Below are 57,671 nucleotides of genomic sequence, written 5' to 3'. Positions count from 1 at the left end.
TAAACGGAATGATACAATCGTACTTACAATACTTTTTCGAATCAAGCAAACCATTCGATATTTTAAAGCTTGCAGATTCACTTGTAGAGAAAACAACATTATTGGCTACAAAAAGCCAAATCATTTTTTTGCAAAGTTCTTCACAGCTTTACAATCGTGTTGAAAATTATTCGACCGAGCATATTATAGAAGAACTCAATCAACTTCAAAAGCTTACGAATAATAAGTTGGAGCTGGATTCGATTCAATTGCTTAAAGAAGAGCTTCTGCTGGATAAACCACGCAATGCAATCGTTCTTGGCCTTGTTTCCAATTTAGAGAAAAATGAAAGCTTAAATTGGATTACTTTATATTTAAGAAAGCAATTTAGCTAATAAAAGATGGCAAGCAAAATAATTATGCTTGCCATCTTTTGTTATTCTGCAGGATTTAAGAAATTTAATATTTCTCGAAGGACAGTTTGCGGATCTTCCAGCATACCTAAATGACCCGTATTTGTTTTTATTTTCGAGACGTTCGGATTTGTTGTTTCAATCGGTGTGACCGCATTGTCTTGCTCGCCTTCAATTACCAATATTTGTGTGGACGTCACATCTATTAAATCACGTTGATCTGGTCGGGTTTTCATCGCGCCAAGTGCAGTGACAAGTCCTTCCGCTTTCGCTTCATAGGCAACTTCTTTTGCGAATAATACATCTTCAGTTTTAGCGTCAGGTGCTAAAAAATTATGAATGATGCCATCAACAAATGATCCAACACCATGTTCCATAATTTCTTCTTGCTGCTTTGTTCGTTTCTCGATTGCTTCTGCCGTATCAGGGGCATCAGATGAATATAATAATACCGCTTTTTCAATATTCGTATAATTCTTTTCAATTGCCGCCAATGTAATATAGCCACCCATTGAATGGCCAATCCAATATGATTTTTCCACTTTTTCAGCCATCAGGACATCGATAATTCCTTCTGCATAACGGTACATCGTGTAATCGCCCTCTGGTGCCTCACTTTTTCCATGACCAGGCAAATCAATCGCTATTACATCAAAACGCTGTATTAAAGCATCGATTATTCTGTCGTAAATTGCCGTCCCGCCCAAAAATCCATGAATTAATACAACGGCTTCCCCTGAACCGTTTCGAGTATAATTTAACATGCGCACTCGTCCTCCCCCATCCATTTTCCCTATATCCTTTTCCTTAATTATCGGTTCGTAAACATGCTTAAATTCGCAATCCATACGAAAATATTAGTTTGTATACTATATTTTTAAATTGATATTTCCGGCAATCAAAAATTTACGCTTTCTCTTTTTCGTTGTTGGATACGCAGCGTCTATATTTTTTCTAGCTATAAGTCCGACAACCGGTCCAATCGCCATATTGAAGAAGCCCCATTCCCGGTAAACAATCTTCCAAATTTGAGCTGAATTCAAAATTCCAGTTAGTTCAGCGCAATCACTGAAACACTTCTATTTTAGCCATATATAAAAAAGGGTGTTCTAAAAGTTTTTTTGGAACACCCTTTTGCAGCAAAGAGAGGTATAAATTAATGGGGGCTGCACTATTTAGCCCTTAACTCAAATATATGATTTTTTCCGCCTGAAAGTTGGCTTCACTTCCGCAAATAAGATAGCACAGAAAATGAGCACACATCCTACAAGCATGCGACCTGTTAAAATTTCATTCAAAATAAGCACCGAGAACATCGTACCGAACAATGATTCCGTTGATAGAATAATCGCAGACTTCGTAGGATTCGCATATTGCATCCCGATATTTTGACAAACATAGGCAACACCCGTGCAAAATACAGCTAAATAAACGATGATTCCAAATCCTTCAGAAGTGTAGGTCGTCGGCACTTCACCTAATATTAATACAGAAATGACGCTAAGCACTGTCGCTGTAAAAAATTGAACAATCGTCAATGCGAGCGCATCCTCCGTTTTTACAAAAACATTCGTATAAAAAATATCGAATGCAAAGCCGACTGCACAAAGTATGGATAAAAAATCCCCAATATTAATCGTTAACGAATCTTGCAATGATAAAAAACCAATTCCGATTACTGCAACGCCCGCAGCGATAAATTCAAACCGGTCAATTCCCCGCTTATAGATGACATAAGCTATAATTGGAACGATAATTACATTAATTGCAGTCAAAAAAGCATTTTTGGACGGGGTCGTATATTCCAGGCCCATCGTTTGCAATGTAAATGCTATAAATAGAATGGCGCCGAGCACTGCGCCTTTCCATAATACCGCTTTAGAAATTAGTCGAAGCTTTTTATAAAAAATAATACTTAAAATAACAGAGGCTAATAAAAAACGCCCTGCCATCAATTGAAACACTGTCCAATGTTCCAGACCTTTTGCCATTCCAACAAAGCCGCTTCCCCACATGACAGCGGTAATGAGCATTAACAGCTCGCCTTTATATTTTTGCATACAATTCCTTCTCTCTCATTTAAAACAATTAAATTTACAATAATCAAAATCACGTATAAAAGATAGCGAAAATTCAAAAATATATAAAAATTCGTGCTAAATTGGCTAATATTTCGCTTGACCATTCATACTAAAAAGGTTTTTTTATGTACAAAAGGATAGATATATTGCTGTTGTTCGATAATTGGTTCGAAGGGATAATAAATAATAGCTTTAATAGTGTCGGATAATCTGTATATAAAATGTGAATATATTTCCTTTATTTGTAATATCGAATGCTGAAATTAATTATATGAATGGCAATTTACCTTTTTTTCGTGTAAAATAGGCTTTTACAATAATTTAGGGACGTGAACAAATTGATTAAAATTGAAATGCCAAAGCCGGATTTAGTAATTCGTCAGCGTGAGCAAGTTTTGAAACAAGGAGAGGTGGAAATTAAGCCATACTTCGGTTTCATTGATTTCCATAAAATCACGCGGGATAAAGGCGGGATTTTCTTCTTCTATAATGAACAAAACGAGCTTTTATTCGTCGGGAAAGCACGAAAAATCCGTCAACGCATCAAAAAGCACTTTGAAGATAATGTATCGCCTGTGAAAAACCACCGCGGCGAAATCCACAAAATTGAAGTATATGAAATTGAGGATCCAATGGAACGCGAAATTTATGAAACGTACGCAATCAACCAGTTCCAAGCGAAATACAATATCGATAAAGTATTTTTCGACCGCCAATAAGCAGATGAACACCTTGCCACTAAGAGAAATCAAATGGCAAGGTGTTGTTTTATTGCTGTATTTTATAATCGAGCATTTCATTGATTTTTGATAAATCTTCCATAATGCCTTTTTTCTGATTGGCAATGCCGTCATACCATTTGTTTAAAATATTCTGCATGCCCTGCTCAATTTCTTTTTCTTCAGATACTAGCTGAACCATTACATCAATTACTTTCGTGCGCTCTTCATAAAATTTCACGCGTGCCGGGAAATCTTTTCCGATATTTTGCTTGAATATATAGCCCAATTTAATAATACCGTTGTTCATTAATTGCTCCGAATAAAGAGTGGAACCAACCACCGCTAAGCGCTCGTTAAAATCAGGCTCCTCTTTAATGTAATTTTGCATCATCATCGCCACTTCACTTGCGAACAATTTCAGCTTATTGCGCTGACCGTCCATCAAGCTTTTAGTCTCTTCAAAAACAGTGAGCATCGCCTCTGTATGCTCAAGCATATTTTTGACTTTATTTAACGGCTCTTCATTCGCATTGTTTAATCGGACTTGAATTGTTCGGTATACATATTGGCGCTGTAAATAAGCCGACAGTAAAATTATTCCGTTATAATGAATACTTGCCTCGTAATGTTGTTCAGTAATCATAATTTTATTAATCCTCCAACCCGTAAGTACTATACATTCATAACAATACCACAGATTTTACGACTTGAAGAGTCAAAAATTCAAACTATTTTAATAATGCGCCAAATTCATGCCAATTTACTAGGCGAATATAGTCGACCTGCTGATTATATGATTGATTTTTAACGATGACTTTCGTGTTTGTTCCTGCTAATGTATTTAAAACGGCAGGCTTGTCATCGACATATACATCGAGCTCCAGTTTTTTTATAATATCGATTTTTTCATGGTCTTCCATACCGCAGTAAAAATTTGCATCCACTACTGGAAAACCCTGTGCTTTCACCCATGCACGTGTTTCCGCGCAATACTTTTTCGGACGTGAAGTAATGTAATAGATTTCATGGCCCTGTTCTGCCAGCTTCCGCAAAACTTGTTGTGCGCCATCAAAGCTCGGACAATCCGTAAAATATATATCCTTCATCGAATCATTCCACATTTCGCTTCCTTCGTCGCTCGTTAAGCCAAATGCTTCGTGAATTTCCACTGTCGGAATTTTTTCGAATATATCCTCCCCGACCGCTCTGTTCAACTTTTTATTATATAATCGAAACGCATGTCGACGTAAATCGATTAATGTATCATCAATATCAAAACCAAATTTCATTGCCCTCACCTAACCTAATACGACAAAAGCATCTTGAAACTTTTGTTCTTTTTCGATTTGCATTGCTTGTATTTCAGAGATTTGCTTTTTCCGTTCCGTAGCACAGCTCATAAAATCAAATCGCTCATTTTGAAGGAGCATTTGCGCTAAAATATGTGCATCCATTAAAGAGCTGTTCAAACCATATGCTCCTGTAGGGGTCATTGTATGGACAGCATCGCCTATCAGCACAACCCCGTCTTTACCCCATTGCTCGGATATGCTGCTGAATACATCGAGCAGCACAAAATCGCGCCATGATTGTATATGTTCGTTCACGGAATGGGTCAATTGCGGAAATGCTTTCGTCAGCTTTTCTACAAAAGGCGAGAATGGTTGTTTCCGAAGCGATGCATAGCTGCCCTTTTCAATATTCCAGCCGATTTGCACATAACCTTTCGCCTGCGTGAATAAAGAAATTTGCATCGTGTCAACGAGCGTCATTTTTATTGACGGTGTCCAGTCTGTCGGTGCGGGTATACGGGCCCATAATAAATCATAGCCATGATTGCGGATCGTCACATCCAAATTTGCGAGCTTCCGTACCGTAGAATAGCGGCCGTCTGCACCGATGATAAGCTGTGCCTCGATGTATATTTCATTGTTGCCCTGCAATGCACGAACGGCTGTATATTGACCCTCCTCATTTTGAACAAGCTGTTTAACAGTCGTATTCAGGAAATAATCAAATGTCGGATACGTTTTTGCCTGCTCAATGATCGCTTGCAGTAAATGCGCTTGGGGCACATGAATGCCTAAATGCCCAATGGCAGGTGCAGGCTCGATTGTTTTGATTTTTTCTCCATCCAGCCAATACTCCAATGTTTCCATCCGCAGTAATCCGAGCTGTTCAATTCGTTCAAACAATCCGTGCTGCTTTAATATTTGTTCCCCTTCTTCATTCAAATGCTCGCCTCGAAATGCTTTAGCAAAGTCATTTGTACGCTCGATTAATAGGACCGAAACATTGTTTTCCGCCAAAATATTCGCAAGCAATGCACCTCCTGGACCGCCGCCTACAATACACACATCCACTTTTCTATTCATCAGATTTCGCCTTCTTCGGATATGCAATAATGCGCAAATCCTCTCCGATTCGAGTTACTTTATCAAATTCAAGCTTTGAGGCAGCATCAATCATATCAATATCGGCGCCTGTGAATGGAGTGATCGAATTTTTCCCGCCTAACACTTTTGGGGCAATATATACAATATATTGGTCGATTAAACCGCTTCGCAAAAATGATGCATTGACATTGCCGCCGCCTTCAACTAATAAATGGGTGATTCCATGTTTATATAAAGCCTTCAATGCAGCTTCGATATTTAAGCCATTTGAACCTTTTGCGACTTGGATAATTTCCACACCTTGTTTTTCGAGAGCTTGCATCTTTTGCCTACTCGCGTCAGGACCGGCAATGATGATTGTCCGTGCTTCCGCCGTATCCGCAATGTGGGCATTTATTGGTGTTTTCAATGTGCTGTCCAACACGATACGCACAGGATTTCGCCCATTTCCATCTTTAAGGCGTGTTGTAAGTTTCGGATTATCATTCAATACCGTTTGGACACCTACTAAAATCCCGTCCACCTCGTGGCGCAGCTCATGGACATCGACACGCGCCTCTTCACCCGTAATCCACTGGGAATGACCATTATGTGTCGAAATTTTGCCATCCAGTGTCATCGCAAATTTCGCTGAAACAAATGGGCGCGCCTTTAACATATTATGAATAAAACGTTCATTTAGTTTTTGTGCCTCTTGCTGCAATATACCGACATCCACTTCAATTCCTGCGTTTCGTAAAAGCTGTATGCCGCGTCCTGCCACTTCAGGGTTTGGATCTTCTGTTGCCACAACGACACGGGCTACCCCACTTTCCTTTACAAGCTTCGCACAAGGCGGTGTTTTACCGTAATGTGAACAAGGCTCCAGTGTCACATAAATTGTCGCATCTTTTGCATGCTCCCCAGCCATGTGAACAGCATGGACTTCTGCATGGGGTTCTCCGGCTTTACGATGGAGTCCTGTACCTACGACCACCCCGTCTTTTACAATAACGGCTCCTACTAGCGGGTTCGGATTTGTATTTCCTTTTGCACTTGCCGCTAGTTGAAGGGCAAGCCGCATGTAGTCTTGATCTGTTTTCATTCGCTTCATTCTCCTTACACCGTCAGCTTTTGCACTTCGCCGATATGACCCGACTTTTGAACTTTCGTTTGCAAATAATGTGCATTCGTTTCCGTTAGGCCGCCCCATAAAGGAATATGGCCATCAGCCAATAACCCGCTTGCCTGCAATGCTGCAAGTTTTTTCGGATTGTTCGTAATGAGTGTCACTGGTTTTATGCGCAGTGCCTGCAATACGCGAATCGCATCATCATATGAACGTGTATCGTCTTCAAAGCCGAGCGCATGATTTGCTTCCACCGTATCATACGCCTCTTCCTGCAACAAATAAGCAAGAGACTTCGAAAACAGACCAATTCCGCGCCCTTCGTGATCCGCTAAATAAAAAATTGCTCCACATCCGTGTTCAACGATCATCTTCATCGATTCATGCAATTGATAGCCGCAATCACAGCGCTGTGAGCCAAATATATCGCCAGTATGACAAATGCTATGCATGCGGATCAGTGCATCATCATCGTTTCCAAAATCCCCGTATACTAATACCGAGGATTGCTGGCCAAACGCTAAGTTCATCGACTGGACGGATTCCACCACTTGCCCCTTTGTCTGATTTTTATTAACAGCAGTCCATGAATACCATTTGAATGTCGCTTCAAATTCACCTTGTTTGATCGGCAGCTTCACAGGACCGACTAACGCAATGTTTTGCCACTCGTCTTTTCGGATAAGCTGAATTTTATTTTCTAAAATCGCCATTAATTGTTTCATTATAATCACCTTAATCTCCATATAAGTTACTTTACGTAACCTAGTTTATAATAATAAGTATCTAACGTCAAATAAACCGAAACTATCTAATTCATGATAGCCTCGGCTTTTCCATATGTCAGCAAATAATTTTCTGCAATTAAAAATGATAATCCTCTATTTTCTTCACTTTTTGTGCGATTAGGCTGATGGCAACAAATGTGATGAACGAGGCGATAATCGGAATTGTCACGGAATGCATGCCGTAAATATTCTCGGAAAATTGATAAATAATAATATAAAGCGCCAACCCGACTACCATTGAACTGATTGCCCCGTATTTGTTCGCCTTCTTCCAGTAAAGACCAAAAACAACACTCCATAAAAATGCCGACTCCAATCCGCCAAATGCGAATAAATTCAGCATTATTAATAATTCCGGCGGCTTTACCGCGAATAGGACAACTGCAATTCCTATGACCGTCGTCACCCAAAAGCTGCTCGTTTTAATTTGGGCATCGCTTGCTTCAGGATTTATATAATTCAAATAAATATCTTTCACAACTGTCGAGCTTACTAATATTAATAATGCATTTACGGTCGACATAATGGCGGCCATTGGAGCAGCGAGCACAATTCCCGCTAAAACAGGCGGCAATACTTCCAATGTCAATAATGGCATTACCTTGTCCCCAATTTCAATTCCCGGCATGACCGGACGTGCAAACACCCCGATTAAATGCATGCCCAACATAATTGTCCCAATCCCTACAGTACCGATTAAAATTGCCCGATGCAAGCTTTTGGAATCTTTATAGCTCATTGCACGCACCGCAATTTGCGGCAGACCGATAACCCCTAAACCGATTAAAATCCAAAATGTCGAAACATATAAAGGGGTTAAATTGCCGGATGCCCCAAACGGCGAGACTAAATTGGGGTTTTCGGCGACTAAATTTTGCATAATATTTTCAACCCCGCCACCGGCAAATACTGTCGCCACTAATAAAATGACCGTCCCGATAATCATGATCGAGCCCTGCAGCGCATCTGTCAATGCCACTGCACGGAACCCGCCTATAATCACATAGGCCAATACCGCAACAGCGAAAATCAAAAGCGCATTCGTGTAGGAAAGCCCTGTTAAAGACTCTATTAAGCGCGCACCGCCAACCCATTGTGCGGTCATCGATGCAAACAAGAATATAATGATGCTGATTGCCGATAAAATAATGATCGTATTACTGTCATATCGTTTCTTTAAAAAGTCGATCAATGTGATCGCTTCAATACGGCGCGACACAATCGCAAACTTCTTGCCAAGCACCATTAAAACAAAGTAGCCTGCCGGAAGCTGAGCCATTGCAAGAAGTACCCAGCCGAGCCCTGTGTTGTAGGCAACCCCCGGCCCTCCGATAAAACTCGACGCACTGCCGTATGTCGCCATCATCGTCATCGCAAGGATGAAGCCCCCCATTTCACGGCCGCCTAAAAAGTACTCCTGCAAAAACGAGTTGGAAGTGCGCACTTGACGATTTGCCCAAATACCTATACCAAAAATAATGATGAGAAAAAGTAGGAGCGGAATAATTACTTGCCAATGCATCATTTATGCTCGTCCTCCTCTTCAAGGGAAATATCTTTGAAGAAAAGCTTCATTGCAACCCAAATCGAAACAATCATAAAAATGGTTCCGGCGATACAGCTATAAAAAAACCATGCTGGAAAGCCTAAAACATATTTATATTGAAGTGGGTCATCCGAACCTAGCCCATAAGCGAAACCAAACCAAATGGCAAAGTTTATAAGGACGAGGACGACACCGATCAATGCTTCTTTATGCGCGATTTCAAAACGCTTATCCTGCACATTAAACATCCTTTCTTATATAAAAATAATCTATTCTATCATACGTGCCAAATCTATAGAAGAAAAGCATTTCCGGCCAGAAAAATTCAATTCGCATAAAAACAGCCTGAAATACAATTATTTTATTCGAAATGAAATAATGTTCATAAGAAAAACCAGCAAACTCTGTCATATGAGTGTTTGCTGCTTTTCTTTACGTAGCCAGACTTTCATTTGGGAACGTTATTTAATAACGGTATGTATAACAATACAATTGAAATAGTAATGATTGCACTAAATTTCACTTTTTAATTTATCAATATATTGTTTCGCTTCTACTAGTGAAAGCCCAAAAAGTTCTCTTGCTCTTTTTACCGCCTTGACATCAGAGCCTTCTTTTAAAAGTTGTTTTAATTCGTTATTTATCGGATTATCAGGTGAAATTATTTGTTTAGTCATTTGTTTCAAAGTAGATTGCATATCTTTGACCCTATTACTCAAATCAAAGACAGTGAACAATAAATACGCACAGATAAATAATATTAACGCATCCAGTATAGAAAATTCCATAAAACGTCCCCCCTTTTAATAATACTTATATTTACGAGTGATATATACAATCGGTTTCATATTTTATATATAAATTTAAACATCCCTTATGAGCCAAGCTATCGTGCAATCAATCGATTCCGTATCCACCCACCGATGAAAGAACTGAAGCAAGTAGCCCATTGTGTGGAAGAAGTAAAAGAAGATTTGCCATCTATCGTCAACGTAAAATTGACGAGGAGCCAGTTTTTGGATTCCCGAGAGCTAATTTGGGTTTCATGCGACTTTATGTCCGCGGAAAATCAAAGGTGCATCACGAAATCGGAATGGCAGTAATGGCCGCAAATTTAAGGAAATATACGGCGAGGGGTTAACTCCTCATCGGATTTTCTCAAATTATATGACAAAAAGGGAAATTGCACCATGCAATTTCCCTTTTTGCCTGAACTGGAACTAGTTATGTTCCAGCCTCTAGTGAATATAATATCATGTACAATTACTTATACTTAATCTTACAGAGTAGATAGCCTCGTTTATTTCATATGTTACAGTAATTCTTTACGCAAGTCTGCTGGCGATTTTGGCGAAAGCAGGCCAAATGGAATATCAAACACTGTTTTTGCGCCCTTTTCCCCTTTTTCGCTTAGTTTATAAGCTGCACGGGCATAGGCAACTAATACGCTTGATGTGAACATCGGATTCGAATCAAGCTTTAATGAAAACTCTAAAATCTGTCTATCTCCTTCGCCTGATTGACCTGAACGGATTACAAAACCGCCATGGGGCATGCCTTGGTGTTTTTCATTAAACTCCGCTTCTGTAATGAAGTTGACAGTCGTATCATAATCAGCAAAATAGTTCGGCATTTCTTTAATTTCTTTTTCAATATGTGCTGCATCTACACTATCTTCCAACACTACATAGCAATCCCGCGCATGTTTTTCACGTGTTGTCAGCTCCGGGTTTTCCCCATTTCGTACACGCTCTACCGCTGATTGGATTGGCAATGTGTACTGTACCGCCTTTTTCACACCAGCAATGCGGCGCACAGCATCCGAGTGTCCCTGGCTTAAGCCATCGCCCCAAAATGTGTATGTATTGCCCACTGGTAATACCGTTTCCCCTAATAAACGATTTAATGAAAATAACCCCGGATCCCATCCAACCGATATGATCGATACTGTACCGCTTTTTTGAGCCGCTGCGTCCGCCGCTTCAAAAAATGCCGGGATATTCGCATGTGTATCATAGCTATCAATCGTATTAAACCATTGTGCGAAATGCGGAACTTGCTCTGGTAAATCTGTAGCAGAACCGCCGCATAAAATCATCACATCAATTTGGTCTTTATAAGTTGGCGCGTCATCCACTAAATAAACGGGTACATTTACCGATTGAATCAAAACAGTTGCTGGATCACGTCGTGTAAAAACGGCAACTAACTCCATATCGGCATTTTGACTGATTGCCGCTTCTACACCACGCCCTAAATTTCCGTAACCTACAATACCAATACGAATTTTGCTCATCTTAACTTCCCCCAATTTTTTTCCGACGATATTTTTATTCACATAATGATGTAAATTCTGAATTTTCGTCTAAATGTACTTTTCATCATACAATTTCACTTTTACGAATACAATATTTTTCGTTATTTTTACAAGCAATTGTTATCACTCAAGAAATGTATGCAAAATTATTCGAAAGAGTTTTTATTTTCTATCCATGTCCCTTTTTGATATACTAGTAAAGTATAGAAATAGACTATTTGGGGGAAAGACATGAAGAAATTATCAGCCGTATTGTTAGCATTCGCACTTGTATTTTCCAGTGTAGGAACATCGCTTTTCTTTGCTAACGATGCACAGACAGTAGAAGCAAAGTCATACAAATCAGGTAAAAAGGGCTTTAGCGGAAACAATAACAATACAAACATTCAAAAGAATAATAATGATGCCACAAATCCAACAACTGCCAAACAAAACAATGGCACAACGACTAAAAAAGATAACACAAACAAAGCTTCCTCTAATAAAGGCGGTTTAATGAAAGGCTTGATGCTAGGCGGTCTGGCCGGGTTATTATTCGGCAGCTTATTTGCCGGGATGGGTATGCTCGGCAATATTTTAGGTTTACTAATAAACGTGGCAGCCATCGCAGCGATTGTATTCTTCTTAGTGAAGATTTATCAATTAATTAAGCGCAAAAAAGAAAAAGAGGTAACGGAAACGTGGAAAAGCTAACGTTGCTCGAACAGGATTTAATTAATGCAGTCTGCCTATTTCACGCAAAATTCAAAAATGCGGCACCGGAAGAAATTGAAGTGGAGCTTATGTATGATGATGCCGCCGGATATTCAGCAGAGGCTTTTTACAACGGTCAATTAGAAGTTTATAATTCAGTCAACTTCATTATGGCGCTGCGTCTATACATCGATGAGCAGCTTGGCCGGGATTCTATGTCGGCACGCATCACTCTTGCCATTGATGACGAAGAAGGCATGGTCGCACATATAGAGCTTTAAATTAAATGCAGCATCGAAAGATCCACCTCGTCTCATATGGAGATTCGGTGGATTTTTTGTTTATGCAGTCGGCTGTATTTCCGGTGTATATTTCGTCGTCATTGATTTATAGCTTACTGCGAAGGCTATGAACGCCAATACTGATGCGCCGATTAAATAGATAGCCAATATCGCTGTATTTGATGTCAGCAACGATAAATCGCCTAATGAAATAACCGATTTAAAACCGGAAATAGAATACGTGAATGGCAAAAATGCACTAACTGCCTGTAAATTATCAGGAAGCATCGGAATCGGCAAATTTGAGCCGGTAATGGATAATTGTGCAACAACAAAAACTAGTGCAACAAAACGTCCGATATGGCCTGCAACTGACACGAAGAAGAATATAATCGTCATAAAGACAATACTTGCAAAAACCGCGAACAAAATATACATCAGAATATTGTCAACAGCTAGCTGTAGAACAACTAATGTAAATACCGCCACAAGCAAAGCCTGCATTGTTGCGAATAGTGCCAATTGCAACCATTTGCTAACAAACCAACTAACCGCTGATTTCGGTAAAACGGCTGGCTTTTTAAAATCGACAAGCATTGATAATACAAGCACCCCTACAAATAAGGCAAGCGATAAAATATATGGTGCTGTTGAATCGCGATAATATTCATATGCATTCAACTTCTCCCCTGCCAGCGCGACCGGCGAGGAGAACATCGCAATATTTTCATCCGTAATGCGGATTGCCGCTACTTGATCACGCCCGCCTTCCAAACCAGTCGCTAATTCGCTTGATCCCTCCTGGAGACGAGTTGCCCCATCATTCAATGTTGTGACACCTTCAGTCATCGTTTGCCATCCTAAAGCTACTGTTTCATTTCCGCTGCTAATTTGTGTTAAGCCATTTTTCAAGCTTGCAACACCTGTGCCTAATTGATTCCACGATCCCGTTAAGGATGCATTGCCGTTAGCGACTTGCGAAGCACCGCCAGCCAATGTTGTTGCTCCTGAAACTAATGCGGTTTGACCTGCGATAAGTTCATCGATGCCATTTACGGCACGCTCTTGTCCAACCGTCAATGCACTAATGCCTGCTACAATTGAATTTTGTCCTGCAATTGCGTTATCTAGCCCTGATGTTAATGCAGGCATTGACTGCGCAATCTGATTTGCGCCATTGCTTAATGCGTTCGCGCTTTGAACGGCAACAGGATAAACGGCTCCGAGCTCACTCAGTCCCGCGCTTAATGCTAATAGGTTTTCCCGGTATGCTTCCAAGCCAGGTGCCTGTGCTAAACTTTGCAATAATGTTGCCCCTTGCGCCATTTGTTCAATATCCCCCTGCTTAGAATGCAGCACAGTGGAAAGCTCGGTTAAACCTTTTGCTAAACCTGGATTTGTTTGTGTGCCATCCCCTATTGCAATCCCTGCATATAGTTGATTTGCCCCTGTTGACAGTTGTTGCAGACCATTTAATAAATTTTCAGAGCCTGGCTGTAGTTGCTGCAAGCCTGTGTAAATCTCCGTTGAGCCGCCCTTTAACGAAGTGAGACCAGCCAGCACTTGTTGTGACCCGCCCTTTAATTGTGACGCACCATTCGCTACTTGACGTGAACCTGATGCTAAACGATTAATATCATTTGCACCCCCATTAATCGCCGATAAAATTTGGCCTGCGCCGTCATCTGCTGTTTTAGCCCCTGCAGCAAGTTGGTTAATATCATCCGATTTTTCAGACAATGAAGCTAGCAATGTGTTCGTCCCCACGGCTAATTGTTCAGTGCCGTCCAAAATTTGCTTCGATCCGTCAGCCCCTGTTGCAAAACCTGTTTCAATATCCGTAAACTTGGAAAAAACGGTCCTTGCATATGTTGCCGTAATTTTGTCCCCTAGTTGTTCTCGAAGTTTTTCGACTGCGCTATTCGTCACTTGGGCACCCATAAAGTTGAGCCCTTCGTTTTGAATATAGCGCAGCTCCGGCACTTGCGGATTTGCATCTAAAACCGTTGTTACTTTTTGTGAAAAGTCTTCAGGAACTTCCACTATTAAATAATATTCCTGATTTTCCAGCCCTTTCATCGCTTCCTCTTCCGTAACAAAATGCCAACCCAATGATTTGCTCTCTTTTAATGTTTCCATTAAATCATTGCCGACATTAATCGGTTGACCGCTTGATACACCGCCTGCATCATTGTTGACAAATGCAACAGGCAAATTATCAAGATTGTCGTACGGTCCCCATGTAGCGGACAATAGCACCGCTGCATACACAATCGGAATTAGCATCACACCGATCAATGCAAACAACAAGCCTTTCCGATTGGCGAGCAACTGCAATTCCTTCCCGAACAACTGAAACATCCCCATACGTAACCCCCTTTTTCAACTATTAAACTATATACGAATGAATATTCACTCATTGCGTATATACATTAATATATTCTAATTTTTTACATATTTCTACTATAAAATGTAAAATATCTCTCTAAAGTACGTGAATTTTGTTCATATTGATATTCAAAAAATAGGTCCATATAATTGTTAAATAGCATTTTGTGTTATAGTGGCCTTTTAAATATCAGAGTGTTCCTTCTACTTATATTATCCGGCAATATAACGAATGATTAATATCGCATAGTATTTTTGATAGGAAATAAATAAAAAAAAATCACTAAACGGTTTCCCGAATTAGTGATTTTTTGAATTTTAAATTAGTTTGCCTCTTGTGCAGCTACATCGATAATACGACCTTCTGTTGTAAATGCAATTTCACTCATCGATAATAATTGTTCTTTGAAGTTTTCCCAATCAGATAAGCCTAAATCGGTTACACGCCCTTCTTCATATGCTTTTGCAAACATGCTAAAGCCGTCCCCGCCCTTTGCTGTGAAAGCATTTGTAGCAATTGTGTATGTTTCATTGTCATTCACATCTGCATATTCTTTTGTCGCCTCATCATAATACTTTAATGAGACAATACGCGATCCAGTTTCTTTTGAGGAATCATACTCCAGTTTGGCTCCCGAAATGTGCAGGAAACCGCCATGTTCTTTCGGTGCATCTTTCAATGAATGCTCAAAAGCCGCCTTTAATTCCGCCCCTGAAGCATCCATCAGCGCTAGCGTGTTTCCAAATGGTAAAACTGTAATTACTTGACCGGTAGTCACCTCACCAGCCGGAATTGCCTCTCGAATACCGCCGCCATTTTGCAATGCCATAATTACTTTTTTCGATGTGTAATTTTTTGCTTTTGCCAACATCCCATCCGTAATAATATTGCCTAGCACCGTTTCGCTGCTGCGTACACTTATCGAATTTTCCTCTGTTGCCCTAGGGTTCACTAAATCCTCTGTTAATGTTACACCAATTTCAGCAGAAGAAATCGCATCCACTTTTTCTTTGAATGGCGCCAATAATTTTAAACCTTCCGCATCATTCGCAAATTCTCCCACTTTTAATAACTGGCCTTTATGCTTCACGATTACACCTTGCTCATCAAACTCAACATCTAATGTGCCTAAATAATCCCCATACTGGTATGCTTGCACAATTAATGTTGCATCCTTTTTCTCGCCCACTGTGTTTGTCTCCACGATAAATGGCTCGTCCAACTGTGTATGCGAGTGGCCCCCTACAATAATATCGATGCCTGGAACCGATTTTGCCAGTATTTGATCATTATCATATACCGCATTATCGTCAAAGCCTAAATGTGTGACAGCAATGATTTTATCTACACCTTTATCCTCAAACGCCTTTACTGCTTTTTTCGCCTCGTCAATATAATTTTCGAACACGATGCTTCCCGGTGATGCGATATCTTTCGTTTCAGCGGTAGTTAATCCGAAGATACCAACCTTTTCACCATTTACTTCTTTCACCATACCCGCATAAATTTTGCCGTTCTCAGGCTCGCTTGAAACTAAATCCGTAAATAAACCAGTAAATAGGCTATCTTTCGTAAAATCAACATTTGCCGTCAGCACAGGGAATTGTGCCGCTTTAATAAATTCGGCCAACGCTTTATGCCCTTCTGGTGAAGAACCTAAATCAAATTCATGATTACCTAAAGTAATCGCATCAAATTTCATCGCGTTTAAAAACGGTAAATCTGCTTGCCCTTCAAACTCATTGAAATATAATGTTCCGCTGAAAACATCCCCCGCATGCAAGAGCAATGCATCTGGAGTTTTTGCGCGCTGTTCATTTACTGCCGTCATTAATTTCGGCAGCATTTCCACGCGCGCATGTGTATCGTTTACATGCATAATTGATAATTTATAATTACTGTTTTCTGGCTCCGGCTGTGGTGCTGCTCCTGCCAACAACGTGGCCAACACACTCGATAATTCTCCCCGTGTCAATTGTTTTATAGGATTAAACGTTACATTTGCTGCTGTTAATACTGCCTCTGCCTCAACAGGATAAGCCGCTGAAACATTCGCTAAAATTTCGGCAAATTGTGCATGTGTAATTTTTTCGGCCGGACGGAAAGTGCCATCATTATGACCATTTACAAATCCAGTCGCCACTAATGCCGCAATATGACCATAATACTGATTATTAGTCTCGACATCTTTGAAATTTGGATTTTTGACATTTGCCGTGTCCAATTTTAACGCTCCTGCAATCATTTTTGCCGCTTGTCCACGTGTAACCGTTGCATCCGGCTTAAATGTGCCGTCCCCAAATCCTTTCACAATGCCTGTCGCGTTAAGTGCATTAATCGCGTCTGCATAAGGATGATTTGCACTTACATCTGTAAAAATTGTTACTTCTGCCGCTACCCCTGTAGCCCCAACGACTACTGCTGTAACTGCCGATAGAGCTGTTGCTGAATACATTCTCTGTTTCTTCATCAATAGAACCCCCTTACAATTTTTTACGCTTACAGTTTGATAGTATCGAAATATTATGGGAATTTCCACTTTTTCTGAAAATTTTTACTTAAAATTAACTAAAAAAAACATTTCGCGCCAAATAGCGTAAAATGATGTCTTTTCTTATGTGGATTTTCCAGGGAAACCTATACTTTCTTGTCCACAAAAAAAGACAAAGCCAATTTGAATCAGCTTTGTCTTTTATATTTATCGAAATGAATTACTGTGCAGCTTTAGCACGTAATACCATTTGCAGGATACCGCCATGACGGTAGTAATCTACTTCTACTTCAGAGTCGAAACGAGCTAACGCTTTGAACTCCGTTACATTACCTTCTGGAGAAGTTGCAGTAACAGTTAGGATATCACGTGGTTTAACATCGTCTGTTAAATTAACAGCGATTGTTTCGTCGCCTTTTAATCCTAAAGTATCAGCAGACTCGCCAGCCATGAATTGCAATGGCAATACGCCCATCATTACTAAGTTAGAACGGTGGATACGCTCATAAGATTGTGCGATTACAGTTTTAACGCCTAATAAGAATGTACCTTTAGCAGCCCAGTCACGGGATGAACCCATACCGTAGTCGTTACCAGCTAATACTACTAAGCCAGTACCTTGCTCTTGGTACTTCATGCAAGCATCGTAAATGTACTCAACTTCGCCTGTTGGCCAGTAAGTAGTGAAACCACCTTCTGTACCTGGAGCGATTTGGTTGCGGATACGGATGTTCGCGAATGTACCGCGCATCATTACTTCGTGGTTACCACGACGAGATCCGTAAGAGTTGAAGTCACGGATAGCAACTCCATTTTCGATTAAATACTTACCAGCTGGTGTATCTTTACCGATCGCACCTGCAGGAGAGATATGGTCAGTAGTGATAGAATCACCGAACTTAGCCATTACACGCATTCCAGCTAATGTTTGGATAGCACCTGGCTCTTTAGAAAGACCAGTGAAGAATGGTGGGTTTTGGATGTAAGTTGATTTTTCATCGAAAGTATATAAGTTTTCAGTTGAAGTTTCGATTGCATTCCAAGCTTCGTTAGCAGTGAATACTGTTTCGTATTCTTTTTGGAATAATTCACGAGTTACAACTTTATTTAATACTTCATTAACTTCTTCAGTTGATGGCCAGATGTCAGCGAAGAATACATCTTTACCGTCTGGTGTTTGTGCGATAGCGTCTTTTTGTAAGTCGATATCTACAGTACCAGCTAAAGCGTAAGCAACAACTAATGGTGGTGACGCTAAGAAGTTAGCTTTTACTAATGGGTGTACACGGCCTTCGAAGTTACGGTTACCTGATAATACAGAAGTTACGAATAAATCGTTTGATTTAATTGCATCTTCGATTTCTGGTAATAACGGACCTGAGTTACCGATACATGTTGTACAACCGTAACCTACAGTGTTGAAGCCGATTTGGTCAAAGTAGTCTTGTAAACCTGACTCTTCTAGGTAACCAGTTACTACTTTAGAACCTGGTGCTAAAGAAGTTTTAACCCACTTAGCAGGTTTGATTCCTAACTCAACCGCTTTTTTAGCAACTAAACCAGCAGCTAATAATACGTATGGGTTAGAAGTGTTTGTACAAGAAGTGATGGCAGCGATTGCTACAGCACCTGCTGGAATTTCTACGTCACCTTCTGCAAATTTAGCAGTAGATGTTTTAGAGAATTCTTCTTCTGTTAAACCGAAACCTTGAGTACCTTGTGGAGCTACTACTGATTCACGGTAAACTTTTTTCATTTCAGTTAAAGGAATTAAATCTTGTGGACGTTTAGGACCAGAAAGGTTAGCTTCGATATCCGCAAGGTTAATTTCTAATACATCTGTGTATACTGGCTCTAAGTCAGCATCAAAGAACATGTCGTTAGCTTTTAAGTAAGCTTCAACAACAGCAATATGCTCTTCGTCACGACCAGTTAAACGCATGTAGTTTAATGATTCTTCGTCAACTGCGAAGAAACCACAAGTAGCACCATATTCTGGAGCCATGTTAGAGATTGTAGCACGGTCAGCAAGTGGTAAAGCAGGTACGCCAGGTCCGAAGAACTCAACGAATTTGTTTACTACACCGCGAGCACGTAATACTTGTGTTACTTTTAATGCTAAGTCAGTAGCAGTTGTACCGTTTGGTAATTCGCCAACTAATTTAACACCGATAACATCAGGAATCGGGAAGTAAGATGGTTGACCTAACATACCAGCCTCAGCTTCGATACCACCAACACCCCAACCTAGAACACCGATACCGTTGATCATAGTTGTGTGAGAGTCAGTACCTACTACTGAGTCAGGGAATGCTACTAAACCTTCTTCTGTTTCGTTAACGTGTACGATTGGAGCTAAATACTCTAAGTTAACTTGGTGTACGATACCTGTTGCAGGTGGTACAGCACGGAAGTTATCATAAGCAGTTTGAGCCCATTTTAAGAAGTTATAACGTTCAGCGTTACGTTCGAACTCTAAATCCATGTTCGCTTGTAAAGCTGCTGCGTTACCGTATTTGTCTACTTGTACTGAGTGGTCAATTACAAGGTCAACTGGGATAGCTGGGTTGATTTTAGCTGGGTCTCCACCCATTTCTTTCATTGCAGAACGTAATGAAGCTAAGTCAACTACTACTGGTACACCAGTGAAATCTTGTAATACAACGCGTGAAGGCTTGAATGGTACTTCAGCTTCTTTGTTGTGAGAACCGAATTTTGCTAATTCGTTTACATGCTCTTCTTTAATTACATAGTTGTCATATTGACGTAATACTGATTCTAATAATACTTTAATTGAGTAAGGTAGGCGTGAAATTTTTGCGATACCAGCTTCTTCAAGAGCAGCTAAACGGTAGTAGTTGTAAGTCTTACCGTTCACTTCAAATGAAGCACGACTGTTGTGTAAGTTTGCCATTTTGTGTTCCCCCTAGTTTTTCATAATTGAAAAGGTTGTAAAGCTCTTTTCTCCAACCATAATGATAGCGCATTTTTATACATAAGTAAATTGCATTATTATTATCTTTTACGATAAGTTTTAATTATGACCTATCGGAAATACATATTTATTCTACAATATTATTTATAAATCTTACATTGTTATAAAGTATGATTGTCACTGCATTTTCCAACTATTAGGTAACGCATTTTTTTAGTCATGTTAAACGGAGTTTTATATACGCAAAAAACGCAACTATTATGCCACTAAAATAAAATACTTAATTTAACTTTAACCAGCGTTGTATGAATATTGATATAATACTGCGTAATTTTTCGTTTCGATTGGCGAATTTTAAATAGAAGTACAATGTTTTAGCTAAGTTTAACTGATTGGTTCTTGCCTTAAACCAGTCTGCATCATACCCTCGCTCATATGCCGACATTTGCAATCGATCGAAAAGCTGCTCCAGCCATTCAATAAACAAATCTTCCTCTATATTTTTCAGCAATAATGCTTCAATCACATTACAAAAACGTTCTTCTTCATCATCTGCAAATACATAGCCTTTCCATACATTAGCGCGAATCGCTTGTAATATTTGAGCAGTATAACGAATTGGGTACGCTGGATGTTCAATAATGGCGCATAACAGTTCGCTCGTATGTGCCACGCTATGCGCCCAACCCGAATGCACATTAATATAGCTGCGCAAATCCTGCTCCTTCGTCAACAAGTCAATTGCATTTTCTGTAAGCAATTCAAGCTGCTGTCCAGTTAAATATTCGAGCTGGCGGTCGGCATTGACAATCGCGGCTAAATAGAGGGCCGAGTAGGAACGTTGAAAAACAGAACTTGTCCCGCTTTCGCCGATTTTAAAAAGCAGCCCATTAATAGAAGAAAGTCGATTAACATATTGTTCAATGATATCGCGGCTTAATACATTTTCCGATAACAATTGAATAAATAAGCGGTAATTCAGCTGGTCCCGGAGTGCCGCTTCCTCATGGCCGACCGCCTCCAACAAATCATTCATGACAGCCGGATTGAGCTGTATATATTGTTTCCGGTCTTCCATTGACATTTCTAATAATTGATAATAATCCTCCACTAACAAAAAAACGCCCCCTAAATCATCTACATACAGACATTGTAGAAGACAATACGCATTTTGACTAGGAAGAAACGCAGCAAAAACAATTATTCGTTTAAAAAGGAATGCGTCGAATGCATTCCCGTTACATTCCTTCATCGTAGATCAAATTGTTCACCAACTGCTGTTTCCGGCTTTTTTTAAACTGCCAAATCACAAAGCAAACGCATCTCCCGCGTCGAACAGATCATTTACTTCGATTACTCGGTCCGAAAATTTATGGACGACATTCAAATCAACCGCATTAAAAAAATTCGTCAATACGACCGCTGTGCATTCGAATTGTTTCTGCTTTTTCGACCGGTTGAACTCATCAATAAACGCTGCAGGTAAAAAGCTGGAGCCATCTGTAACAAACAGCAAATCAGCTTCAGTAAATTCGCTTCGCAGCAAAATGTTTAAAGACTCGCGCAGCGGCAACTCGTAATTTGTGCCGCCCCCTAAAAAACTATTGCTGAAATGAATCAAATCCTGTGTCGTAGCCTGGCCCTTTCTGAAAAACTTCACATCACCTACATTTGTTGCGAAAGGAACAATCGCAAAATCTCTTTTCTGTTTTTTGGCTATCATTAAAAGTGCAATGCAAAATGCCTTGCTTTGCTCTTTTATTGTTGTCATTGAGCTGCTTTCGTCGATACAGATAATGATGGGCCCCTTCCCTTTACGGTCTTTTCCGTTCGTATCGAAAATGAGTGTTTGCTGTTCACTGAAGCGCTTTAAAAAATCCAGTTTACTATGCTTCATCATATAATTCCCCAATTCGGCCGGGAGTAATCGGGAAACTTCTTGCCCAAATGAAATATTTTGACATGCCATTGTTTGAGCATGCTTCGCCTTTTGCTTTTTCATCGCGATTTTTTTAAAGCGACCGACTAAATCAGCGATAAGACGCAATTCCTTGCGCTGACCAATCATGGCAGCAAGCTCAAATTGATCAGATAACGGTATATTTTCTATTTTTTTGCCGTCCATCGTGCCGACTGTCACAATCGCCTTTTTCGTGTTGCGGATTTTCCTTTTATTTTCTTGTAGCATCGTACCAATAGACGTTTTCGACAGCTGCTTAATATATGTCTTCATTTGCGGTTCCCGATGTAAAACACTTTGTTCGGCAGATTGCTTTTGCCGTTCATAAATTTGCTCATATCGTATAGCTTCTTTTGGCCCGTTCAATTGTTTCAGACTTTTTAGAAGCTGATCTGCGATACTGATAGAAGTGAGGACACTTAACAGTTCATCCCCTTTTGTCAATTCATGCCACTGCATATATTCCTCGTTTTCCAATAAATGCTTCAAAAAAGTGTATTGCATATCATTAAATTGTTCGGCATTGTCTTTCAATAGTGGTTTTTTATTGTAGAAGGCATACCAGCAGTCCCCGATTAAATTTGTGAAGCCCGCTAGCACTTTCTCCCCTTCCAAACAGCTGTCATTCAATAATTTCGCCATTTTCAAGAGCTCATTAAACCTGCTTTTTTTAATTGCACTTATTTCGAAAACAGATCGACTATAAAAAACAAGTACATTATTTACCATCTGCAATACACCGCCTCTACACGTAAAATCAGTCTGATTCAAGAAAATTAAAATCCGATGACATCCGAAGTTATTCGAAGCAACTGCTTTTGCATTTCAGTTTTTAAGCTTTGTAATTCAGGGCGATTTGGCATTTGGCGGTTCATATTTTGCACTTCTATGAATAATGTCTTTCCTTGCATTAATAATTGACTGAGCTCTGTTTTTGCCAATGTTGTTTTTTGGAGCATCGTGTTTTGCACAGTCATTATAATCGTTTCAAATTCAGTTGTCGTACGATGAATGAATGCTTCCACTGTATCGAAAGCAACCTCATGAATAATTTCTTTTGTGGCATTTTTCTGCTCAACTGTTTCCCATAAAATGTTTGCCAAAATGTTTAAATCTGCTCTAATCACTTCTTTTCTTCCTGCTAAATATGCTTTTGCCTTTAATATTGAAAGCGACTGCTTAAATCTGCGGTCGGATGGTCTTATTCCCTCATCATGCAATGCCTGGCGAATTTTTGCGATGACTTTAAAAATTGCATCCGAAATGGAAATACGGGCGACATTTTGCTGATGATCATATAGCTCGTCCATCGTCATTTTTAAAACTTCCGCATCGCTTTCATCTTTCAGCATCGAAATAAAGGTTTCCTCTCCCCGAATATAATTGACCTCATAGCGAAGCAAAAATCGGTCAAACAATGCTTCTAAACCTTCCCCCTCTTCAATATATTCATTGGAAGAGCCGACAATTGTGAGAAGGGGCGAAGAAATGGGTATGCCATTGTTATAGTAAACCCGCTCATTGATCAACGTAAGCAGCGAATTTAAAATTGCTGAATTCGCTTTAAAGATTTCATCGATAAAGGCAAAATGAGCTTCCGGCAGCATATTCATGATATTGCGCTTATAAATCCCTTGCTCCAAGTCTTTTAATGACAACACCCCGAACAGTTCTTCTGGAGTGCTAAACGGCGTCAATAAATGCTGAAAATACTGGCTTCCATCCACAATTTGCCCGAGCATTGATGATAGGACACTTTTACCTGTGCCGGCGGGACCTATGAACAATATATGCTGCCTTGATAACATGGCGATTAATAATGCCTGAACTTCTTCTTCCCTGTCATAAAAACTTTCGTTAAGTTGTTGCTGTATGATTTGCAACTGTTTAAACATGTTTCGCACTCCTTTTTCGTCCATTCGAGAACCCGTCTTCAATCATCTTATGTAATACTCTCCTTATAACGTTTCACTTCCTTTACGCTTATTAAACCTATCGCTTCTGTTATTCAATCCATTCATTTTGAGGTGAGGAATATTTCCGTTCCGTGCATACTATTTTAAGTAACGGCAACCAGATTATTTCCCGCATGAAATTTTTGAATTTAAATGATTAATTTTGTTATTTTACGTGAACATATTACATATAGCATGTTTTGTAGGAGGAATCGTATGGCGATAATAAAAGTGTCCACTTCTATTTTTTCACTTATAAAAACAGTCAATCGCGCTGTTCAAAAAACTGCAAATGGTGATGAAATTGTCGTTGCTGCTGGCACGTATAAAGAATCTTTAACATTTCACGATAATAGAACGATTGCGGCAAAAAATGCGGGAACCGTTTTCATTGAAGGCACGGTAATCATCGCAAAATCCGCAATTGTCACATTTGAAAACATTACGATTCAACCTGCGGCGCAAATTTTCATTGAAGGCCATTTAATTTTAAAAAATTGTGTCATCCAAGGAGGTTTGTCGAATGTCCTTCTATCGCTTAACGGCGGAATAGCGCATTGCGAAAAAACGCAATTTACCGATGCTTCAGATGTTGCAGTAGCGATGATCCATGAAAGCGAGGCATATTTTGAAGATTGCTGTTTTGAAAATAATGAAAAGGTCCACCTATTAGTGGAAAAGTCCATCATTCATTTGAAAAATTGCACTCTCACCAAAGCAAACCAAGCCATTTGGGTTAAATCAAACGCAAAAGCATACTTAAACAATGTAGAAATTCATCATCATAAAGGCACACAGTTGATCGTTCAGGATCATTCGCTGCTGGAAGCTAATGAATGCAATATTAAATACGGCGAAGGTAATGGTATATATGCATCAGAGCACTCGAAAATTCATCTTTCAAAAACTGCGATCCAACATCACACACTTCCACAGCTATGGCTGCAAAAAAGCGCGCTTGAAATGAATGGTTGCCAAATACAAAATGGAAATGAATCCGGTATTATGCTGCGTGATTTTTCGGAAGCAATTATTAGCGATACGGTGCTGTCCTCCCACAAAATCGCAAATGTCCAATTGACACTCGAGTCATTGCTTAATATGACGAAAAGCGAAGTATACAGCTGTCAAGGTGTCGGTATCCAGTTAAAAGATAAATCAATTGCGAACTTTATCGATACGGTGTTTGCGCAAAATGTGCTGTCACAGCTTTTCATCACGGAAAACTCCATTTGCACATTGAAAAACGCCGTCATTAAAGACGGAAAGCAAATCGGGGTCTTTACCGAAAAAGGGGCATCTTGCTCGATTGTTTCGAGCAAGATTACGGGGCATAATAACGCTGCATTGACAGTAATTGACGCAGAGCTGTTCCTTTTGGACACAACAGTTCACCAAAACAGCGGAAATGGGATTTTAGCGGTAAATGATGCGAAGACGTCTGTTGAAAATTGCCGCTTTCATAATAATGACTTAGCGCATATCGCCGGGAAAAATAATAGTGCCGTTGAGATTTGCCACAGTGAATTTATAGGCGGGAAAAGTATTGTTGTTATGGATCATTGTCAATTGGAAGTAAATGATTCCATTATTAAAGGTGGAACAGGTGTTCAGATTGAGGTTGTTGGCAATACGAATGCGACCATTAAAAAATCGCAAATTAGCGGCGGGCAGGCAAACGGCATTATCGCAATGAAAGATACGACGCTCCATATTATTGAAAGCCATATATTCTCACATAAAATGCCGCAAGTTATCGTTAATGACAGCTCCATCATTGTTAAAAACAGCGAGCTGCTGCACGGCGGCCGAAATGGCTTAATCATTGAAAACAATGCAGAGGCGTTTATCCAGGATTCATTCATTTCCGATCATGCATATACGCAAATCTGGATTGATTCGGATTCATCGGTCGAACTCGTCACGACACAGCTTACAGAAGGTCATGAATCGGATATTTATGTACAAAACAATTCTGTTCTGCATGCATCAAGCTGCATCATTCAAAATGACAAGTTCAATGGTAATATTCAAGCAGTCAATTTCTCGAAAATCCATCTCACTGAAACAATGATAGAAAATTCTTTCGGCTCCAAGTTTTACAGCGAAAACAATAGTCAAATAACTTTTAACTTGGATGAGATAAGCTAGCTTCATTGCTGCCTGTATGTTTCTTAACTGCAGGCAGCTTTTTTCGTGGAACTTTTTACGAAAAACATTCATTTAACGCATCATGCATTTCTTTATTAAATTCTAATAATTAGCGTTTATAGGTTGCATCTGCATTAATTTATGAGAAAATGAATTGTTAGAAAGGAAGTATTCAACTAAGATGACGACGCTACAAAAAATTACACCGAGCTATGATCCATGGGAAGCCTATGTCGACGTGGAGAAACATGGAGGATTAACTTTATCCAATATTGAATTTACGACGACCACATTATGCAATATGCGCTGTGCCCACTGTGCGGTCGGCTATACATTGCAAAATAAAGACCCTGAGGCACTGCCAATGGATTTAATCACGAAACGCCTTGACGAAATTCCACATTTAAAAACACTCAGCATTACCGGTGGCGAGCCAATGATGAGCAAAAAATCTGTTCAAAATTATGTACTCCCTTTATTGAAATACGCACATGCTCGTGGAGTACGTACACAAATCAACTCCAACTTAACAATGGAGCCAGAACGTTATTTACTCATAGCGCCATATTTGGATGTGCTTCATATTTCCCATAACTGGGGCACAATTGAGGAATTCGTCGAGACAGGCTTTGCGATGATGGAGCGCAAACCTACATTTGACCAGCGAGCGGCATTATTCCAGCGTATGATCGACAACTCAAAAATGCTTGCGGAAAATGGGGTAATGGTATCCGCTGAAACGATGCTGAACAAAAAAACATTGCCATACTTGGAGCATATCCATCGTCAAATTATAGACGAAATGAAGTGTGCAAGGCACGAAGTGCACCCGATGTATCCCTCAGATTTCGCAAGTGCCTTAACATCATTATCATTGGAAGAGACGCGGGAAGCGATCCATCATTTGCTTGATGTGCGCGATGAAAATACATGGATGCTGTTTGGCACATTGCCTTTTTATCCGTGCAGCAAATCGGAAAAAGATCAGCAGCTTTTGGACCGTTTGCGTCATGCCAAAAACGTTACATTACGCAACGATCCGGACGGACGCTCACGGCTCAATATTAATATTTTCACAGGCGATGTCATTGTGACCGATTTTGGCGATACACCGGCACTAGGCAATATTTCGCGCGATACATTGCCGGCCATTTTCGATAAGTGGCTCGAAACCGATTTGGCGAAAAGCCTGAATTGCCATTGCCCTGCCGTAAAATGCCTAGGCCCGAATGTCCTCGTGAAAAATATGTATTATCAAAACGAACATTTCATAAGTGGTTCGGCAAAATAAAAACAAGGGGCTGTCCGAAAAAATGGACAGCCCCTTGTTTGTCCATCATCACAATAGCGATTTTCCAATTGATGATGGATTTCTATTTTTATATTTCAATCACTTTCGGCAATTCAGGTATATCGGATACAACATCCGCCTCTGTCAAACTTAATCCGATCAGCCTGTATTTCGTTTCAAAATCCATTTGTGCAAGCAAGTCCTCGGGCTCTGTAAAGTTAAGGCGCTCATATAACGCTTTATGCGTCAAATCGACCGCTGTAATGCATTCAATCGTATTGCGGATATGCCCTTTTTCCTGCTCTGTAATCGGGAGCATGCTGTCCAGTAAACATGGCTGTACTGCATCCTTTAAAAAGCTTTGCGCTTCAACAATACAGTTGAATTCCGCCAGCTTATTGGCATACGATTTAATATATGTCCGCTCGCGTTTGCGCTGCAGATTTAATTCACTCGCTTGATTAATAATTGTCGCAAGACGATTTGCCGCCAACTCATTTAAACGGTTTTGCACGGTATATAAATTTTTGCATACAAATTGTTCATATTTTTCAATAAGCTCAATCTTTTCTTCGCATTGTGCCTGGATTTTATTTAATGTGTCGATGCGTTCAGCAATAAGCGGCGATATTTCCGATTCATCCAATGGAAATGCCAATGATTTTCCTGTTTGCTTTTTAAACTGTTTTTCCAATCGCGCAAATTCCATCGTATATTCAACATGCAATTTACGGTAATCCCGCACATTTTTTTGATACAGACCGGCAATTTCCTCGTATTTTTCCACCGTGGAATCACGTAAATATAGGTCGCTCGCCAGCTTTTGCAATAATTGATACAATGTTTGCACCTCTTTAAATACTTTGCTCACATTTTCATATTCCTCTTCGTATGAGGCGATCAATGCAAAATCGCGCTGCTGGCGAGTAAATTCAAAATCAGTATTGGAGTGATATTGTTCAACATTTTCAAAAGCTGATATGTAAGGCTCCCGTGAAGGTATGGACTCTACTTCCTTGCGCATACGATCCAGCCAATAAATAAATAGTTCGGTAATATGACGCGTCTTTTTTTGCTTATTGCTTATTAATTGGTGCATTAATTGCGAAAGTTGCGTAATGCGGGAATCGATCAATAGCTGTGTATCATTTGTTCTGCGGGCTTGGAGCGCTTGCAATGCCGAAACCGCGACAGCCTCTCCTAAATGTGCACCGTAGCGTTTTTTTTCGGCTTCGATAAACGATTCTGCTGTCCCATCCATTTGATCGATCCCATTTACGACTAAATGCGCGTAAATGCCGAGCGTATTAAGCTTATGTATCAGATTCACTTCTGCTTCCGTAGCTTCGGAACCGCCGCGCAATACCCAAAACACTTCATCTACACGCTGCAATAGGGAATGCGAGAAATAGGCAGTGTTATTTGCGCCTGCTTCAAGGGCCATCGAATCTACAATTGTTACTTCCTTAAGCAAATCATGTTTAATATATACTTCCAAATAATCGATATGCTCACGGATTATTTGTGCGCTTTCAGTATTTGATACAGTTAACAGCTTTAAATTGGAAATATCAAATGTCGCAACCATTCCGTCCAAAAAGACTGCTTTAATGCATTCCTGTTCCCCGTACTTTAAAAACGTATTCGTGCTTGTCGGTTCTAAATTACTATCTTCAAGCAGATTCCGACCAATTAAGCTATTAATCAATGTTGTTTTTCCTACACGTTCCTTACCTATAAAAAGTACTATTGGCTGACTGCTTGCATCATCAATAATCCGTTTTAAACGCGTCGTCGTATCTTTGACATACGAATTTTGCGATAGTATGACATGCAGTGGTTTCAGGCGCTCAATTAACTGTTGCAATGCAGTTTGTTCGTCTAAACTAGTTGGTTGTTCGTTGAAAGGTTCAGTCATCTGTGTAACTCCTTTACCAAGTATAATAGTTCTATTATAAGCGTAGTTATTTTTTCTTGAATATGCAATTTCTTCAAACAGACAAAATTGATTCCTCATACTTAATTTGAAATGTCATAAATAGGTATTAACTCACACAATAAAGTCGCTTCAACGGACTTTTTCAAAACAATATAGCTGTTGCACCCTATTTTTCCCGTGTTATTATAGTAGAAGATTATTTAAAGGAGATTCACTATGTACAATTTACGCAAGCAATGGTTTGGGAACGTACGTGCAGATATATTAGCCGGTTTAGTCGTTGCATTAGCCCTCATTCCTGAAGCGATTGCTTTTTCTATTTTAGCGGGAGTAGATCCGATGGTCGGTCTCTATGCTTCATTTGTCATCGCAGTTACAATCAGCTTTGTCGGTGGACGCCCTGCCATGATTTCTGCAGCAACGGGCGCGATGGCATTAGTAATCGTATCACTTGTAAAAGACCATGGATTACAGTATTTATTGGCGGCGACCATTTTGACCGGGGTTATTCAAATCCTTTTCGGTGTTTTGAAAATCGCCCGATTGATGAAGTTTATCCCGAATGCTGTAATGATCGGCTTTGTCAACTCATTGGCGATATTAGTATTTATTGCGCAAACTCCCCATTTTATCGGTGGTGACTTTTATACTTGGATCTTTCTACTTAGCACAATTGCATTGATTTATGCGATTCCGTTCTTTATTAAAGGCATTCCCGCACCGCTTATTGCCGTCGTTATATTATCGGCAGTGGCGATTTATACGGGCATCCATTTAAACACAGTTGGGGACATGGGCACAATCTCTCAATCATTGCCAGCATTTCTCATTCCGAATATCCCTTTCACCTTTGAAACACTGATGATTATTTTGCCGTATTCGCTCGCTTTAGCTGTTGTAGGATTAGTCGAATCTTTATTAACCGCATCCATTTTGGACGATATGACCGCTTCTGAAAGCGATAAAAACAAAGAAGCACGTGGTCAAGGTATTGCGAATATCATCAATGGATTTTTTGGCGGTATGGCCGGCTGTGCAATGATCGGTCAATCAGTCATCAATGTAAAATCCGGTGCGAGAGGTCGTCTTTCCACATTCATCGCTGGTCTGTTTTTAATGTTTTTAATATTGGTTTTAGGAGATTATGTCGTACAAATCCCGATGCCTGTGCTTGCCGGGGTTATGGTTGTTGTTTGTATTACACAATTTGATTGGCATTCGTTCAAATATGCGGTAACAGCACCGAAAAAGGATGTTTTCGTCATGCTGCTTACGATCGGCGTCGTTTTATATACACATAATTTGGCATTAGGCGTCGTTGCCGGAATTATTGTAAGCGCCCTATTTTTCGTCAACGAAATTTCGCGTGTTGCCATTTTACAGCAAGGCTCGGTTTATTTAGTTAAAGGTCAACTGTTTTTCGCTTCGACCGAAAGTTTTATCGATTATTTTAAAATGCAGAAGATCGGGCAGTCTTCCATTGAAATTGACTTTTCGCAATGCAAAGTATGGGATGCTTCAGCAATTGGCGCATTAATGAAGGTAAAAGATCAGCTGAAAGCGAAAAATATAGAAGTAACTTACTTAAACATTGATGAATCAAGCAAACAGCTGATGAAGAAATTGACAGGAACGACATTAATCGATTAGGAGATGGATTATGTATCAACATATTTTACTTGCCGCTGACGGCTCGCAAAATTCAATCCGTGCGGCAAAAGAGGCTTTAAAAATCGCCAAAGCAGGCAAAGAAGCTGCGGTAACCATTATTTTCGTCATTGATATGGAAAAAGTGAAAACAGAAGTATTGCATGCAAGCTCTGTCGAAAGTCTTTATATGGAACGCCGCCAAAAGCTTGTGCCCGTTGAGCAGTTATTTAAAGAACAGCATGTTTCCTATAAAGTAGAGTTAGTTCACGGATCGCCTGGACCTGAAATTATAAAATATGCAAATACGCAAAATGTCGACTTGGTCATTATCGGCAGTCGCGGTTTAAACAGCCTGCAGGAAATGGTTTTAGGAAGCGTTTCGCATAAGGTGATGAAGCGTGTGCAATGTCCTGCGATGATTGTAAAATAAAATGAAACGCGGCCTTTGAATAAGAAGCCGCGTTTTTTCAATGTTTTTCATGGCAATGGCAATTTGTCGTATGGTCATTAACCATTCCGACAGCTTGCATATATGAATAGCAAATAATACTGCCGACAAATTTAAAGCCATCCTTCTTTAGTTGTTTGCTCATTCGATCACTGATTTCTGTCGTGACAGGAACTTCGGATGCGCTATTCCACGAATTGATAATTGGCTTTCCATCAACAAACGACCAAATATATTCCGCAAACGTACCGTATTCCTTTTGAATGGCCAAATAACATTCAGCATTAGTGACAACACTGTTTATTTTCAGTTGGTTGCGGATGATGCGTTCGTCGTTTTTCAGTGCAATCAGTCTTTCATCGTCATATTGCACAATTTTATCGGCATCAAACTGATCGAACGCTGATAAATAGCCTTCGCGTCTCTTTAATATTGTTAGCCAGCTTAATCCTGCCTGTGCCCCTTCCAAACAAAGCATTTCAAATAGTTTTCGATCATCAAAAACAGGCACTCCCCATTCTTCATCATGGTATTTTACATAAATCGGCTCGTCTAGCTTCACCCAGCTGCAGCGTTCCATGTCCTCACCTTTTTCTATGTTTTTTTAAACTGTAATCCATCTCCTTTGCAATCGCAATCAATTTTTTAAAATTACGTAGCGATGATGGCTGTATGTAAAAGGAAAATGCTCAAGGCGTATTTTAATATGTTTTCAGCGGCAGATCTTTAGCTCGAAAAAAGGATTATTTGTTTTGTTTATTGTAATTGCGGTTGTTGGATTAAAAATTACACAGTAAAATAGAGCTTATGTATAAGGGCTGTCCAAAAAGATATTCCGGGACAGACTATTCCAGACGGAGGCGGTGACAATTATTCCAGCACTATAGAGAGAAATTATTAGCCCGTATTTATTACAAGATGAGGCGTTTATCAATTTAAGCAGTACTATACCTAGCACCTTATAAGTATATTTTGGAGGAACATAGTGAAAAATTTATTTCAGGTCATCCCAATCCCGATAAGCGGGCTTATGCTCGCCTTTATATCGTTGGGAAATTTATTATTAGCTACAAAGCAAACAACTTTTGGCCATATTAGTTTTTTTATAGGAATCCTATTATTTCTTTTAATCGTCGGAAAACTATTATTCGCCTTTTCAAGTGTGATCGCAGAAATGCAAAACCCTATCATCGCTTCTGTATCCCCTACATTTACAATGGGAACTTTATCGATCAGCAGCGGGTTGCAATATTATGGTATTCATGAAGTCATTATACATACGATTTGGATAATTGCTGCGACAACTCAGATTTTTATTATTTTATATTTCATCAAAACATTTATTTGGAAAAATAAGATGACTATATCAAATATTTTTCCAAGCTGGCTTATTTTATTCGTCGGCACAGCAGTAATGCCGTTGACGGCCGGAACGCTTTCGGGGACGCTTACAAAGGGAATCGTAATTTTCGCGCTTGCTGCGTTCGCTGTTTTGGCGCCGATTGTGATTTTACGCGGCTTCATACGCAAAGATTTGCCTGAGCCGACAATTCCGATGCTAACGATTTTAACTGCCCCGGCTTCCCTTAGTTTAGCTGCATACTTTAAACAGTTTGAAAGTCAATTAGCAATCGTCGTGACATTATTTATTGTCGCACAGCTGCTCTATATTTTAGTATTAACGAAATTACCGGAGGCATTGCAGCTTTCTTTTTATCCTAGTTATGCAGCATTCACATTCCCATTAGTCATTACCGCGACGGCAACTAATGTCGTAATCGGCTTTTTCCAGCAGCAAGGAATTGCGGTCAATTGGCTCAATGCGTATTATTACTTCCAGTTAGCGTTCGCGTCAATCATCGTATTTTACGTATTTGTACGTTATATAAGCTATTTATCTGTCCAGCTGCGCCAAAAACGGACGATTGTTACTGATAAAAAAGAAGCAATTTCATAAATATGAACAAAAAGCCGAAACATTCCCTCTTTATTGGTCGTACTATACATAAAGGGGGGATTTTTTGATGAAAAAGCTATTGTATGCACTTATAATTATTATCATTATTTTAGCCGCAATCTATTATTGGTTAGGCCATGAAATGGATGCCGCCATTAAAAACGAGGCAGACGGGACAAATGAATATGTTGTTATTTTAGGGGCAAAAGTGAAGCCAGGCGGTGTTCCTTCCCTCTCTTTAGCAAACAGATTGGATGCCGCTGTTGATTATATGCAAAAGCACCCGAATGTAAGAGCGATCGTCTCAGGTGGCCAAGGTGCAGATGAGGACCGTACAGAGGCGTCCGTTATGTCCCAATACTTAATGGAACGCGGCATTGATAAAAACAGAATTTTAATAGAAGATCAGTCCACGTCTACATATGAGAACTTATTATATTCAAAGAAGCTGCTGCCCGAGCAAGTGACGAGCATCACGATTGTTTCGAATGATTTCCATTTAAAGCGCGCCACAATACTCGCTGGAAAAATCGGGTTACAAGCAGATGTATTGGCAGCCCCAACACCAAAATCAGTGGAAAGTAAATCCCGTATCCGTGAGCGCTTTGCCTTAATAAAAGCGTATATTGCAGGTCAATAATTTTACATTCAGCCTCTTATTCGTTATCGTAAACATTAATGAATATTTGAGGTGAACACAATGAAACTTAGTATTTTAGACCAAGTACCTATTTCAAAAGGGATGACATCAACCGAAGCACTCGCGAATGCGGTAAAGCTTGCCAGGCTTGGCGACGACCTTGGCTATGAACGAATCTGGTTTGCAGAACATCATAATACGACGACACTTGCCAGCTCCGCGCCTGAAGTGACCGCTGCATATGCGGCGGCAAAAACAGAGCGTATTCGTGTTGGTACCGGCGGCATTATGATGATGCATTATTCTCCATACAAAGTAGCAGAAGTGTTTAAAACATTGGCTGCTTTAGCTCCCGGTCGCATTGATTTTGGCGCCGGCCGTGCTCCAGGCGGCGATATGCCTGCGATGAAAGCACTCGCTAGCGGACGTAGACCTGATTTAACTGAGCAATATGATAAGCTTGAAATTATTTTGCGTTTAATGAATGAACAGCGCACAGGCGAAGATGTTTATGATCAAGTCGTAGCTGCCCCTTTTAAAGTGCAGCTCCCGCAAAGCTGGCTGCTTGGCTCCAGCGGTCAAAGTGCGGTACAAGCAGGTAAGGCGGGTGTCGGCTATTCGTTTGCTCAATTTTTCAATGGGCAAATGTCGAAAGCGATTTTCGATGCTTACCGCAATAGCTTCCAGCCTTCCTATTTTATGGATAAACCGCAGATTATTACGACCTATGCGGCAAGTGTTGCAGAGACGACGGAAGAAGCGGAATATTTATCGATGCCAATGCAAATTAGTCGTCTGCAATTAATGCGCGGCAAGTTGACAAATGCGATTTCTCCCGAAGAGGCAAACGACTACCCGCTAACCGAAATGGACAAAATGATTTTACAGCAAAACCGTCCGCTAATGCTTATCGGCTCTGCAGAAGACGTCGCCAACCAGATTTTAGAAGAACAAGCATACTTCGGTTTTGATGAGGCGATGATTAACAGCAATCTATTCTCCATAGATCAGCGACTGAACAGCTACCGCTTATTAGCTGAACAATTGAAAATCTAAAAAAAGCTGACAACATTCAATTTATGAATGTTGTCAGCCTTTTGTTTATACGGTCGCTATTGTGCTTTCTTGCGGCGGCGCTATTTTGGCTACGATGATACTGTTGATCGCATTAATATAAGCTAATGCGGATGCTTTTAAAATATCCGTATCCGCAGCTTTTGCGATGTATTTTTCACCATCATGCTCAACGATGATCTTAACTTTCCCCAGCGCCTCCTGACCACGCGACACAGAACTAATATTGTATTCAACAAGCTTCACATTAATCCGTGTAACATCAGCAATTGCAGAATAGAGAGCATCAATCGGACCCGAGCCGACCGCGCTTGATTTGAAAATATCCCCGCCGCGGCGAATCTTTACACTTGCAGACGGGAATGCCGAATTCGAAATAATTTGTAAATCTTCAATATCATAAAACTGGTCGGAAAATGTTTCTTTATTCGGATTGTTCTTTTCTGTTTTTTCGTAATAATTTTCAACGATGACATATAAATCGTGATTATACACTTCTTTTTTCGAATCGGCCAACTTTAAGAAGCTTTCAAAAATCCCTTCAAACTCTTCTTCCGCGAAATTTTCAAACCCAAGCTTGGATAGCGAATTTTTCACGGCATGGCGACCTGAACGTGCTGTTAATACTAGCTCCATATCTTCCAGCCCGACATCTTCAGGATGCACGATTTCATAAGCGTCACGGGACTTCAATAGACCGTCTTGATGGATGCCCGAAGAGTGCGCAAATGCATTGTCGCCAGTAATGGCTTTGTTCACCTGGACATCCAATCCCATAAAGCTCGAAACTAAACGGGATGTATTCATAATTTCCTTCGTCTGAATATTAGTGAATACATCATAAACATCTCCGCGGGTTTTTATGGCCATCACAACTTCTTCCAATGCCGCATTGCCGGCACGTTCACCAATGCCATTCACCGTCACTTCCACTTTATCGGCACCATTTTTAATCGCCGCCAAAGTGTTGGCAGTTGCCATCCCTAAATCATTGTGGCAATGGACTGATAATAATACCGAATCATCCATGTTTTTCATACGGTCATTCAGCTTTGCAATCATCGCTCCCCATTGCTCTGGTTCTGCATATCCTACAGTGTCCGGTACATTGATCATCGTCGCCCCGGCCTTCATGACTGCTTCAATCGTTTTCCAAAGATATTCAAAATCTGAGCGTGATGCATCTTCTGTTGAATATTGTACTTGCGGTAAAAGTGTTTTTGCATATTTCACCGCATCAACGCCAATTTGCAGAATTTGATCTTTCGACTTGCTGAATTTTTTCTCCACATGAATGTCGGACGTGCCGAGCACCATATGAATCATTGGGTTTTGTGCGTATTTTACCGCGTTGTATACGGAATCTATATCACTTTTCACTGCTCGGGCCAGAGCCGTTATCATCATATCAGAATTATGTCCTACCTTTTGCGCAACAGCTTTCACTGCATCAAAATCACCTTGCGAAGACGCTGGGAAACCGGCTTCAATAATATCAACACCGAGCTTTTTCAATTGCTGTGCGATTTCAACTTTTTCATATAAATTCAGTTTCGCCCCCGGCACTTGCTCACCATCACGCAATGTCGTATCAAAAACCCAAATTTTTCTGCTCATTCTCATTTCCCCTTTTCTTCTTCAAATTAATTTTTTTGCAGAGAGCTCAAAATATAGCAATAATCAATTTTGCCATGGCGTAATTGCATCTGGATTCGGCTTTACGCTGGCGCAAAGCCGAATCCGTGACATCCGCCGGAGGCATAAGCTTCTTTTAGCGGGTGTTCAAACACCCGCTAAAAGAAGCAAAAAAACCCCGCCTCTATCTAATCCGATAGAGACGAGGCTGAACTCGCGGTACCACTCTAAATTGAACGCCCATTGCTGCAACGTTCCACTTAACGACAATTAATGTCCTGCCTGTTAACGGAGGCTTCCGGCTTCCCTACTATTCCTTCAGGTCGCAGCTCATGGACGAGTTCAATCGATGTATCTGCCAGTTTTCACCACGCACCGGCTCTCTTCAAGTATACAAGCGATTTACTATTTCCAATCAATGCTTAAACTGTATTGTCTTGAAATGAAGTTTAAATGCATTGAATAAAGATGTCAATAGTTTTCTGAAAATATTTGCAATTAAATACGATCACCATTAAAAATGGAGTTTTTCACAATGGCATAATCGACATTTCTTATAGCCATTAAAGTTTTCCCGCCTGCATAGGAAATTGATGACTGTAAATCTTGCTCCATTTCTGTAAGCGTATCGAAAATAGAGCCTTTTGAATCAACATACATTTTCTTTCCTTCGACGTTTTTGCGCTCGCCCTTTTGGAATTCTGAAGCTGAACCGAAATATTCTTTCATTTGCTTTCCGTCAATTTCGACTGTTTGGCCCGGTGATTCCTCATGCCCTGCAAAAAGCGACCCGATCATGACCATTGATGCACCGAACCGTACTGATTTCGCAATATCGCCGTGTGTACGGATCCCACCATCCGCAATAATCGGTTTTGAAGCTGCTTTTGCGCACCAGCGAAGTGCAGCCAACTGCCAGCCTCCTGTGCCGAATCCTGTTTTAATTTTCGTAATGCAAACTTTCCCTGGCCCAATGCCGACTTTTGTTGCGTCCGCGCCGGCGTTTTCCAGCTCACGCACAGCTTCAGGCGTCCCAACATTCCCTGCGATAACGAAACTGTTCGGCAAGTGCTTTTTAATATGACCGATCATCGCGATTACTTGATTCGAATGACCATGGGCAATATCGATTGTTATATAGTCCGGTACAAGCTGAGCATCTTTCAGCTCTTCGATAAATGCATATTCTTCATCCTTTACACCGACTGAAATCGATGCAATATATCCTTGCTGCTGCATGCTGCGAATAAATTGTGCACGCTTTTCAGGCTGGAAGCGGTGCATAATGTAAAAATAGCCTCCAGCAGCTAATTTTTCAGCCAATGACTCATCTATAATTGTTTGCATATTTGCAGGTACAACCGGAAGTTTAAAAGTATGATTCCCTAACGTAACTGTCGCATCACATTCTGTACGGCTTTTCACAATACATTTTGCCGGTATTAATTGAATATCCTCATAATCAAAAACTGTATCTACCATTTTTCAACACTCCTAAATACGAACATTTTTCGTCATTCTTTTAATAATCATTCGACATCTGTTACTTTACAAAACAATGAAAACGTTGTCAACCATAAAAACGAATTATTTTATTATTTTAGATGAAAATGTTCGGTTTTTCACCAGAGAATGGACATATTCTTATTTCTATCAAGCTTTAACCCCAAATAAATTATTTTTAAAATTTTCGCTAAATAAATATTGCTCTATTATGAACGGTAATGTTTAAATAGATGAAGAAAAAGGAGTCGATGAATTGATGGTAGTTATATTTAAGAAAGAAAAAAATTCCCGATTGAGCTAACGGGTAAGAGCTCAATAACTGAAAATAATTATTGGGGCTGAAAAACTTTGGAACATTTATTAAACTGTATGAAAATTATTGGGGACGATACAATTCAACGAACACAATTAACGCATCGTCTTGAGCTCGTGAACGCTTTTCAATTAGACAAGGGTATGAAAGTATTGGAAATCGGCTGTGGTCAAGGGGATACAACCATTGTATTGGCAGATGCAGTTGGACCTGCCGGACATGTTGTTGCCATCGACATCGCGCCAAAGGAATACGGTGCACCAATTACTTTAGGCGAAGCGGCGGAAGCAATTTCAAAATCTTCATTAGGACAGATTATTGATTTTCATTATGAGACAGACTTTTTGCAATTTGATGCAGAAGAAAAATTTGACGTTGTCGTTTTATCTCATTGTTCCTGGTATTTTCAAAGTACAGGATTACTGGAAAGCTATATGCAAAAGCTGAAGCAAATAGCACATCGCATTTGTTTTGCTGAATGGGACATTGATTATAAGCATTTCGGCCAGCGCGCCCATTTTTATGCGGCGAATATTTCCGCATTATATACCGCCTATGTAGAAAATGAAGGCAATATACAAAATTTGTTTCATAAAAAGCAAATTAAAGAACTGCTGCAAACTGCAGGCTTTACCATCACAAAAGAGCAGACAGTCGATGCCAGCTATTTGCAGGATGGGGGCTGGGAGGTGGATTACAGCAATTATTTGCTGGGCGAATTCCCGCAAGTCCAGCCTAAAATCCAATCGCTCATTAATAGTTATGCATATTTAATGAATGAGCAGCAGGAAAATATACTGTCGCTGAATAGCTTTGTTATATGTGCCCATTCGTAAACTAGAAATAATGTTTTAAATTCCAAATATCAAGAAAAAAGGAGTGTTCGCCATCTTTTCGAACACTCCGATCTTTATTTTTTCTTATAGCCTTCAAGCGCTTGATCCAATTCCGCCAAAACTCCCCCTGCTGCCCCTTCAATGACCAAATCAAACTGCCCATTATCATTCGAGCTCTCCAAATTAATAGAAACGAGCCTGCCTTTTGCGATCAGCGGCAATTGATTTACGGGATATACTTCCAGGCTTGTCCCTATAACAATGACGATATTTGCATGTTGAATTTCGTTTAAAGCAAGATTCCAAGCATCACTCGGCAGCGTTTCCCCAAACAATACAACATTCGGGCGCAGCTTCCCCGAACAATATGTGCAAACCGCATTTTTCTGAAATTGCTGTTTTGAATGCGGCTTACTGCATTTTTGACAGCGCATCGTGACAATATTCCCGTGCAATTCCGCTACAGCTTTGCTTCCCGCTTGCTGATGGAACTGATCTACATTTTGCGTAGCAATCAGCGAAACAAGACCACGCTTCTCAAAATCGGCTAAAATATGATGCCCTGTATGCGGTACACAATGTTCCAATGCCTGCATTCTCATTTGATAAAATTCGCGGAATAATTCGTAGTTGTTTTGCAAGCTTTCTGTTGAAGCAACGGCGCGCGGATCGATATTCTGCCACCAGCCGGACTGTGAACGGAAATCCGGAATACCTGATTCTGTCGACATTCCGGCTCCAGTAAGCACGACCGTTGAATGTGATTGCCTCATCCATTGTGCCAATGTTTCAGCGGTCATACCCATTTCTCCATATTGAGCGTTGATAAATAGCATAAAGGCAATTCCATACGTGCTGTTTTATTCGGATCGACAATTTGGCTGATTTTCAAGTTTCCTGCCAAAGATAATAAATGAGCTGCTTCGTCCATTTTCAATGAAGTATACTCCAATACCGCTTTAACCATATTTTTCGTCGCATTTACCGCCGCTTCATCTAAAGTCGGTTTTGAAGCAATTGTCGATATATTCCCTTCACGAATTAAAAACGGGGTTGGAATAGGACAGTTTTTTAATACGCGTACACGGACGGTCACCTCAGCTGGAACTTCTCCCCCGCATACCGAAACTTCCCCGTCCCCCATTGCGGCATGACAATCCCCGATGGCTAATAATGCACCATCGACATTGACAGGCAAATAAAGCATCGCCCCTTCCGCAATATCCTTCGTATCCATATTCCCGCCATGTGCATCTGGGATTCCGCAGCTGATCGCTTCTCCGGCGGGCGCTGTACCGATAACACCGATCATTTTGTTTAACGGGATGCCCATATTATCGGTAAATTGAATTTTATTATCTTTTATTTTCGCTTGTTTAATCGTTATTTCCGTTAAATCATCCCCTAAAACCCCGAGCTCCGGTCCTGTCATTAATGTGACGGTATCGCCAATTTCAATCTTTTCAATTAATACTTCCAATACATCCCCGGCTTTTGCCTCTTTCACATATAACGGGCCTGTAGCCGGATTGATTTGATTCCAGTCAAGCTTGCTGACAGCCTGTTTTTCACTATGGATCTGGTTCGTAAAACAGTCATACGTTTCAAATGTTACTACTTCCCCGCTCTTGACAGTTGCAACAGGCGCGGTATTTTTATCCATTGCGTAAATTGCCTGTTCTTTTCGAATATAATGCATGAAACTCCTCCTTTGCCCAAATCAAAATGCAAAAGCTTATTCGATACAAACTTTCGCGTTTAACATTAGCTTATCAAATCGGTGCACTTCATACCACATATTGCCAATCATTCATTCACTACTTCAAGCAGCGTATTTGTCAAGAGCGCAAAACGTTCTGCAATCTGATTTTTTATAATATGCTCATGTTCCGCATGGATCCCATCTCCAACAAGACCGAGTCCATCCAATGTCGGTGTATGCAGTGACGTAAAGTTGCCGTCGCTCGCACCGCCGACTTCCGCCTCTTCCACTTCAAATCCAAGATCCTCCGCTTCCTCATGGGCAATTTCAAACAGTTCCTCGCTTTCCTTATCACGCTCCATCGGGGGTCGGTTTATACCGCCGTCAATATCGATATTTGTCCGCTTATCAACAGGCTCCAGCTGCTCAAAATAATCGTCAATGCGCTCTTGCTCCGTTTGTGTGACCGAGCGCACATCCACACCAATATGCGCCTCATCCGGAATGACATTTAATTTCCCGCCGCCCTGCATCATCCCGACATTTAAAGTCGTTCCTTTTTCGAAATCATTCAATGCATCAATATTCAAAATTTGGCGTGCTGCCTCCGTAATGGCACTCACTCCGTCACGCGGGTTATTGCCGGCATGTGATGCAAGCCCTTTAATATTAAGTAAATATCTTGATGTCCCTTTGCGTGCGATTTTTAATTCTCCCGAAACTGTGACAGCAGGCTCCAAAATAAAGGCAGCCATCGATTTTTTCGCTTCTTCCTCAATTAGCGGTCTTGATGTGGGGCTTCCAATTTCCTCGTCACTATTCAAGAAAAATACGACGCGGCGCTTTAAAGGGAGATTCATGCTTTGAACATATTTAAAAAACCAAATGGCACTGATTAACCCCGATTTCATATCTAAAATGCCCGGTCCGAATATTTTATTCTCGTCCTCGCGATACGGCAATGCTCCGCGGTCCCAAACAGTATCGTAATGGCCGACCATCAAAATTTGCTCGACTCCTTCACCCATTTCAAAGCGCAGATGATTGCCGTTATGCTCCATTGCATACTCCGTGGCCTTCACGTGAAAGTATTCAAAAAAGATCGATTGGATAACGTCTTTGCATAAATCCAGCAGCTCTTTGTTTTGAGATGGGGAATCCGCTAACACTAAACGCTTTATATCTTCCTTAATATCGTGTTCATGCAGGGTGAAATAGTCCATCGCTTCCATATAAACGCCTCCTTGCCTTCCTATACCCAAAAAATGCCTAAGCGAATTACACTTAGGCATCTGTAGATTTTGATTTTTTATTGCCGGCAATCGATAAATACGCGACAAATATAAGCATGAACACAATGCCGGCATATTGCCATTTATACAATGTCGAGCCGAGCCAAATAACGGAAATGGCCATCGCGGTCAATGGCTCAAAACTCGATAAAATACTCGTTTCTACTGGGGTTATGTATTTTAAACTTGTTAAAAATAAAATATAGGCAATAGAACCAAAAATACTTATTCCGACAATCATCAGAACATTGAACGGGTTCGCCAGCACTGCCCATTGCCCGGTCTCCCATACCTTCCCTATGACTGCAAAGATGCTTCCGCTCACAATCATACCCCAGCCGATTATGAGAATAACGCCGACTTCCGCCATCAGCCTAGCAGGATATAATGTGTAGAATGCATAAGTAACTCCTAAAAACAGTCCCCAAACAAGTGCTTCAGTACTAACTAGCAGGTCCGATACTGAACCATTTGTAAGCAATAAAAACAGCCCGATCAAAGTTCCCGCAATTCCGATAATCTGACTGCGCGGCGGAAAAGCTTTCACTAAAAAAGACGTATAAACAACGATGAATATCGGGGCTAAAAACTGCAGCAATGTCGCAATGATCGCATTGCTTACTTCAATGGATTTGACGAACGTATATTGTAAGCCAACCATTCCAACAATACTGAAAATGATAAGTTGTGTTGACCAATTCCGATTTTTCCATATAGCAAAAACCGATTTTTTTTGCATAGCTATGATGGATAATATAAAAATGCCGGCGATGAATAATCGCACTGCCAGCATAAACTCGGCAGTTATTGTCGTTTTTTGCAATAGCCATTCCATCATGGGGCCGGTAGCTCCCCAAAATATTGATCCGATAATAATCATAGCTATGCCTATCAATCGTTCCACAAAGCAACCTTCTTCCTATAAGCTAATCATAATAAAATACTATCACGGTTAAAGTTACATTAATATAGTATTTATTATTTAATTAACTCGATCCAGCCGCTTTCCTTAATTGTTACGCGCGGTGTGTAGTATTTTGGCGGCTCATAGGAAAAAACCGTCTTTTCATAATCATCCTTCACGACATATACATTCAAAAATTGGATTTCATTAATTAATTTCCGGATATGGTCCTTATCATACAATTCTTTTCTTTCATTCAGTAAAATGAGCAGCTCATTTTTTATATTTAATACATCCCTTTCATTCGCTCTTCGTATTACGCTTTTTGGCATTTTCAGAAACTCGTCAATTTTCATTAAGTTCAATTCCATACATGTCTTCCTTTCCATCTGAGCAATACTCATAATTGATCAGCCCCCGCTAAGCGGCATTCGAATTCACCGTCAGTTCCGGACGCTTTCTCTTCCTATGCATACTGTTCGTGCATCAAGTGAAAGAAGCTAATCTTTTATGTTATTTACCCAATTTCACCAATTTAAGCTCTTATTAATCATGCAGCGAAAATTTAAAACAGCTTCATAGCATATGCTAAAAAGCTGTTGGACCAGGAAAGCACATTTTGAGCCATATAGCGTAAAATGATGCCTTTTCTTATATGAATTTCCTTGAAAAACTTACACTTTCCTATCCATCGAGAAAATCAGATGATAGCTTCCTTGAAAATGTATTTATTAAAAATTGCCTGGACTGCGCAATATAAGACAGCTCCTGCTGCGCCAATAAGTGAATAAAGAAGCAAATCTGCTCCTCGGAAAAAATAAATGGCGTAAGGGATAATAAAAACCGCCCCGACAACTATGTAGCTGAACCATTTTATTTTTGGGGACCGGATGAATTTCTCGAAAACAAATGATGCAATGACACCGACAATTAAAAACATCGGTGCACTTAAAACGACAAAGGTCAACAGCAATGTGCTGAAGGGCAAATGCTGCTCTGTCGCTTGCGTATAGCTGGCAATTGTTAATATAAAACTAAATAGAAATGTCGCAATAAGGGCAACCGTGAATTTCCGACTTAAAACTTGCATAAAACTCCTCCTGTCAACTATCCATAAAGGCTTCAATATATTGAATTGTGCAATCTATTTCCTTATGGAAAACATGATTTTGCGTGAAATAGCTATGGACAATTCCTTCCATGACAATAGTCTTCGTCTCAGTTCCTGCTTCCGATAACTTTTCCCCAAACATGAGCGCTTCATCACGAAGAACGTCATTTTCGGCAGCAATGATAAGTGTGCGCGGGAATTTCGAAAAATCTTTCGATCGGAGCGGTGCAACAAGCGGATTTTGAGCATCGTTCAATGATGAAATATAATGGCGGCCAAACCATTCCATAACATCTTTATCCAAGCCAAATCCTTTCTCAAATAGTGTATAGGAGTTCGCATTAAAGCTCAAGTCAGTAACCGGATACAGTAATATCTGTGCTGTAATAGGCAATTCATTTTCCGATTCGGCAGCTAATTGACAAACGGCAATTGCCAAGTTTCCTCCTGCACTATCCCCTCCAACAGCTATATCATGCGGATTTCCGTTTAAAGTAGAGGCATATTCAATCGTCCATAAATAGCTGTCGAATGCATCATGGACTGGAATAGGAAACGGGTATTCCGGCGCTAAACGATATTGTACAGAGACAATGATTCTGCCAGTTTTAAAGGCTAAATAGGAGCAGCTTTCATGACATGTATCCAAATCATTCAGCACCCATCCGCCGCCGTGGTAATATACCATCATATTAAACGGTCCGTCCCCATGCGGCGTATAAACACGTACAGCTATTTTTCCTCCGTCGCGCATTGGAATGAACCGGTCTTCTATTTTCGCCAAATCCGCAAGCTTTACTTCCTTTTTCGGCAGCTTTGCGCGCATCTCCCTTGCTTCCTTATAAGTCATCGTAGCCAATGATGGCAATTTGTTGACATTTTGCAAATATCGTTTCGTATGTTCAAATAAATAAGCCACTTTTGCTCACACCTTCAATGTATTTAATTCCTATTCGTTTACTATGTTATAATGATAAAGGAATTTTATAATATTTGCAAATGGATATAACATAGCAATTATTAAGCTGCATCTTCTATCATAGCCTGCCCGCAACGATTTGTTTATAAAGCAATCCATGAAAAAAAATCGCTAAAGCGCACGTTCAACTCCGAGTGGGTAAAATACCACGTTGCATGGCATGCCCCAATGACTCCAATCGCGTGAGCCGCAAGTTTTGAGGGACCGTACGCAAAAGCAGACGTTGCGCCACTTTTTTAGCACCTTTCTTTTGCAGAGGGCATTGAAAATTTGTCTTCTTTATTAAGTACTTCCATTTCAATTAACAGATTTTCTTCTGGCACAACAATCGGACTCGTTTCTTCAAGATTATGTCTGCTCATTTTATTCGCCAGCTGAAAAACCCCGGGGAAATCCAGGTGTATTTTAAGCGAAGCGGCAAGAGGATGAAGAGAGGCTGATTCCAGCAACTGGGATGAAGAGAGGACCGCTATTAACGGTTGGAGGCAAGTTTAAGTGGCTCTTTAATAAGATAGACGGAAAAATTCCGCTTATTCAAAAAATGCGATCAAAAACGGCCTAAATAGACGGAGAAATTCTGCCTATTGACTCGAAAAATAAGAAAATGGAAGATTTTTCTTTAGATAACCGGAAAATTTCCGCTTATTCCCCCAGAAATGAGCCCTCTTGCGCAAATAAGCGGAAAATCTCCGCTTATTTTCTCATCACTTAATGGAGAGCCAAAATCTCTCTCAGCGAATGTGAATGAGAGGGGGGCTTTATTAAAAACGAAATGGGATTTTAAATAGCCGCAGTTTTTCAGCGCCCTCCTTTTGTACGGAGAGGCCTCATGATGCAGAGTCGGGGCGGTTTGCCGGGACGGGGACAACACTTTTTTTTAAGTTAACCTTAATGCCAATATTTATAGTTTCCTGGTGTATGAAAAAATCGACTATTATGCGTTGAAGCAATATAGCCGACTTTTAGGAATATTTGATTACATGCTTTTCAATTTTTCATATTCCAGCTGCAATTGTTCGATACGTTTGCGGCCTTCTTCGCGGTTTTTTACTGTTTCTGCCTGAATTTGCTTTGTTTCTTCAATTCCGGCAATAATAGTGCGCCAAGTCGTTTCAATCGTTTCGACTTTAATGCTTGGGCTTCCGGCTTGGCGTGCAATATTCACCGAGTTTTGGCGCACATTTTCCGCGTTCCGAACGAGCATTTCATTTGTCCGGCGATCTAATTCCGCCATCGAATCGGAAACGAGCTTTTGACGCTGCATCGTCACGGCATGGATGAGGCCTTGTTTAAAAATCGGAATAGTCGTTACAAAGGCCGAGTTGATTTTTCCTATTAAATGATTGTTCCCTTGTTGCATTAATCGGATTTGCGGGGCAGATTGGAAGGATACTTGCTGTGCCATTTCCAGATCATAGCCACGCTGTTCCAATAGCTCAATGCCCCGCGTAATCGTTTCAAGTTCCATAATCGCCTCATGGTCGCCTGCATCCGCCTTAGTTGTCAATGCCGGCAACTGGTGACGCAAATCATTCACTTTCAGGTCAATTGCCGCGATATGCTCGCTTAGCGAATGGAAATAATTCAAATTTTCATCATACATTTGCTCTAATTGCACTGTATTTTTTTTCATTTCCACTTCGTATTTTTGGATTTCCGTATACACGACATCCACTTCTTTATTCATCGTGTCATATTTCGATAAAATTCGTTCCAGCTGCTCTTTGCTTTTAGAAAACAGCTTCTTAATAAATCCCTTTTTCTCTTCTTCATGAAAATCTTTCGGATCAAAGCGGTCCATAATTTTATTCAGATTATTGAGCAATGTCGTCGATTTCTCCAAATTGCTTTGCTTGATCGTTGCAAGCATACGATCAGAAAACGTCGAAATGCCCTGCGCCGTCTCTTTCCCGAATTCCAATACTCCGATTTGGTTTTTCACATCGATTTTCTGAGCTAATTGCTGGACTGCCGGCTGCTGTTTTAGCTGCTCTTGTCGCTGGCGAATTTGAGAAAGCTCCTGCTCCGAAACAAGCTGCTTCGGCGGCTGCTCCATAATTTCCGTCGTTTGGGCTGTTTGTTGTTCAGTTCGCTTATTTAAATCTTCAAACAATGGATTTTCAGTCATTTATAATTCCCCCGTTCTATGTATTATTAATATTTACGTAAAAAACAGTAAAAAGTTTCATCGTCTTAATGCAAATTATAACGTAAAACAATGTGCATTTTCCATAGCAGCAAAACGGAACAAGCTTTTCCGATTAAAAAAATGCCCTTTTATGCGCAAAAGGACATTTTTCAAGTCTACTATTGGGGGAGAGACTTCACACCCACACAAGCTTTGCGTGAGTCTACAACTAAATTACCCTAAACAGCCCGAACTAAACCAATTTTTTATGATTGCAGTGATTTTTTTCGGACCGGTTTTAAAATGATGCCGACTATAAAAATGCAAATCGCAATGACAACTGCCGAATAAAATAATCCGCCATAGCCATTTTGTGCGGCGATTGACGTTACTTCATTGACTGATTTCATTATGACTTCTTTTAATGTCGGATCTTGAATATTTTGTACAGCATCGATCATTTGCTGCTGCGAAAATTCGGAGCCACTGGCAAATTGACCGCCGATCTGGGCAAGTTCGGCAATCGCATCGCCGGATAAATCGGCGTCCTGTACATTATTTTGCAAAACCGATTGGAAATCCGTTTTAAATAAAGACGGGATTTCACTGAATCCGCGGGCGATAAACCCTGCATAAATCGTAGGCGCAATCGTCATTCCAATTGTACGGACCAACGATAGTGAAGCTAATGCCGTTCCTTTGTTTTCCAGCAATTTCTCTGTCGCCAATATGTTTAACGGCGCTCCCAAAAGCACGCCCATACCGACACCGGCGATAACCGATGCAATGACAAATTGCCATTTTGCTTCAATCCAGCCCGGAAATAACATAAAGCCAATTGCCGCTACAACACCCGAGAATATAATCGCCAAAATAGGTCCGCGCTTATCTACAAGCGCTCCGCCAACTGCCGCCCCGATGCCTGCCGCTAAAGCAAGCGGCGTCATCCAATAGCCCGCATGTTCGGATTCGATGCCTAATACCTGTTCCGAAAAAGCTGGAATGAAAATCATTGCAGCTAGCATCGCTCCCGAGAATAAGCCGAGCAGCAATGTTAATAAATACGTTGGTTGCCGCATTAATGCCACCGGTAAAATTGGATCTCCGCCGTGGTGCTCCAAACGTGTTTCATAGAAATAAAGTATGGCCAGCAGAGCAATGCCTGCCAATAAATATGGATATACATCCGTTTCTAATATTGAATGGAAAAAGTTAACGCCTTCGATATTTGTCAAACCGTACATAATGCCCAGAATGGCAAGCGAAAGCAGCACAGTTCCCGTCATATCAAGCTTTCCGGATGCAGGATCTTTCGTTTCCTCCAGTTTTGCAAACCCCATTATGACGAGGAAAATGGCAATTGGGACATTGATTAAAAACAGCCAGTGCCAGCTGCCTGTCAAATCCAAAATTACACTTCCGATATTTGGCCCTAATACAGCGGCAATGCCGTTCATCCCCCCGAGCATTCCAAGCGCTTTCCCCTGCTTTTCCGGCGGCAGCGTACTCACAACATAAGAAGTGCCAATAATGAAAATACCGCCGCCGCCCATCGCTTGGATGAAGCGTGATATTAAATAGAATGCAAAGTTTGGACTTAGTGCAACGAGCAAAGATCCGATACCGAATAACGCAATCTCTACAATAAACAGCTTTTTTCGGCCGTAACGATCCGAAAGCTTGCCGACAATCGGTACACTAATGGCTAAACCAAGCGTGTATAATGTAACGCCCCATGCTCCCCAGTTCGCTTCTACACCAAACGAGCTATTAATCGTTGTTAATGCCGCGCTAATAATACCATTATCCAGAGCAGCCATAAAAACGCCGAGAGCAAATAACGTAATCGCCCACATTTGTGAAGATTTCGTATTTGTCATAAAAAAGACACCTTTCTATTTTTGACTGTTTTCCTATTATACTAATAAATCTAAATTTTGGTAAATGAAAGATCCGCTATAATCAGCTGCAAATTGCATTCCACATAAAATGGGGCTGTCCAATTTTCGGACAGCCCCAATTCAAATTTAAGCTAATAACTGTTTTGCTTTTTGCAGCTGGATTTTCACCTGCTCAAAACCTGTGCCACCTAATGAATTACGTCGGCTGACAGCTGCTTCTGGTGCAAGTACTGCATAAATATCGCCGTCAATTAATGACGATTCTTTTTGCATTTCCTCCAGCGGCAAGTCCAATAAATAAATACCTTGCTGAATACAGGTAAATACGAGCTTGCCTGTCACTTCATGCGCTTCACGGAATGGCATACCTTTTGTCGCCAAGTAGTCGGCCAGTTCTGTCGCATTCGAGAAGTCGGAATGCACCGCACTATGCAGGCGGGCTTTGTTCACTGTCATCGTGCGAACCATGCCTTCAAAGATTTTCAATGACCCCAGCACTGTTTCCATCGTATCGAACATGCCCTCTTTGTCTTCCTGCATATCTTTGTTGTAAGTAAGCGGCGTCCCTTTTAATACTGTAAGCAAACCGACTAAATTGCCGAATGCGCGCCCTGCTTTTCCGCGAATAAGCTCAGCCATATCCGGGTTTTTCTTTTGCGGCATAATTGAAGACCCTGTGGAAAACGCATCATCCAGCTCGATAAATTTAAATTCATCCGTTGACCAAATAATGATTTCTTCCGCAAAACGTGACAAGTGTGTCATCAATAGTGCTGAATTCGATAAAAATTCAACGATAAAATCACGGTCACTTACCGCATCCATTGAATTGGCATACACTTCCGCAAAACCTAGCAGTTCAGCTGATTTCAAACGGTCGATCGGGAATGTTGTACCTGCCATCGCCCCTGCACCTAAAGGCAAAATATCAATGCGCTTCATCGATTCAGTAAAGCGCTCTTTATCACGTTGCAGCTGCCAGAAGTACACCATTAAATGATGGGCAAAACTAATTGGCTGTGCACGCTGCAGATGTGTATAGCCAGGTGCAATCGTATGAACATGCTGTTCGGCCTGCTCGACAATCGTTTTTTGGAAATGTTCGATTAAGCCGATTACTTCAGGTACGCGTTTTTTTAAGAATAAGTGCATATCTGTTGCAACTTGGTCATTACGTGAGCGTCCAGTATGAAGCTTCCCGCCAACAGGACCGATCAGATCAATCAGCATTTTTTCAAGATTTAAATGGATGTCTTCATTTGAAACCGAAAACTCCAGTTCACCCGCTTCGGCTTTTACTTTTAATTGTGCAAGACCGTCCAGAATTTTCTCGACATCTTCTTTTGGTAAAATATTTTGTGCACCAAGCATTGTGACATGTGCTACAGAACCTTCAATATCTTCCAACACTAACTGCTGATCAAAGCCAATGGATGCCCCGAATTCGTCAACCCAGCTTTCTGCAGACTTCTGGAAACGACCGCCCCATAATTTTGCCATAGTAGTTTCACTCCTCAACTTATGTTCCTAATAATAGAAGAAGCGACTCGGGTTCCGAATCGCTCACTTCATTAACCGTATATCTAATTATTTATTTACTGTTTGTTTTGTGCTTTTTGCTACTTCTGATGCAACAACTGTTGGCATACCCCATAATTCGATAAAGCCTACAGCAGAAGCGTGGTTGAATTGGTCATGTTTTGAATATGTCGCCAATTCTTCAGAGTATAGAGAATTTGGAGATTTACGTCCTTCAACAATCGCATGGCCTTTGTAAAGTTTCACACGAACTGTTCCGTTTACATACTTTTGCGTTTCTTTTAAGAACGCTTCAAGAGCAGTACGAATCGGGTTGAACCAAAGACCGTTATAGATAATTTCAGATAGTTTTTGTTCAATGATTGGTTTGAAATGCGCCAATTCTTTTACTAATGTAATATCTTCTAATTCTTTATGCGCTGTTAATAATACTTTCGCACCTGGAATTTCGTATACTTCACGAGATTTAATACCAACTAGACGGTTTTCAACGTGGTCGATACGGCCGATACCGTGTTCACCGGCAATTTTATTTAATTCTTGAATTAAGTCTGCTAGTTTCATTTGAATACCGTTAATTGAAACTGGTTTACCTTCAACGAATTCGATTTCAACGTATTCCGGTGTATCCGGTGCTTCTTCCAATGAAACTGTTAAACCGTATGCTTCTTCTGGTGGTGCAACCCATGGATCTTCCATTACGCCAGCTTCGTTTGCACGGCCCCATAAGTTTTGGTCGATTGAGAATGGTGAATCGATTGTTGCAGGAATTGGAACACCGTGTTTTGCTGCGTATTCGATTTCTTCGTCACGGCTCCAGCCCCACTCACGTACAGGTGCTAATACTTCAAGATCCGGATTTAATGCTTTAATCGATACTTCGAAACGTACTTGGTCATTCCCTTTGCCTGTACATCCGTGTGCTACCGCGTCCGCATTTGTTTCCGTTGCAATTTCCACTAATTTTTTCGAAATTAATGGACGGGATAATGCAGATACTAATGGATACTTCTGCTCGTACCAAGTATGACCTTGCAATGAGATTAATGCATAATCTTCAGCAAACTCATCTTTTGCATCGATCATATATGATTCAACAGCACCTACTTGAAGTGCTTTGTTACGGATAAATTCTAAGTCTTTACCTTCACCAACATCCAGACATACTGCGATTACGTCCCAACCTTGTTCTTTTAACCATGGAATTGCTACTGATGTATCAAGACCACCTGAATATGCTAATACGACTTTCTTGTTCGCCATGTTAATTGCCCCCAAATGATGTATGTTTATACATTTAATTAATAGTTTATACACGAATAGTAACACGTTATAAAAATAAACGCAACTGCATTTATATAAAATTTTTGACTTTTTTATACTATCAAAAAACATGGATTACCGAAGTTTTTGCATAAACTCGTTAATGCATAAAATTGCTAATATTTGCGGATGTTTTCAAATAATAGAATTCGCTTTTTTACACAGAAATTTATCATAAAAAAATTTGCTTAACGAATGATTACTTCTTATTAAAGAAGCCTTTGCCCAAAAATTCTACAAGTACCGGTGCTACCGCATAAAATTTGCTCGTAACACTCATAATACGAGGGAGATTCACTTCACGCGGGCGCTTTTCAATTGCATGCATGACTTCTTTTGCCACTTTTTCAGGCTGAAGCAGAAATTTTCCGATTGCATCCCTGTATGCATTGGTAGCATCCGCTTTTTGAATAAACGGTGTATCAATAGGACCCGGATATATGCCTGTTACTTGTATATTATATTCCGCAAGTTCCAGACGAAGACCATTCACAAAACCGGTAATTGCATGTTTGCTCGCTGCATAAACACTCGCTTTTTTTGTTGCGACTTTACCTGCCTGTGACCCGATAAAGATAAAATGACCACTATTTTTTGCAATCATAGCCGGCGCCAGTCGTTTTGCCAAGTAAATTGGCGCACGTACATTCACATCAAGCATTTGGTCAATTTCTTTATCAGTCAGATGAACGGCACTTTCAAAATAGCCTAATCCGGCATTTAGAATAGCGATATCAATCGGCGGCAATTGCGACAAAACGTCATCTATATGAGCAGGAATTGTTAAATCCGCCTTATAGGCAATCGCCCCAATTCCTTTTAAATAGTTAAGCGCACTGTCATTTCTTCCTGTTGCATAAACGGTATGCCCTTCTTTCACAAGCATTTCTGCCATGATGCGCCCAATACCGCTTGTCGCACCAGTGATAAATATTTTCATTTTCATAATTCCCTCTTTATTTGCTGTATTTTTGGGTAAATAAAAACTAGTAAACAATTCATTTACTAGTTTTGAGTAATTCCAAATAGTTCTTTTAAAATGTCTTTCGATACAATCACATCAGCCAATGTATACGAGTCTAGCACAGCGAGATAAGCTTTCAGTGCTTCATTTAAAGCAAATTTCAGCCGGCACTCCGCTGATATTTTACAAAGATTATTTTCGGGATTAAAGCATTCCACAATATGAAAGTCTTCTTCCGTTTTGCGAACGACTCCGCCAATATTGATCTGTTCCGGATCGAGTGCCAGACGGATGCCGCCGCCGCGCCCGCGAATTGTCTCAATATAACCGTGCTGACCCAAATCATACGTTACTTTCATTAAATGATTTTTGGATATCTGATACGCATCTGCAATTTCCTGAATTGTTGCTAAATGTTCTCTGCCGCGCACACCTAAATACATTAGCGTACGCAAAGAATAATCTGTATATACTGTTAATCGCACGCTGTTCACCAACTTTCTTCAACGTATTTAAGTATGAATCTCCTTCCTTTACAGGTAGTAAAGGAATATAGACTCACAAAGCGTCAGTGGAATCGGAGCTGGGCGGTATCCCCCACTGACAAGGGGCAATCCGCACAGATGTGTCTCGCTCCGTGAAAATGCCGTGAGTGAATAGAAACAACTTTAGTATAACATTTTATTGAAAATGTTCGACTACAATGGCTTATTTTTTAATGACGAATTTCATTATCTGTTTTTGTGTCGAAATTGTTAAAGATGTATTTTAGATATATGTTTGTGACAGATTTGTTAAAGATGTATTTTTTATATTGCTTTAGATTTTTTTTAGCAGTATATTGATTTTGCAAGAAACAAAACAATCAAATTTGAGGGGACGTGCAATGTATGTTAGCACAAAAAACAATCGATATTATTAAATCAACAGTACCAGTATTGGAAGTACACGGATTAGCGATTACTAAAACTTTCTATTCAAACCTTTTTAGAGAAAACCCTGAATTACTGAACATTTTCAACCATACAAACCAAAAGAAAGACCGTCAGCAAACAGCTTTAGCAAACACGGTATATGCAGCAGCAGTTCACATCGATAACCTGGAGGCAATCGTTCCGGCTGTCGTTCAAATTGCGCATAAACATGTAAGTTTAGGTATTTTGCCAGAGCATTATCCGATTGTAGGTAAATATTTATTGGCAGCGATTAAAGAAGTATTAGGCGACGCAGCTACAGATGAAATTATCGACGCTTGGGCTAAAGCATACGGCGTTATCGCAGATGTGTTCATTTCAGTGGAAGAAGATCTATACAAAGCAACAGAAAATGCAGGAGGCTGGCGCGCATTTAAAGAATTTACAATTGCTGAAGTTGTGGAAGAAAGCGAAGCAGTGAAATCATTCTACTTAAAACCAGTTAATGGCGAGAAATTGCCTGCATTTAAAGCCGGTCAATTCATTACATTGCGTACACAAGTACCTGGCGAACAATATTTAATGAACCGTCAATATACATTGACAGATGGTACGGATGAATATTTCCGCATTTCTGTAAAGCGTGAAGATGATGTAACACCAAACGGAATTGTTTCAAACTTCCTTCATAACGCAGAAATCGGCACAAAAGTGGATGTAAGTGCACCAGCAGGCGTGTTCACATTAGTGGAGAATAACAGCCCTGTTCTATTCATCAGCGGCGGTGTTGGTGTAACCCCATTACAAGGGATGCTAAAAACAATGGAAAATCGCCAAGCATCATTCATCCAATGTGCCCGCAATGAAAATGTGGCTGCATTTAAAGAAACGATCGAGCAAAATATTGCGGCTAGAGACGGTAAATACAAAGCGGTTTATTCGGATCTTGACGGCTATATTACAAAAGCGCAAATCGAACAATTCCTTGTTCCAGACACTGAAGTTTATGTATGTGGTCCGACAGCATTCATGGAATCAGTCATTCAAAATTTAGTGGAGCTGGGCGTGCCTGCAGAGAAGATTCACTACGAGTTCTTCGGTGCTGCTATGGCATTGCAGATTAAGAAGACTGCTTAATTACTTAAAACCATTTAAGATAATAAGATGATAAACCAGTTTCCGGCAAACGACCGGCAACTGGTTTTTTCTATGTATTTGAAAGTTGCCTTAAAAATAAAAAACGTACAACAAATCATATCCCTAGATTATTGATATTAATTGCTTTTGCTTTTTCAAAAATTGGGGTATCAACAAACGTGGGGCAAAGTGTGCTAACTTTAATACCGAATTCTTCTACTTCTTAATGAAGCGAACTGGTTAAGCCTACAAATGCATGTTTCGTAGTGGCATATGCTGAAGATACTGGAGAAGGTCCTAAACCTGCTGCCGATGCTGTGTTCACAATATGGCCGAATCCTTGTTTTTTCATGAGGTTATATCCCACTTGAGTTCCATTAATGACTCCCCATAGGTTAACGTCCATGATCTCTCTCCAGTTTTCAATCGTCATATAAAAGAGTTCACCGTACATAGCCATACCAGCATTATTAAAAAGATAATCGATCCGACCAAATTCTTGATATAAATCTGTAAGTAATCGCTCAACATTATCATATTCAGTCACATCTAAATAAGCATACCTAACATTTATTGTTTCTCTGTTCAATTCTAATTCAAAATTTCTCCCAGCTTGTTCATTAATATATGAAATAATAACAAACACATTCTGTTGGACTAGTTCCCTGCAAATTGCCCGACCTATACCTGAAGCACCACCCGTTACAACCGCAACTTTTCTCATCATCTGCATCCGAATCCTCCTCTATTAACACCCCTCCTAACCTGAATCATTACTGAATTGCGTCTTGATTTTTGTAAGTCATACGCTTGATTTCAGATGCATAAATCTCTGCAACAATTTGTGCACCAGCACTATTTAGGTGTATACCATCTAATGTAAGATGTAGACCGCGTTCTTTTGATAGCCTGTCAATTCTTGAAGGCTTCTTATAAAAGAGAACATCCATCATTACTCTCATCACTTTTGTGCTGATATAATCTGAACTGTTAACTTTTGAAAGGTGACTTAAAAAAACAGATTGAATATCAAAAAAACTGACATTTGCTTGATTACGAGTGATGGATTGGATAAGAACATTCAATTCTTTGATTTCATGATTGGGAGCATTTTCCGTATTTTCACCAACTAATGCTGGGGTGACTACTACGATTTTCTTCGATGATGCGTGAACGAGGTCTAATATTTTCTCGTAATAATCTTTGAACTCACTATGATCTTTTGCTACTGGTTGTGCTTGAACACTCAGCAGTTTTGAATAAACATCATTCACACCGATCCAAAGGAAAGAGAGATCATAATCTATATCTAACTTTATTTTTAAGAGCCGAGTATATAAACTTTTAACTGACTCTCCTGGTTTGCCAAGGTTATCGAATGTAATATTTGGAAACTTTTCTTTTAATATGTTAACGAAAGAAACCCCCGGACGACCTACAGTTAAACTGTCACCGATTAATGCTATTTTCATCTTCATTTCCTCCTCTTAATGGAATCTAAAAAGATTGTTTCAGTTATACCAAAGCGACGTATACATTGGAACGGGCAGACCTTGAAAAGCAGGTAGAATTTCGTGATTAAATCTTTCAATCCTTGAGGAAAAAGCTGCTGGACGAAGAAATCGATCACCTTTTCTTCGAGGATGAATCGACTATCCGGGACTATCAGGCGCTTCAATACAACTGGTTCCTAAAGGGGCAGCAGCGGAAAATCCCAACGCACGGCAGACATGAAGGGGCCAAACTGTTCGCCGCCATCCATTATGCGACGGGCCATATTATCCATCGGGAGGAAGAAACAGCCGATGCCCAAGCATTTCAGCGATTCCTGCAGGATATACTCACAGCCTATCCGGAAGGAAAAATTGTCATCATGCTTGATAATGCGCGCATTCATCATGCTAAAGCGATTCAGCCCTTCCTGAAAGAGAATAGCCGGCTTCAGTTTGTTTTCCTGCCACCTTATAGCCCGGAGCTGAATATGGCGGAGGGGCTATGGGACTGGCTGAAGAAAGATGTCATCAATAATGTATTTTTCCAGAAGTTCTATCACATCAAGAGAAATGTAAAAGAATTTATGGATTGGGCAAACAATATGCCCTGCCAAGTGATCGACCGGTTGCTTGTGAAATACTAATCTTTGTTTTGTTCTATATAGTTGAATAAAAAATGAAACTTTCCCTATGTTAAAACTGCAATGAAGAAGTGGATGTAATATAGAGTCATGGACATAATCGAGCTAAGTTAGTAAAATAACTTATATGAGAGGACGTGTCCGACATG

The 57,671-nt window shown here is 40.3% G+C and carries 52 protein-coding genes and 1 other annotated feature (1 of these 53 running past the window's edge); of the genes, 15 read left to right on the top strand and 37 right to left on the bottom strand.

Annotated elements, in window-relative coordinates; all coding sequences use genetic code 11:
* On the top strand, positions 1–374 hold the 3' portion of the coding sequence (locus tag ACTHOQ_RS10410) for a TetR/AcrR family transcriptional regulator (protein WP_440496005.1). The gene continues 448 nt to the left of window position 1, outside the view; 374 of the gene's 822 nt are visible here — the last part of the coding sequence; the start codon falls outside the window, past its left edge; it ends in the stop codon at positions 372–374.
* A 41-nt stretch (positions 375–415) separates the two neighbouring features.
* Here ACTHOQ_RS10410 and ACTHOQ_RS10405 read toward each other — a convergent pair whose 3' ends face one another.
* Complete coding sequence (locus tag ACTHOQ_RS10405) at positions 416–1,156, bottom strand: alpha/beta fold hydrolase (RefSeq protein ID WP_440496004.1); 741 nt, start codon at positions 1,154–1,156, stop codon at positions 416–418.
* 423 nt (positions 1,157–1,579) lie between these two features.
* Positions 1,580–2,452, bottom strand: coding sequence for a DMT family transporter (locus ACTHOQ_RS10400; protein WP_440496002.1), 873 nt, complete (start codon positions 2,450–2,452; stop codon positions 1,580–1,582).
* A gap of 359 nt (positions 2,453–2,811) precedes the next feature.
* On the opposite strand from ACTHOQ_RS10400, the gene ACTHOQ_RS10395 reads away from it, so the two are divergent.
* Positions 2,812–3,192 carry a nucleotide excision repair endonuclease gene (locus tag ACTHOQ_RS10395; RefSeq protein ID WP_440496001.1) on the top strand — a complete coding sequence of 127 codons (381 nt, stop codon included), beginning with the start codon at positions 2,812–2,814 and terminating at the stop codon, positions 3,190–3,192.
* A 49-nt stretch (positions 3,193–3,241) separates the two neighbouring features.
* Here the strand turns inward: ACTHOQ_RS10395 and ACTHOQ_RS10390 are convergent, their stop codons facing one another.
* The 8 genes from ACTHOQ_RS10390 to ACTHOQ_RS10355 all read right to left on the bottom strand — a co-directional run bounded on the left by ACTHOQ_RS10390 (position 3,242) and on the right by ACTHOQ_RS10355 (position 9,821).
* Positions 3,242–3,838: a transcriptional regulator gene (locus tag ACTHOQ_RS10390; protein WP_440496000.1), complete on the bottom strand. Its 597-nt coding sequence runs from the start codon at positions 3,836–3,838 to the stop codon at positions 3,242–3,244.
* 85 nt (positions 3,839–3,923) lie between these two features.
* Positions 3,924–4,484 carry a 5' nucleotidase, NT5C type gene (locus ACTHOQ_RS10385; RefSeq protein WP_440495998.1) on the bottom strand — a complete coding sequence of 187 codons (561 nt, stop codon included), beginning with the start codon at positions 4,482–4,484 and terminating at the stop codon, positions 3,924–3,926.
* Positions 4,485–4,493: 9 nt separating this feature from the next.
* Positions 4,494–5,570, bottom strand: coding sequence for an FAD-dependent monooxygenase (locus ACTHOQ_RS10380; RefSeq protein WP_440495996.1), 1,077 nt, complete (start codon positions 5,568–5,570; stop codon positions 4,494–4,496).
* Positions 5,563–6,675 carry a bifunctional diaminohydroxyphosphoribosylaminopyrimidine deaminase/5-amino-6-(5-phosphoribosylamino)uracil reductase RibD gene (gene ribD, locus ACTHOQ_RS10375; protein ID WP_440495994.1) on the bottom strand — a complete coding sequence of 371 codons (1,113 nt, stop codon included), beginning with the start codon at positions 6,673–6,675 and terminating at the stop codon, positions 5,563–5,565. Before ribD ends, ACTHOQ_RS10380 begins: the two co-directional genes overlap by 8 nt.
* 14 nt (positions 6,676–6,689) lie before the next feature.
* Positions 6,690–7,412, bottom strand: a complete 723-nt coding sequence (locus ACTHOQ_RS10370; protein WP_440496041.1) for a GTP cyclohydrolase II — start codon at positions 7,410–7,412, stop codon at positions 6,690–6,692.
* Positions 7,413–7,563: 151 nt separating this feature from the next.
* Positions 7,564–9,009 (bottom strand): sodium/pantothenate symporter, encoded by a 1,446-nt coding sequence (gene panF / locus ACTHOQ_RS10365; RefSeq protein WP_440496040.1) that lies wholly within the window; start codon positions 9,007–9,009, stop codon positions 7,564–7,566.
* Positions 9,009–9,281, bottom strand: a complete 273-nt coding sequence (locus ACTHOQ_RS10360) for a YhdT family protein (protein ID WP_440495992.1) — start codon at positions 9,279–9,281, stop codon at positions 9,009–9,011. The genes panF and ACTHOQ_RS10360 overlap by 1 nt, the downstream gene beginning before the upstream one ends.
* Before the next feature lie 264 nt (positions 9,282–9,545).
* Positions 9,546–9,821: a hypothetical protein gene (locus tag ACTHOQ_RS10355; RefSeq protein ID WP_440495991.1), complete on the bottom strand. Its 276-nt coding sequence runs from the start codon at positions 9,819–9,821 to the stop codon at positions 9,546–9,548.
* 116 nt (positions 9,822–9,937) lie between these two features.
* Here ACTHOQ_RS10355 and ACTHOQ_RS10350 point away from each other — a divergent pair, with 116 nt between their 5' ends.
* A complete protein-coding gene (locus ACTHOQ_RS10350) occupies positions 9,938–10,174 on the top strand; it encodes a transposase (RefSeq protein ID WP_440496038.1) in 237 nt (78 codons plus the stop codon).
* 171 nt (positions 10,175–10,345) lie between these two features.
* Here the strand turns inward: ACTHOQ_RS10350 and ACTHOQ_RS10345 are convergent, their stop codons facing one another.
* Positions 10,346–11,329: a diaminopimelate dehydrogenase gene (locus ACTHOQ_RS10345; RefSeq protein ID WP_440495989.1), complete on the bottom strand. Its 984-nt coding sequence runs from the start codon at positions 11,327–11,329 to the stop codon at positions 10,346–10,348.
* A gap of 252 nt (positions 11,330–11,581) precedes the next feature.
* Between ACTHOQ_RS10345 and ACTHOQ_RS10340 the strand changes: the two genes are divergently transcribed.
* Together ACTHOQ_RS10340 and ACTHOQ_RS10335 are read left to right on the top strand one after the other, a co-directional pair.
* Positions 11,582–12,043, top strand: a complete 462-nt coding sequence (locus ACTHOQ_RS10340) for a hypothetical protein (protein ID WP_440495988.1) — start codon at positions 11,582–11,584, stop codon at positions 12,041–12,043.
* The gene (locus ACTHOQ_RS10335) at positions 12,031–12,324 is read left to right on the top strand and encodes a YxcD family protein (RefSeq protein WP_440495986.1); all 294 of its coding nucleotides are present in this window, start codon (positions 12,031–12,033) and stop codon (positions 12,322–12,324) included. Before ACTHOQ_RS10340 ends, ACTHOQ_RS10335 begins: the two co-directional genes overlap by 13 nt.
* 60 nt (positions 12,325–12,384) lie before the next feature.
* Here the strand turns inward: ACTHOQ_RS10335 and ACTHOQ_RS10330 are convergent, their stop codons facing one another.
* From ACTHOQ_RS10330 to ACTHOQ_RS10305, 6 genes are all read right to left on the bottom strand, one after another.
* Positions 12,385–14,691, bottom strand: coding sequence for a YhgE/Pip family protein (locus ACTHOQ_RS10330; RefSeq protein WP_440495985.1), 2,307 nt, complete (start codon positions 14,689–14,691; stop codon positions 12,385–12,387).
* 344 nt (positions 14,692–15,035) lie between these two features.
* Positions 15,036–17,183, bottom strand: coding sequence for a 5'-nucleotidase C-terminal domain-containing protein (locus ACTHOQ_RS10325; RefSeq protein WP_440495983.1), 2,148 nt, complete (start codon positions 17,181–17,183; stop codon positions 15,036–15,038).
* 241 nt (positions 17,184–17,424) lie between these two features.
* Positions 17,425–20,118, bottom strand: a complete 2,694-nt coding sequence (gene acnA / locus ACTHOQ_RS10320; protein ID WP_440495981.1) for an aconitate hydratase AcnA — start codon at positions 20,116–20,118, stop codon at positions 17,425–17,427.
* Between the two features lie 301 nt (positions 20,119–20,419).
* Positions 20,420–21,250, bottom strand: coding sequence for a DUF2785 domain-containing protein (locus ACTHOQ_RS10315; protein WP_440496036.1), 831 nt, complete (start codon positions 21,248–21,250; stop codon positions 20,420–20,422).
* 195 nt (positions 21,251–21,445) lie between these two features.
* Entirely contained in the window at positions 21,446–22,741 is a 1,296-nt protein-coding gene (locus ACTHOQ_RS10310; RefSeq protein WP_440495980.1) for a vWA domain-containing protein, read from the bottom strand.
* A 134-nt stretch (positions 22,742–22,875) separates the two neighbouring features.
* Positions 22,876–23,994, bottom strand: a complete 1,119-nt coding sequence (locus tag ACTHOQ_RS10305; RefSeq protein WP_440495978.1) for an AAA family ATPase — start codon at positions 23,992–23,994, stop codon at positions 22,876–22,878.
* A 276-nt stretch (positions 23,995–24,270) separates the two neighbouring features.
* On the opposite strand from ACTHOQ_RS10305, the gene ACTHOQ_RS10300 reads away from it, so the two are divergent.
* Both ACTHOQ_RS10300 and yfkAB read left to right on the top strand, forming a co-directional pair.
* Positions 24,271–26,205, top strand: a complete 1,935-nt coding sequence (locus ACTHOQ_RS10300) for a right-handed parallel beta-helix repeat-containing protein (protein WP_440495976.1) — start codon at positions 24,271–24,273, stop codon at positions 26,203–26,205.
* A 181-nt stretch (positions 26,206–26,386) separates the two neighbouring features.
* Positions 26,387–27,496 carry a radical SAM/CxCxxxxC motif protein YfkAB gene (yfkAB, locus tag ACTHOQ_RS10295; protein ID WP_440495975.1) on the top strand — a complete coding sequence of 370 codons (1,110 nt, stop codon included), beginning with the start codon at positions 26,387–26,389 and terminating at the stop codon, positions 27,494–27,496.
* Positions 27,497–27,584: 88 nt separating this feature from the next.
* On the opposite strand, the gene ACTHOQ_RS10290 is transcribed toward yfkAB, so the two are convergent.
* Complete coding sequence (locus ACTHOQ_RS10290; protein ID WP_440495973.1) at positions 27,585–29,414, bottom strand: dynamin family protein; 1,830 nt, start codon at positions 29,412–29,414, stop codon at positions 27,585–27,587.
* A gap of 237 nt (positions 29,415–29,651) precedes the next feature.
* Between ACTHOQ_RS10290 and ACTHOQ_RS10285 the strand changes: the two genes are divergently transcribed.
* Both ACTHOQ_RS10285 and ACTHOQ_RS10280 read left to right on the top strand, forming a co-directional pair.
* Positions 29,652–31,085, top strand: a complete 1,434-nt coding sequence (locus tag ACTHOQ_RS10285; RefSeq protein WP_440495972.1) for a SulP family inorganic anion transporter — start codon at positions 29,652–29,654, stop codon at positions 31,083–31,085.
* Positions 31,086–31,095: 10 nt separating this feature from the next.
* Entirely contained in the window at positions 31,096–31,515 is a 420-nt protein-coding gene (locus ACTHOQ_RS10280) for a universal stress protein (RefSeq protein ID WP_440495970.1), read from the top strand.
* Positions 31,516–31,552: 37 nt separating this feature from the next.
* Here ACTHOQ_RS10280 and ACTHOQ_RS10275 read toward each other — a convergent pair whose 3' ends face one another.
* On the bottom strand, positions 31,553–32,113 hold the full coding sequence (locus ACTHOQ_RS10275) for a DNA-3-methyladenine glycosylase I (protein ID WP_440495969.1): 561 nt from the start codon (positions 32,111–32,113) through the stop codon (positions 31,553–31,555).
* A 405-nt stretch (positions 32,114–32,518) separates the two neighbouring features.
* On the opposite strand from ACTHOQ_RS10275, the gene ACTHOQ_RS10270 reads away from it, so the two are divergent.
* The 3 genes from ACTHOQ_RS10270 (at position 32,519) to ACTHOQ_RS10260 (ending at position 35,186) form a co-directional block, all read left to right on the top strand.
* Positions 32,519–33,490 carry a TDT family transporter gene (locus tag ACTHOQ_RS10270; RefSeq protein WP_440495968.1) on the top strand — a complete coding sequence of 324 codons (972 nt, stop codon included), beginning with the start codon at positions 32,519–32,521 and terminating at the stop codon, positions 33,488–33,490.
* Between the two features lie 67 nt (positions 33,491–33,557).
* Complete coding sequence (locus tag ACTHOQ_RS10265; RefSeq protein WP_440495967.1) at positions 33,558–34,130, top strand: YdcF family protein; 573 nt, start codon at positions 33,558–33,560, stop codon at positions 34,128–34,130.
* Positions 34,131–34,190: 60 nt separating this feature from the next.
* Positions 34,191–35,186, top strand: a complete 996-nt coding sequence (locus tag ACTHOQ_RS10260) for an LLM class flavin-dependent oxidoreductase (protein ID WP_440495965.1) — start codon at positions 34,191–34,193, stop codon at positions 35,184–35,186.
* A gap of 45 nt (positions 35,187–35,231) precedes the next feature.
* Here ACTHOQ_RS10260 and ACTHOQ_RS10255 read toward each other — a convergent pair whose 3' ends face one another.
* Together ACTHOQ_RS10255 and guaC are read right to left on the bottom strand one after the other, a co-directional pair.
* Positions 35,232–36,821, bottom strand: a complete 1,590-nt coding sequence (locus tag ACTHOQ_RS10255; protein WP_440495964.1) for a 2-isopropylmalate synthase — start codon at positions 36,819–36,821, stop codon at positions 35,232–35,234.
* A gap of 213 nt (positions 36,822–37,034) precedes the next feature.
* Positions 37,035–37,267: a binding site (T-box leader), on the bottom strand.
* A gap of 70 nt (positions 37,268–37,337) precedes the next feature.
* Entirely contained in the window at positions 37,338–38,321 is a 984-nt protein-coding gene (gene guaC / locus ACTHOQ_RS10250) for a GMP reductase (protein WP_440495963.1), read from the bottom strand.
* A gap of 372 nt (positions 38,322–38,693) precedes the next feature.
* On the opposite strand from guaC, the gene ACTHOQ_RS10245 reads away from it, so the two are divergent.
* A complete protein-coding gene (locus ACTHOQ_RS10245; RefSeq protein ID WP_440495961.1) occupies positions 38,694–39,494 on the top strand; it encodes a class I SAM-dependent methyltransferase in 801 nt (266 codons plus the stop codon).
* 74 nt (positions 39,495–39,568) lie between these two features.
* On the opposite strand, the gene ACTHOQ_RS10240 is transcribed toward ACTHOQ_RS10245, so the two are convergent.
* The 14 genes from ACTHOQ_RS10240 to ACTHOQ_RS10175 all read right to left on the bottom strand — a co-directional run bounded on the left by ACTHOQ_RS10240 (position 39,569) and on the right by ACTHOQ_RS10175 (position 53,822).
* Entirely contained in the window at positions 39,569–40,294 is a 726-nt protein-coding gene (locus ACTHOQ_RS10240) for an NAD-dependent deacylase (RefSeq protein ID WP_440495959.1), read from the bottom strand.
* Positions 40,291–41,193 carry an acetamidase/formamidase family protein gene (locus ACTHOQ_RS10235; RefSeq protein ID WP_440495957.1) on the bottom strand — a complete coding sequence of 301 codons (903 nt, stop codon included), beginning with the start codon at positions 41,191–41,193 and terminating at the stop codon, positions 40,291–40,293. Before ACTHOQ_RS10235 ends, ACTHOQ_RS10240 begins: the two co-directional genes overlap by 4 nt.
* A 107-nt stretch (positions 41,194–41,300) precedes the next feature.
* Positions 41,301–42,428 (bottom strand): M20 family metallopeptidase, encoded by a 1,128-nt coding sequence (locus ACTHOQ_RS10230; RefSeq protein WP_440495955.1) that lies wholly within the window; start codon positions 42,426–42,428, stop codon positions 41,301–41,303.
* A gap of 52 nt (positions 42,429–42,480) precedes the next feature.
* The gene (locus tag ACTHOQ_RS10225) at positions 42,481–43,392 is read right to left on the bottom strand and encodes a DMT family transporter (RefSeq protein WP_440495953.1); all 912 of its coding nucleotides are present in this window, start codon (positions 43,390–43,392) and stop codon (positions 42,481–42,483) included.
* A 74-nt stretch (positions 43,393–43,466) separates the two neighbouring features.
* Positions 43,467–43,763 (bottom strand): cytosine deaminase, encoded by a 297-nt coding sequence (locus ACTHOQ_RS10220; RefSeq protein ID WP_440495952.1) that lies wholly within the window; start codon positions 43,761–43,763, stop codon positions 43,467–43,469.
* A 329-nt stretch (positions 43,764–44,092) separates the two neighbouring features.
* Positions 44,093–44,482 carry a hypothetical protein gene (locus tag ACTHOQ_RS10215; RefSeq protein WP_440495951.1) on the bottom strand — a complete coding sequence of 130 codons (390 nt, stop codon included), beginning with the start codon at positions 44,480–44,482 and terminating at the stop codon, positions 44,093–44,095.
* Positions 44,483–44,495: 13 nt separating this feature from the next.
* On the bottom strand, positions 44,496–45,422 hold the full coding sequence (locus tag ACTHOQ_RS10210; RefSeq protein ID WP_440495950.1) for an alpha/beta hydrolase: 927 nt from the start codon (positions 45,420–45,422) through the stop codon (positions 44,496–44,498).
* Positions 45,423–45,718: 296 nt separating this feature from the next.
* Positions 45,719–45,844 (bottom strand): hypothetical protein, encoded by a 126-nt coding sequence (locus ACTHOQ_RS10205; RefSeq protein ID WP_440495948.1) that lies wholly within the window; start codon positions 45,842–45,844, stop codon positions 45,719–45,721.
* Positions 45,845–46,458: 614 nt separating this feature from the next.
* A complete protein-coding gene (locus tag ACTHOQ_RS10200) occupies positions 46,459–47,610 on the bottom strand; it encodes a toxic anion resistance protein (RefSeq protein WP_440495946.1) in 1,152 nt (383 codons plus the stop codon).
* 266 nt (positions 47,611–47,876) lie between these two features.
* Positions 47,877–49,490: an MFS transporter gene (locus ACTHOQ_RS10195; RefSeq protein ID WP_440495944.1), complete on the bottom strand. Its 1,614-nt coding sequence runs from the start codon at positions 49,488–49,490 to the stop codon at positions 47,877–47,879.
* 147 nt (positions 49,491–49,637) lie between these two features.
* The gene (argH, locus tag ACTHOQ_RS10190) at positions 49,638–51,011 is read right to left on the bottom strand and encodes an argininosuccinate lyase (protein WP_440495942.1); all 1,374 of its coding nucleotides are present in this window, start codon (positions 51,009–51,011) and stop codon (positions 49,638–49,640) included.
* 87 nt (positions 51,012–51,098) lie between these two features.
* Positions 51,099–52,313, bottom strand: a complete 1,215-nt coding sequence (locus ACTHOQ_RS10185) for an argininosuccinate synthase (RefSeq protein ID WP_440495940.1) — start codon at positions 52,311–52,313, stop codon at positions 51,099–51,101.
* Positions 52,314–52,572: 259 nt separating this feature from the next.
* On the bottom strand, positions 52,573–53,319 hold the full coding sequence (locus ACTHOQ_RS10180) for an SDR family NAD(P)-dependent oxidoreductase (RefSeq protein WP_440495937.1): 747 nt from the start codon (positions 53,317–53,319) through the stop codon (positions 52,573–52,575).
* A 59-nt stretch (positions 53,320–53,378) separates the two neighbouring features.
* Positions 53,379–53,822 (bottom strand): RrF2 family transcriptional regulator, encoded by a 444-nt coding sequence (locus tag ACTHOQ_RS10175; protein ID WP_440495935.1) that lies wholly within the window; start codon positions 53,820–53,822, stop codon positions 53,379–53,381.
* A 405-nt stretch (positions 53,823–54,227) separates the two neighbouring features.
* On the opposite strand from ACTHOQ_RS10175, the gene hmpA reads away from it, so the two are divergent.
* Complete coding sequence (gene hmpA, locus ACTHOQ_RS10170; RefSeq protein WP_440495933.1) at positions 54,228–55,388, top strand: NO-inducible flavohemoprotein; 1,161 nt, start codon at positions 54,228–54,230, stop codon at positions 55,386–55,388.
* Between the two features lie 223 nt (positions 55,389–55,611).
* On the opposite strand, the gene ACTHOQ_RS10165 is transcribed toward hmpA, so the two are convergent.
* Both ACTHOQ_RS10165 and ACTHOQ_RS10160 read right to left on the bottom strand, forming a co-directional pair.
* Positions 55,612–56,121, bottom strand: coding sequence for an SDR family NAD(P)-dependent oxidoreductase (locus ACTHOQ_RS10165; protein ID WP_440495932.1), 510 nt, complete (start codon positions 56,119–56,121; stop codon positions 55,612–55,614).
* Positions 56,122–56,161: 40 nt separating this feature from the next.
* On the bottom strand, positions 56,162–56,860 hold the full coding sequence (locus tag ACTHOQ_RS10160; RefSeq protein ID WP_440495930.1) for an SGNH/GDSL hydrolase family protein: 699 nt from the start codon (positions 56,858–56,860) through the stop codon (positions 56,162–56,164).
* A gap of 122 nt (positions 56,861–56,982) precedes the next feature.
* Between ACTHOQ_RS10160 and ACTHOQ_RS10155 the strand changes: the two genes are divergently transcribed.
* Complete coding sequence (locus ACTHOQ_RS10155; RefSeq protein WP_440495929.1) at positions 56,983–57,525, top strand: IS630 family transposase; 543 nt, start codon at positions 56,983–56,985, stop codon at positions 57,523–57,525.
* Positions 57,526–57,671: the final 146 nt, after the last annotated feature.

The organism is Solibacillus silvestris (assembly GCF_051967575.1).
Taxonomy (GTDB): Bacteria; Bacillota; Bacilli; order Bacillales_A; family Planococcaceae; genus Solibacillus; species Solibacillus silvestris_B.
This window is presented reverse-complemented; position numbering and strand designations above follow the sequence as displayed.

What these genes read in the sequence shown, in the direction of transcription:
- ACTHOQ_RS10405 (WP_440496004.1), bottom strand. Translation starts at nt 1,156, where the DNA reads ATGTTAAATTATACTCGAAACGGTTCAGGGGAAGCCGTTGTATTAATT.
- ACTHOQ_RS10400 (WP_440496002.1), bottom strand. Translation starts at nt 2,452, where the DNA reads ATGCAAAAATATAAAGGCGAGCTGTTAATGCTCATTACCGCTGTCATG.
- ACTHOQ_RS10390 (WP_440496000.1), bottom strand. Translation starts at nt 3,838, where the DNA reads ATGATTACTGAACAACATTACGAGGCAAGTATTCATTATAACGGAATA.
- ACTHOQ_RS10385 (WP_440495998.1), bottom strand. Translation starts at nt 4,484, where the DNA reads ATGAAATTTGGTTTTGATATTGATGATACATTAATCGATTTACGTCGA.
- ACTHOQ_RS10380 (WP_440495996.1), bottom strand. Translation starts at nt 5,570, where the DNA reads ATGAATAGAAAAGTGGATGTGTGTATTGTAGGCGGCGGTCCAGGAGGT.
- ribD (WP_440495994.1), bottom strand. Translation starts at nt 6,675, where the DNA reads ATGAAAACAGATCAAGACTACATGCGGCTTGCCCTTCAACTAGCGGCA.
- ACTHOQ_RS10370 (WP_440496041.1), bottom strand. Translation starts at nt 7,412, where the DNA reads ATGGCGATTTTAGAAAATAAAATTCAGCTTATCCGAAAAGACGAGTGG.
- panF (WP_440496040.1), bottom strand. Translation starts at nt 9,009, where the DNA reads ATGCATTGGCAAGTAATTATTCCGCTCCTACTTTTTCTCATCATTATT.
- ACTHOQ_RS10360 (WP_440495992.1), bottom strand. Translation starts at nt 9,281, where the DNA reads ATGTTTAATGTGCAGGATAAGCGTTTTGAAATCGCGCATAAAGAAGCA.
- ACTHOQ_RS10355 (WP_440495991.1), bottom strand. Translation starts at nt 9,821, where the DNA reads ATGGAATTTTCTATACTGGATGCGTTAATATTATTTATCTGTGCGTAT.
- ACTHOQ_RS10345 (WP_440495989.1), bottom strand. Translation starts at nt 11,329, where the DNA reads ATGAGCAAAATTCGTATTGGTATTGTAGGTTACGGAAATTTAGGGCGT.
- ACTHOQ_RS10340 (WP_440495988.1), top strand. Translation starts at nt 11,582, where the DNA reads ATGAAGAAATTATCAGCCGTATTGTTAGCATTCGCACTTGTATTTTCC.
- ACTHOQ_RS10330 (WP_440495985.1), bottom strand. Translation starts at nt 14,691, where the DNA reads ATGGGGATGTTTCAGTTGTTCGGGAAGGAATTGCAGTTGCTCGCCAAT.
- ACTHOQ_RS10325 (WP_440495983.1), bottom strand. Translation starts at nt 17,183, where the DNA reads ATGAAGAAACAGAGAATGTATTCAGCAACAGCTCTATCGGCAGTTACA.
- acnA (WP_440495981.1), bottom strand. Translation starts at nt 20,118, where the DNA reads ATGGCAAACTTACACAACAGTCGTGCTTCATTTGAAGTGAACGGTAAG.
- ACTHOQ_RS10310 (WP_440495980.1), bottom strand. Translation starts at nt 22,741, where the DNA reads ATGGCGAAATTATTGAATGACAGCTGTTTGGAAGGGGAGAAAGTGCTA.
- ACTHOQ_RS10305 (WP_440495978.1), bottom strand. Translation starts at nt 23,994, where the DNA reads ATGTTTAAACAGTTGCAAATCATACAGCAACAACTTAACGAAAGTTTT.
- ACTHOQ_RS10300 (WP_440495976.1), top strand. Translation starts at nt 24,271, where the DNA reads ATGGCGATAATAAAAGTGTCCACTTCTATTTTTTCACTTATAAAAACA.
- yfkAB (WP_440495975.1), top strand. Translation starts at nt 26,387, where the DNA reads ATGACGACGCTACAAAAAATTACACCGAGCTATGATCCATGGGAAGCC.
- ACTHOQ_RS10290 (WP_440495973.1), bottom strand. Translation starts at nt 29,414, where the DNA reads ATGACTGAACCTTTCAACGAACAACCAACTAGTTTAGACGAACAAACT.
- ACTHOQ_RS10285 (WP_440495972.1), top strand. Translation starts at nt 29,652, where the DNA reads ATGTACAATTTACGCAAGCAATGGTTTGGGAACGTACGTGCAGATATA.
- ACTHOQ_RS10280 (WP_440495970.1), top strand. Translation starts at nt 31,096, where the DNA reads ATGTATCAACATATTTTACTTGCCGCTGACGGCTCGCAAAATTCAATC.
- ACTHOQ_RS10275 (WP_440495969.1), bottom strand. Translation starts at nt 32,113, where the DNA reads ATGGAACGCTGCAGCTGGGTGAAGCTAGACGAGCCGATTTATGTAAAA.
- ACTHOQ_RS10265 (WP_440495967.1), top strand. Translation starts at nt 33,558, where the DNA reads ATGAAAAAGCTATTGTATGCACTTATAATTATTATCATTATTTTAGCC.
- ACTHOQ_RS10260 (WP_440495965.1), top strand. Translation starts at nt 34,191, where the DNA reads ATGAAACTTAGTATTTTAGACCAAGTACCTATTTCAAAAGGGATGACA.
- ACTHOQ_RS10255 (WP_440495964.1), bottom strand. Translation starts at nt 36,821, where the DNA reads ATGAGCAGAAAAATTTGGGTTTTTGATACGACATTGCGTGATGGTGAG.
- guaC (WP_440495963.1), bottom strand. Translation starts at nt 38,321, where the DNA reads ATGGTAGATACAGTTTTTGATTATGAGGATATTCAATTAATACCGGCA.
- ACTHOQ_RS10240 (WP_440495959.1), bottom strand. Translation starts at nt 40,294, where the DNA reads ATGACCGCTGAAACATTGGCACAATGGATGAGGCAATCACATTCAACG.
- ACTHOQ_RS10235 (WP_440495957.1), bottom strand. Translation starts at nt 41,193, where the DNA reads ATGCATTATATTCGAAAAGAACAGGCAATTTACGCAATGGATAAAAAT.
- ACTHOQ_RS10230 (WP_440495955.1), bottom strand. Translation starts at nt 42,428, where the DNA reads ATGGAAGCGATGGACTATTTCACCCTGCATGAACACGATATTAAGGAA.
- ACTHOQ_RS10220 (WP_440495952.1), bottom strand. Translation starts at nt 43,763, where the DNA reads ATGGAATTGAACTTAATGAAAATTGACGAGTTTCTGAAAATGCCAAAA.
- ACTHOQ_RS10215 (WP_440495951.1), bottom strand. Translation starts at nt 44,482, where the DNA reads ATGCAAGTTTTAAGTCGGAAATTCACGGTTGCCCTTATTGCGACATTT.
- ACTHOQ_RS10205 (WP_440495948.1), bottom strand. Translation starts at nt 45,844, where the DNA reads ATGAGCAGACATAATCTTGAAGAAACGAGTCCGATTGTTGTGCCAGAA.
- ACTHOQ_RS10200 (WP_440495946.1), bottom strand. Translation starts at nt 47,610, where the DNA reads ATGACTGAAAATCCATTGTTTGAAGATTTAAATAAGCGAACTGAACAA.
- ACTHOQ_RS10195 (WP_440495944.1), bottom strand. Translation starts at nt 49,490, where the DNA reads ATGACAAATACGAAATCTTCACAAATGTGGGCGATTACGTTATTTGCT.
- argH (WP_440495942.1), bottom strand. Translation starts at nt 51,011, where the DNA reads ATGGCAAAATTATGGGGCGGTCGTTTCCAGAAGTCTGCAGAAAGCTGG.
- ACTHOQ_RS10185 (WP_440495940.1), bottom strand. Translation starts at nt 52,313, where the DNA reads ATGGCGAACAAGAAAGTCGTATTAGCATATTCAGGTGGTCTTGATACA.
- ACTHOQ_RS10180 (WP_440495937.1), bottom strand. Translation starts at nt 53,319, where the DNA reads ATGAAAATGAAAATATTTATCACTGGTGCGACAAGCGGTATTGGGCGC.
- hmpA (WP_440495933.1), top strand. Translation starts at nt 54,228, where the DNA reads ATGTTAGCACAAAAAACAATCGATATTATTAAATCAACAGTACCAGTA.
- ACTHOQ_RS10165 (WP_440495932.1), bottom strand. Translation starts at nt 56,121, where the DNA reads ATGCAGATGATGAGAAAAGTTGCGGTTGTAACGGGTGGTGCTTCAGGT.
- ACTHOQ_RS10160 (WP_440495930.1), bottom strand. Translation starts at nt 56,860, where the DNA reads ATGAAAATAGCATTAATCGGTGACAGTTTAACTGTAGGTCGTCCGGGG.